This window comes from Flagellimonas lutaonensis (assembly GCF_000963865.1).
Lineage (GTDB): Bacteria > Bacteroidota > Bacteroidia > Flavobacteriales > Flavobacteriaceae > Flagellimonas_A > Flagellimonas_A lutaonensis.
Window position 1 is genome coordinate 2760686 of the sequence record NZ_CP011071.1, and the last position, 57671, is coordinate 2818356.

A 57671-nucleotide genomic window follows, 5' to 3' on the forward strand; every position below is an offset into this window, starting at 1 on the left:
GGTTTACGAATAATATCGCTCTCATATTTATTGTTGACCACTACCCACGATTTTGAAGTGAGTTCATGGTCAAGCTGAAGAGAGGCCCAGCCTGAGTAACCTAGAAAGAAACGAATGTCGTCTTCGGTGATCATACCGTTGTTGATGAGTTCGATGATACGTTCAAAATCGCCTCCCCAGTAGATTCCGTCTGAAATCTCGATACTGCCATCTATCAAGTGGGGCACCTTATGAATGAAGTACAGGTTATCTTGTTCTACGGGCCCACCATTGAAGACCTTAAAGGGCACGTTTATCTCTGAAACAAGTTCGGTAATGTCATATTCCAAGGGTTTGTTTAGGATAAAGCCCACCGACCCCTCTTCGTTGTGCTCGGCCAAAAGCACCACAGACCTATTGAAAGAAACGTCTCCTGTAAGAGAGGGCTCCGCAATCAATAATTTTCCTTTTTTGGGTTTTGAACCGACCATGTTTCGATGATTGAGACTTTTAAATGTAAGATAATATCCTATAAAAGCAAAAGTATCAAACAAAAAAGCACTTCCGGAAGGAAGTGCTTTTCAATGTATATTGTCGCTGAATATTAGTTTACCGCGTTGCTCAATTCGGCACCTGCCTTGAACTTTACAACATTTTTGGCAGCGATCTTAATAGTCTGGCCAGTTTGTGGGTTTCTACCTTCTCTGGCGTTTCTTCTAGATACAGACCAAGATCCGAAACCTACTAAAGAAACCCTATCTCCTTTTTTAAGTGATTTTTCAACGTTGCCTAGGAAAGATTCCAACGCTTTTTTGGCAGCTGCCTTGGTGATGCCAGCATCTGCAGCCATTGCATCGATTAATTCTGTTTTGTTCATAATGGAATAAAATTAATTGTTGTTAAAATAATTTTAAATGCTGAACAAATTTATAGGGATTTGCCAGCGAAGCAAGTAAAACCAAGGGAAATTGCCATTTTTGTTGATAACTTGAAACGTTTGTTGATAACCAGCATGCGTTTTGGGCGAAATTCGCCAGCCCAATGCTGGTGCGACTTTAGCGAACATAAGCCTTTTTAGACAGTTCGTGTCCGTTCAAGAAGTTAGTAACGGTCATTTTTCGTTTGCCCGCAAGTTGAATTTCCTTGAGCTTCAAAAAACCATTTTTGACGGCTACCTTCATTTCTTTGGGGCCAAAAACAATTGCGCCCACGGGTTGATCGCTAGCACTGGGTTCTGGTACCGCCTTGTATATTTTCAAGGTCAATTCCCCACCTTGGTCAAATAAGGTAGTCCATGCCCCGGGATAGGGCGATAGGCCACGTATTTTGTTATGGATGCTTTCAAGAGGGTCATGCCAATCAATCTGGCAAGTTTCCTTGAATATTTTAGGGGCCAATTTCAACTCTCCTTCCACCTCTTGTTGAGTCGTTTGGACATTGCCCTCAGCTATTTTTTCAACGGTTTCAAGAACTAATTCCGCACCCATGGCCGCCAAGCGGTCATGTAGCTCGCCGGCCGTTTCTTGGGGACCGATAGGAGTGGACTTTTGCAGGATTATTTCACCGGTGTCTATTTTCTCGTCTATAAAAAAAGTGGTGACCCCGGTCTGGGTCTCCCCATTGATGATGGCCCAATTGATGGGGGCCGCCCCTCGGTATTCTGGCAACAATGAGGCATGCAGGTTGAACGTGCCGTACTGTGGCATTTGCCAAACAACTTTCGGAAGCATCCTGAAAGCGACCACCACTTGCAGATTGGCGTTGAGGGCTTCAAGCTCTTTCAAAAAGTATGGGTCTTTCAGGTTGCTTGGCTGTAAAATGGGCAGTTTTTCTTGCTTGGCGTATTTCTTGACAGCTGATTCCTGTAGCTTTCTGCCACGGCCAGCGGGCCTATCAGGTGCAGTGATGACCCCTACCACTTGTTGTCTGCGCTCAACCAGCTTTTTGAGACTGGAGACCGCAAATTCTGGGGTTCCCATAAATACAATCCGTAGGTCTTTTTCATTATTTTGCGATGTCATACTGGTTTCTAGTGTTTATCATTATTTCTTCTTCATCGAGCAATTCTTGAATGGATTCCAAGATAATTTTTTCGCTGTAATTTAGATGGTTTGCCAATTCTTTGGAAGATAAGGACCGTTGTTTTAAATGCCTTAATACCTCTTTTTTCGCCTTCGCCAAACTTTGGGTCGGTCGTCTTTGGTCTTTTTGACAAATATCGCACTGACCACATGGGTTTGTCGCTGTTTGGCCGAAATATTCGAGTAAAAACTGGGCCCTGCATTTTTCTTTATTGTCTATATAGGCGAGCATATCAGCAAACCTGCGTTGCCTGTTCTTGTTCAGATCTTTAAGTTTGTGGGCAAAGACATTGATAACCTTGTCATCTTCCCGTGGCACGAGAAAGGTCAGTTCCATATCACTTTTTGAGGCATTGTAGGCCAGAATGCCATCATTGTGCAATTTTTGCAATAGGCTATCAACCTTATCTTCTGTGAGGGAATTTTTTTTGGCGATGAGCGATGTGTTGATGGGGGTTTCATAATCAAAAATGCCCCCATATGTGCGCAATATCGATTTGATGGTCCCTTCCAAAGAGGGATTTTTGTCGAGGTATTTGAACAACTCATGTTTTTTTGCCAAAAATTGCACCGTGGATGTTTGTCTGGAGGCATTGGACCATGCGATGACAGAGTGTTGGTCCAAGATTCTAAGACCGTTATAGGCCAAAAGCGTATTCAACTGATATTGTTGGCAGAATTCGTTGAACAAAAATGTAAAGGTCTGTCCATCACCCTCACCGTAAGCTATTTGAAAATACGCATTCAGTTTTTTATAGAGCAACTTGATAAACAGAACATCGGGTTGGCTCCCCAAAAACTGTTTCTTGGCTTGTAGCCTATCATGTGCATTCGTCAATAGCACGGCTTTAGCGGGCAGGTCGTCGCGGCCTGCCCGGCCCACTTCTTGAAAGTAGCTCTCAAGACTATCGGGTATATGGTGGTGTACAACAAACCTAACATCGGCCTTGTCGACCCCCATGCCGAATGCACTGGTGGCAACCATTATTTTGGTCTCGTTGTTTAACCAGTCTTCTAATTTCTTTTTCTTTTCGTGGTGTAAAAGTCCACCGTGGAAGTAATCCGTACGACAGCCCTTACTTTTAAGAAAAGTTGACAATTCGATCGTTGCCCTTCTGGTGTTCACATAAACTATTCCACTTTGGTCATTTTCGCCCACCAATTGTAGAAGGTGATATCTTTTGTCTTCCACATCCCTAACAAAAAAGGTGATATTCTCCCTGGCCAACGAATCTTTGAAGGTGATGGGATTATCGAGCTCAAGAAGTTCAACGATGTCTTTGGCCACAGTTGCGGTTGGGGTAGCGGTAAGGGCTATTACCGGGGCTTGGGGGGCCAATCTTTTCAATTCATGGCATTGTAGGTAGGCAGGTCTGAAATCATGGCCCCATTGAGAGATGCAGTGTGCCTCGTCAATCGCGATCAAACAGACGTTCATTTCTTTGATACGGTCACGCACCAGCTGCTGTAGCAATCGTTCGGGCGACAGGTACAAGAACTTATAGCCCCCATACAGACAGTTGTCGAACTGCTCTATCAGTTCTTCCGGTTTCAAGCTTCCTGTTAGGGCAATGGCCTTTATGCCCAGTCTTTTGAGTCGTTGTACCTGGTCTTGTATGAGCGATACCAATGGTGAAACCACTACGCAGATACCATCCATCGACAGGGCCGGTACCTGGTAGCAAATCGATTTGCCTCCCCCGGTGGGCATCAGGGCCAAAACATCATTCTGTTGAAGCAGCGCGTTGATGACCTTTTCCTGTGATCCCCTGAAACTGCTATGGCCCCAGTATTGCTTTAATATTTCAATGGGATTTTTTTGCACTACTGTAAGTTAAAGGCTTCGATTATAAAATGGAGCCGTTCTTGTACCGATGTCTTAGGCACCAATATCGGTTCGTAACCAAATCTTTGGTAGGTATCAAGCAGCTGTTCGTGCAGCTTCTCGGCCTCATCATAGCTTTCAAGGCGTTCGTTGTCTGAAACGTAGATTTCTTTCCAGGGGGGCAAGATCAGTACCGAATCATATTGGTTTTTTCTGCATGCTTCTTCAAACTCAGCGGGGTATGGCTGGTCGAAAAAATCCATATAGGCGAGCACGTCGGGAATTCCCCTATCAAAAAAAAGAATGGTATCCGAAGCATTTTTTGATTCCATGTAATGTTGTACCCGACCCGACAGCAAATTTTTGTTGAATTGAAGAGGATCTTCAACAAACATCAAGGGGTTCGACACGGGCTTTTTTGATCCCTTGTTTTTGGCCTTCGCCGTCATTGAACGGATTACTTCATGAAAGCACCGATAACCATTGGCCTCAAGGCTATTGATCACAGAGGTCTTACCGGTGCCAGGTGCACCGGTCACCACGATTCTTTTTTGCTTCACTTCGTAAGTTTGCCACAAAGTAATGAAATCACGTTAAGCCAGAAAAATGCGCAGCATGGAATATATTTGCAAAAAATAACCTGATGGAAAAGAACAAATCCGAAGAATTCTATAAACGCTTACGGGCACAATTGATCGATGACACCGATTGGCCCTCAAACTACCTTTATAAATTCATAGTACCCACCGATAAGGAAAAGATTGAAGGTATCAACAGGATCTTTGACAATACGGGGGCCGTTATCGAGTCTAAATTGTCGAATAAGGGCACCTATACCAGTATTTCTGTCATGGTGCATCTGAGCGGACCTGATGAAGTGATTGAAAAATATATCGAAGTTTCGGCAATTGAAGGGGTTATTTCACTTTAACACCCTTCGACTGGTATAATTTTATTATTTTGCACCCGTTAACTTCCTTAGCGAATTAATCATAAACTTTCCTAATTTGAATCCAGTAGAAAACCTAGAGTACAATACCGAACGGCCAAAACTTATCATTCCCGAATATGGCCGACATTTTCAAAAAATGGTTGACCATGCGGTCTCCATTGAGGATAGGGACGAGCGCAACAAAGTCGCCCAGGCGATCATTAGTGTAATGGGCAACCTTCAGCCCCATTTACGCGACGTTCCCGATTTTCAGCACAAGTTGTGGGACCAGTTGTTTATCATGGCCGATTTTAAATTGGACGTGGACTCCCCATTTCCTATTCCCTCGAAAGAGTTGCTCCAACAAAGGCCAGATCCTTTGGAATATCCGCAAAACCATCCTAAATACCGATTTTACGGAAATAATATTAAAAGGATGATCGACGTGGCGGTCAGCTGGGAAAAGGGCGATATGCGCGACGGCCTTGAATATGCCATTGCCAATCACATGAAAAAGTGTTATCTCAACTGGAACAAAGACACTGTTGAAGATGCTGTAATTTTCAAACACCTGAAAGAGTTGAGCAACGGGGAGATTGACCTGGCTCCAGATGGTGAAAACCTTACCGAAAGCAATCAATTCTTGAAGAACCGAATCCAAAAACCGAATAGGGGCCCTACCAATAAAAAAGGGCAGCGAAACAATCGCAAGAAAAGGTTTTAAGAGTTACATTTTATGGGAACATTCAAAATTGAGGGTGGCCACCAGCTTCATGGCGAGATAATTCCTCAGGGAGCCAAAAACGAGGCACTTCAAATACTCTGTGCCGTTCTGTTGACACCTGAAGAGGTCACCGTTAACAACATACCCGATATCATCGATGTCAACAAATTGATTGACCTTTTAAAAAATCTTGGGGTCAAGGTCAAAAAGTTGGGCAAGGGTACTTATAGCTTCAAGGCGGATGATATTGATTTGGACTACCTTCAAACAGAGCAGTTCAAACAAGATGGCCGCGGTCTCAGAGGGTCCATTATGCTGGTGGGTCCATTATTGGCACGGTTTGGCAAAGGCTATATCCCCAAGCCGGGCGGCGATAAGATTGGCCGTAGAAGATTGGACACCCACTTTGAAGGGTTCATAAAATTAGGGGCCAAATTCAGGTACAACCGCGAAGAACATTTTTATGGTGTTGAGGCACAGAAACTGAAAGGCACCTATATGCTGTTGGATGAAGCCTCGGTTACCGGTACTGCCAATATTGTAATGGCAGCGGTTTTGGCCGAAGGTACCACCACCATTTACAATGCGGCCTGCGAACCCTATTTGCAACAACTTTGCAAAATGTTGTTGAGGATGGGCGCAAAGATTTCAGGAATCGGCTCTAACCTTTTGACGATTGAAGGGGTCGACAGTTTAGGTGGTACCGAGCATACGATGCTGCCCGATATGATCGAGATTGGTAGTTGGGTCGGTCTGGCTGCCATGACCCAGAGCGAGTTGACCATCAAAGATGTAAGTTGGAAGGATTTGGGGCAAATACCCAATGCTTTTCAAAAACTCGGAATCACTCTTGAAAAGAAAGACGACGATATTTACATACCGAAACACACCAATGGTTATGAGGTTCAGAATTATATAGATGGTTCGATATTGACCTTGGCCGATGCACCGTGGCCAGGGCTTACGCCCGACCTTTTGAGCATCTTGCTTGTAGTGGCGACCCAGGCCAAAGGTGAGGTGGTAATTCACCAAAAAATGTTCGAGAGCCGCCTTTTCTTTGTTGACAAACTGCTCGATATGGGGGCAAAAATCATTTTGTGCGATCCCCATCGGGCCACCGTAATCGGGCATGACTTTAAATCTACCCTAAAGGCCACAACAATGGTGTCACCCGACATACGGGCAGGTGTTTCCTTGCTAATTGCGGCACTCTCTGCAAAAGGCACCTCCATCATACACAACATAGAACAGATCGATAGGGGGTATGAGAATATTGAAGAGCGACTTCGTAATATTGGGGCTCGTATTGAGCGCATTTAAGCACATTTTTCATATAGGCGTTTGACGCTATTTCCCTCTTTTTTAGCCTTTTCTGTGAGATTTTGGTTCGGTCTTTTGGATCGATGAACTGCAAATCGGTAATAGTGTAACTACATTTATCGTTGTGCTCACCACACTTTTGAAAGTTTACACAACAAAGATTGAAGCTGTATAGATTAATTACAAAAATTGTAGGAAAATTCTAAAGATTCATCCAATGTCATCCAAAATTACCCAAGAAAACAATTCCACCAAATGGCTCGAACACATGGGCTCGGCCATTGCGCTGCTAGACTCGAAATTCAACTTTGTTGCCGCATCCGATAGTTGGCACAAGAGTTTTCAACTAGGGAAAACAAACAAAGAACTGAACGGTAAAAACATACTTTCAATATTCAAAGACCAAGGCGATGAACTTAAAACGCGTCTCGAATATGCCCTTGACGGACTGAAAGACATTCAACTGATGCAGCGTGCCATTTTGCCCGATGGAGGCATGGATGAAAAAATATGGTATCTAAACCCATGGAAAGATGGCTACGGAAATAATATCGGGGTGGTCATTAATGTAAAGGAAATTTCTGAGCGCAAAAGCTTGGAGCTCGATTTGAAACGAACCCAGCACCTGCTGCACCAAAAAAGCGAGATCGCCAAAATTGGCAGTTGGGAATATGATTTGACCTCCGATAGACTTTTTTGGTCTGATAAGGTGAAAGAAATACATGGCGTTTCGCAAAAATATGCACCAAATTACTCAGAAGCCTTGGGTTTCTTTAAACAGGGCGATTCGCGCAACCGAATGGTGAATGCCTTTAAGGAGGCCATCAATAATGCTAAACCATGGAACGAGGAGGTACAGATAGTAACCGCAGAAGGCAAGACCGTTTGGGTCAATAGTATTGGGCGGCCAAAATTCAAAGAGGGGAAATGTACCCGCATTTTGGGCACGCTACAAGAGATTCAACCAAAGAAAAGTGCCGAACCCGATCGAGAAGGCTCTTTGCCCTTGGGTTACGAAGAACTTTTTTACCACGCTCCGGTGGCCATGGCAGTTTGCGATTATAAGAGCGGTAAAATAATGAACGTCAATGACCAACTGTTGCACATGGTCGGAAGTGATAAAGATGACCTATTTCATAAACCCTTTGCAAGTTTCTTGTCACTTGATAAAGCGCAACGGTTGCCACTTGCCAAAGAATTGATCACCACAAAAAAGGTGGAAGCCATTGTGACGCGTTTCACAAAAACGGGATCAAGGCCGATTTCCATTACGATTGACGCAAAACTGTTGGGCTCACCAGAGGGCCAAAACGTTATTTTGGCCACCATAGCTGTTGCTCAGACTGATTCTAAGAAAAATGATAGAACTGCTGTTGATGAGAATGAAGAATTGAAGAAGCTGGTCAACTTTGACCATCTGGTATCACACAATTTAAAATCGTATGCAACGAACATTTCCCTATTGTTGGGCTTCTTGGACAAAGAAAGTGAGGATGCAGAGCGTAAAAACCTAACAAAGTTGCTCTTTAAGTCCACCGAGAACCTAATGGGCGAAATCAGGGGACTTAGAGAAATGGTGGCCATTGGAGAGAACAAGGGGCTGAAAAAGGTAAGCCTGCCGCTAAATGATTTCATCTTTAGCGCTGAGCAAAAATTATCGGGGCTGATAAAAAAGGAGGGCGTTAAAATTTTCAACGGTATATTGGAAGATGTCAAGGTGAAAGTTGTTCCGGTCTATATGGAGAGTATATTGGGAAATATCTTGTCCAACTCAATCAGGTTTAGGCAAAACGACAAAAGCCCTGTTGTGGTTTTTAATGTGGCTGAGACAAAAAAATATACGGTGTTGTCAATTGAAGACAATGGAGTGGGCATTGATTTGAGCAAGCACCAAGACAAGATATTTGGGCTATACAGAACTATCAATAGCAGCAAATCGAACGGAGTAGGCCTTTATTTGGCCAAATATCAAATGGAACTGATGAAAGGGCATATTGAGGTCGAAAGCACTGTGGGGGTGGGAACCACCTTTAAGCTGTATTTTCCTAAATAAAAAACCACTGGTTTTAATGTAAAAAGCGCTAGGGCCTTATGGCACGGTCTGAAAGGGGTATTTGTGCCAAAGTCTTGATAGCGTCCACGAAAAAAGCACGGTATACACTACAATTCTCAAACGATTGGCCACTAGCAGCTTAACAGCCATTTCATGGGCGTTCTCGGCACCTGCTATAATTTTGCGGTAAAAACGTATTGTAAATTGTAGGGTATAGGCCCACATGAGTACAATGGAAACAAAAGAGCAAACGGTATAAAAACTGATTTTCTCCAACAATTGAAGGCCACTAATGACCAATTGCCCAGGTGCCAGAAGCACAATGATCCACACAATGTTCTCTGCACCATTTCTGAACCAGGTCACCAGCTCTTTTCTCGGAAAGAATTTCAAACTGGGGTAGTACGCAACCTGCAGTAGACCGAGCACCGACAAAATTGCAAAATCGAACATGAGCCGCAAAACATCAAGCATAAACGGTACGGGTTTGATAGTTATTTCAGATATATCTAAAAATTATCTAAAAATTATCTAAAAATTGGTTCGATTAAAGTTTTCGTTTACAAAAATATAAAGATAACCTTGCTGAAACTGGGGTATTGGCAATCGCACATCTAAAGAAAACCATTATTAAATTACGGCTTTTTTATCAAAGTCCCATCAGGGTATTGGGCAAAACGGCCACTTTCCTTATCATGTACATTGTCGGCATAAGGCCACGGCCAACCGCCGAATTGGGTGGTACGGTATTCTTTCATGGCCTGTTGTATCTCTTCTTCAGTGTTCATAACAAAAGGGCCATATTTGGCAATGGGTTCATCAATCGGTTTGCCCTGCAACAATAGAAAATGGGCGTTTTTACCCCCAATTGTTATTTCTGCCTCCAACGAAGCATCCAATGCGATGCCAAAATTGGGATTTATCTTTTTGTCCCCGATAAAAATTTCCGATCCTTCGTAGAAATACAAGGTTCTGGTCACCGGTGTCTTGGCTTTTGGAAGCACGTATTCAGACTCGGCATCGACATGTATGTTCCAAATGGCTACTTCGTTTTTAGGATTGGCCGCCCATGAATCGGGTGCTGGATCATTGGCTTGGGTGCCCCTGTAATTGCCGGCAATAACCTTGATGGTAGCACTTTCTTCCTTAACAATGGGAATATCCTCGTGCCAGAGCATTTTAAAATGGGAATCCACAAATTTGTCTTTCTTCGGAAGGTTGAGCCAAATCTGGAACAATTCCAGCGTATTTTCGCTGTCCGTATTCAACAGGGGAAACATCTCTGAGTGCTGCACACCACGCCCAGCGGTCATCCATTGTACATCGCCTTGGCCGAAGCGCGCCGCGGCACCCAGTGAGTCAGAATGATCACAGAAACCCTTGTTTACAATGGTAATGGTTTCAAAGCCACGGTGAGGGTGATACGGGAACCCGGGTATCGTATGCCCATGGTACATTCGCCAACCATCCTTTAGGGTAAAATCGTTGCCCAAATTCCTCCCTTCGAGGAGCTTTGGATCGGGCCCCATGTTCTCGTTTCCTTTTGGGTAATGGTCTAAATGGTAAACACAGAACAGAAACGGATCTTGTGTCTGCCATGGAAATCCCAAAGGAAAGGTTTGTAGAACGGGGTTGCCCATTTGTATATATGATCAACAAGTTACCAATAAAACATCTATGACGGCCACCCACGCCGCCAGTAATTATGTTTCTGATTGTGGCCAGCATGAAAACCGCAGACCTGGCAGATGCATTATTGCACCTTTCTTTTGGGCGTGTAAAGCAGCAACCAATACGCAACCACCCGAACCTATCTTTTTGACCTTTTCAGGCGTTGGTCAATTGCCCAATCCGTTTTTGTACCTCGTCGGCCAGTGCGTATTTGTCATCGCTTGCCGAGCGGTCTATTTTTGATAGCTCAAAAGCTTCTTTCATGAGCTTTTGGTATTGGTCCTGTAGTTTTTCGAGTTCTGTTTTTTTCTTGAATAATTTGAACATAGCAATTTTTAAGAGGATTAGTTGCCTCCGATGGGAGGTGGGCCATCAATCATTGGCTCATATTTTTCATCGCCTTTGCGGGTCTTGAATTCTTCCTTGACCTTTTCTACCAATTTCGGATTCTCAAAAAGATCGACCATTGTCATGGCCATTGCCTTTGAGGCGTAGACCATGCCCTTGTGCCCGATGCTCATGCCACCACAGGCCACTACGGCCCACGAATGCCATGGCGTGTCTTTCGGGGCTACCGTTACACTGAGGTTGATGTTGGGTACGTTCCAGCTTACATCACCCACGTCGGTAGAACCTCCACCCGGATTTTCTTCTGTTTCGCGCAATGGTTTTATTTCACTATCCATGCCCACCTCTGGTTTTCCGGTGGCCTTCTGAATGGCCTTGCCGAAGGCGATTTCTTCCTCGGTATAGGAAATGGGCCCCAACAGCTCTAGATTTTTCTGCATGATCTCTCCGCCTGCGCGGTTCACCAAGGTCTCATAAATTCCCGAAACCAGTGAAATCTTATAATCTACATTGGCCATAATGGCGGCCCCTTCGGCCATTTTTTTGACCTGCTCGTAAGTGGGCAGCATGATTTTTCGTTTTGGGTCGCGTACCCGCACCCAAATTTTTGAATAATCCGGCACCACGTTGACCACCTGCCCACCGTCTTGAATGTGATAGTGGATGCGCGAGGTGGGCCTGATGTGTTCGCGATAATAGTTTATGCCGGTGGTGTAGAGCTCGAGGGCGTCTGAGGCACTACGGCCGTTCCATGGGTCAGCGGAAGCATGTGCCGCCTGGCCATAGAATTCAACAATAAAGTCGATGAGCGACAACCCGCTCTGTACATCGGCTTCTATGTTTGCACCTGGGTGCCAACTGATGTTGACATCGACGTCGTCCCAAAGTCCGGCTTTAACCATCCATACTTTTGCAAAGTACTTTTCTTCGGCCGGAGTACCCAAAAATTTTACCGTTCCCTTTAACTTTCCCGCCTCAATGAGTTCTTTGATGGCGATGGCCGACCCCAGACTTGCCGCACCGAACATGTTATGTCCGCACCCATGTCCGGCAGCCCCGTCCTTTAACGGTTCTTTGGTCGGTTGTGCTTTTTGCGATATGCCGGGTAGGGCATCGAACTCACCCAAAATACTGATTACAGGCTTTCCAGAACCATAAGTAGCTGTAAAAGCGGTAGGTATGTCTGCGACACCACGGGTTACCTTCATGCCATTCTTTTCGGCATAGTCAGCTAAAATCTTTGATGATTGGTTTTCTTCAAAGGCCGTCTCTGCCAGTGCCCAAATCGAGTCGCTGATTTTGATAAGGTTTTCTTTATGGCTTTCCACCGAGGCGATAACAGCTTTTTTGTTGGTATTCATTTTTTGTGCCGAAAGGGTAATGCTTGCACTTATTAAAATCCCTAAAAGTAGTGCTCTCCTCATCTTTATAATTGAATTAGATTTTCATTGATGTAGTGTAATTTTAGTTTCGAAACTAAAAAACAGGTTAGGTAAATATAGCATTTTCAAAGCTTACAAAGAAGTGTTAGCAATTGAAGGAACATGAAGGGTTCAAAAAAAACGTATTGCCGGTTTATCCCATTTCTATCAATCTAAAAGACTTTAGGGTGCATTTTGTCGAGAAAAGTATTCGAAATGCAATATTAAATTCTTTTATATGTTAATAATCAAGTATTTATGAGACGTACAAAAATTGGAAAACAATTTAACTTCTTCTGTATATGAAACTATTAAATCGAATAACATTACTACTCTTTATCGGATTGCTATTTGGTGGGTGCAGTGCCACAAATAGACTTACCTTAAGTGCCCCGGAGCCGGCACGTATTGCCATTCCATCTGATGTAATGAAGATTGGCATCATCAATCGAAGTATTGCTTCGGAAGAAAATAAGAATATAGACCAAATCGATAAAATTCTGTCATTGGAAGGCCTTAAACTTGACAAAGAAGGGGCAGAGGCAGCCATTACAGGTTTACAAGATGAGCTATCACGATTTGTGAAGTATGAACGGGTTGATATTATTGAGAACAGCAATGTGCAACGAAAAGGTCTTGGGATATTTCCTGCTGCGTTAAGTTGGCAAGATGTAGATAGAATCTGTAGTGAGAACGACGTGGATTTGTTGATTTCCTTGGAATTTTTTGATACTGATACAAAGGCCAATGTTGCGGCCACGTTGGTAGAGGTTCCCAATAATATTGGTGTTAAGGCTAAGGTACCGCATACAAAGGTTACTTTGAATACTGTTATTAAAAGTGGTTGGCGCGTATATTACCCACGAACAAAGGTTATTTTGGATGAATTTGCCTCCAACAACCTAGTAACTTCTACAGGACAAGGAATAAATCCCGTTAAAGCTTTGGAAGCGGTAATTGGAAGAAAGGAGGCTGTTTTGCAGAACAGTACCTACATTGGCAATCTCTATGGCTTGGATACTAGGCCTAAAAGTAGAAGAGTCTTGAGGGACTATTTTGTTGCTGGCACGGATAATTTTGTCGTGGCCCGCAGAAGGGCACAGGCCGGTGACTGGGAGGGCGCCGCACAATTATGGGAACAAGATGTGAACAATCCTAAAGGCAAAATTGCTGGTCGGGCCTGTTACAATATGGCGATTATCAATGAAATAAATGGCAATTTAGAGGCAGCCATTGATTGGGCCTCAAAATCGTACTCTGACTATGGAACCAAGGAGGCATTGCGCTACATTAACGTTTTGAGAAATAGAATCAATGACGAACGAATGGTAAATCAGCAATTATCCAAATAACATTCCAGTCCAAGGTTAATATTTGCAATTAAAATTGCTACTTATAACAGCGCCTTCTTATAGGTTTGAAGACAGCGTTCACGTGCTTCTTTATGGTCGACCATCTTGGAAGGATATGCACTGGTACCATATTCGGGCACCCATTCTTGAATGTATTTTTTGTTTTTGTCAAATTTTTCTACTTGGGTCATCGGGTTAAAAATACGAAAGTAAGGTGCGGCATCTACGCCACTGCCGGCGGCCCATTGCCAGTTGCCCACGTTGCTGGCCATTTCATAATCCAACAGTTTCTCGGCAAAATACGCCTCGCCCCATCGCCAGTCTATCAAAAGGTGTTTGCATAGAAAACTGGCCACCAACATGCGCACCCGGTTGTGCATGTAACCTGTATTGTTCAGTTGCCGCATACCTGCATCTACCAATGCAAAACCGGTTTTGCCCTCTTTCCAGCGTTCAAACTCTTCTTGGTTGTTGCGCCATTCGATGCGGTCGTATTTTGGTTTGAAGGCTTTGTCGACAGTTTTTGGATAGTGCCAAAGGATCTGCATAAAAAATTCGCGCCAAATGAGTTCGCTCCAGAACACTTCTTTTTTTTCGGCAATGGCCTTCTTGACCATCTTTCTGATGGATACCGTTCCGAAACGTAAATGGGGCCCTAGGCGAGAGGTGCCGTTTTGCTTGGCTGGGTAGTTTCTGGTATCTTCATAATTGGCGATAAGCTCAGACGATACGTTGTAGTCGGGAACTTTTATTCCGGAAGTTTTAAAGCCCAAATCACTTAACGAAAGATTTGGCAGACGGCTATGTTCCACAAAGTTTTTAAAAAGTGGTTCGATGGCATGTTCTCTCAGGTGTTTGTCGGGGTCAAACACCTCTTTCCACTTATTTTTGTAAGGGGTGTACACTACGTAGGGGTCGCCATCACTTTTCAGTACTTCGTCCTTTTCAAAAATAACCTGATCTTTAAAGGTTTTGAAAGAGCCCCCTTTTTCTTCAAGCAGTTGTTTTATGGCAGCATCACGCTTTTTGGCATAGGGTTCATAATCGTGGTTGGTGAACACTGTGTCAACATCGTATTCTTCAATCAATCTAGAAAATACTGCATCGGGCTTGCCCTGATAGATGGCCAAACTGCTTTGCACCCTGTCTTGTAGCTCAGAGCGCATCTTTTGCAAGGTCTCAAATATAAAGGTGACCCGGGCATCGTCTTCTGGCAGGAAATCCAAAATTTCTGTATCAAATATGAAGATGGGCATCACGGGCCGCCTACTGGTCAAAGCTTGGTAGAGCCCCACATTGTCATGTAGTCTTAAGTCCCTTCGAAACCAAAAAACATTGATCTTATCGCTCATCAATTTATGTTCAAAGTTGAAATGCCCCCATCGACACCCAATATTTGGCCGGTAATCCAACTACTGCCGCCATTTAGTAAAAATACCGCGGTTTCTGCGATATCCCCGGGTTTGCCCACCCTTTTCAAAGGATGTCTCTCAGACATGGTCTCTTTCTTTTTGTCGTTGTTGAGCAAGCGACTTGCCAATGGGGTATCGACCAACGAGGGGGCAATACAATTAACCCTGACCTTTGGGGCATATTCAGCGGCCAAAGCTTTTGCAAAACCCTCAATAGCTCCCTTGGCGGCGGCGACACTTGTATGAAAAGGCATTCCCACCCCGACGGCAACGGTACTGAAAAAGACCATACTCGAATGTTCGGCCATTTTGGGCATGATGGTCTTTACGACCTTTACCATTGAAAAGAAGTTGATATCCATGTCTTCTTTGAAAGTTTCCATGGATAACATTTTCAAAGGCTTTAAATTGATCGTACCCGGACAATAGGCAAAACCGTGGATTTTTTCAGGTATTTGGTCGCTGTCCAGTTCGTCACGGGTGGCATCAAAGGGTATGTGGGTAGTATTTGAACCATCCAGCCCTTCCTTGGTTCTAGAGGCGACGCATACATTGTGATTTTGCGAAAGTTTATTGGCCATTTCCAGGCCAATGCCATGCGAGCCACCTATCAACACTATATTTTTTTTCATCTTTATGTTAGTTCAAATTCACTTTTATATCCTTCGAAGGCACCAAAAAGTTCAATCAATTTTTCTAGTCGGTATTGAAAAATTTCATTCAATTGCTTTTTTACCAGCCATGGCTGTACCCATTGTCCAATGATTCCGAAAGGTATTTTGTAGTCAATGAGGTCTTCCATTTCAACACCGCCCTCAATTTCCCTAAGAAAATGTTTGTGGTGCCATAGGTCATAGGGGCCAAACCGCTGCTCGTCAACAAAATATTCCCCTTCTTTCACATGGGTGATTTCGGTGACCCATTTGGTTGAATAGCCCTTAAAAGGCTTTACGACATATTGGATGATCTGGCCTTGGTACATGGGCCTGTCGGCCCCGGACAAAATTTGAAAACCCATATGGTCTGGCGTAATTACCTGTAAGTTTCTAGGGTCTGATAGAAACTCCCATGCTTCAGACTTCGAGATGGGGAGGGCTTGTTTGGCCCAAAGACGGTATAGCTTCATTTTTAAGTTTTAACAAAAATAGCGAGCATTTTGTTTAATAAAAATATTAAATAGTTAAACAATTAATAAAATGCGGAGCAGACATCATCGTTCACCGTAAATCTTGAATATTCAGCGGATTGCTAAGGTGGCTATGCCGCTTGTTTGTATCTTTCAGCAGTAAAATTGGTCATGAGAACACTGGTTTACATTGTCATATTTCTTGGTTCTGCGTTTTCGTGGGCGCAAGGCGACATTCAGGTGGTTGGCGATTTGCCTCAACAGATTTTTGAAACATCTGGGTTGATTTATTACGACGGTAAACTGATAACCCATAACGATTCGGGCAATTTGGCCCAATTGTATGAGTTGGATACCGTCAGTTTAGAAATTACCCGAACGGTTACCATTGAAAACGCGACCAATGTTGATTGGGAAGATATCGCTCAAGACGATGCATATATTTATGTGGGCGATATTGGCAACAACAATGGCGATCGGCAGAACCTCGCCGTCCTCAAAATAGCCAAACAAGACTACTACACCTCGGATACCGTGGTCGCAGAACGGATTGATTTTTTTTATGAAGACCAAGAAGATTTTACCACTACGCCCAACAGCGATTGGGATGCAGAAGCCCTTTTTGTGTTGGGCGAAGATTTGGTGATCCTTACAAAACAGTGGCAGGCGCAAGGTGCCGTTGCGTATCGAATTCCCAAATTTCCCGGGGCCTTTTTAGCAGAGCGTTTGGGTAGCTATCCGGTAAACGGCCTGGTGACCGGGGCAACCTTTGACCCGCAATCCAATGAACTCTATTTGGTGGGCTACAACCAATTTTTGGCACCTTTCTTTATGTTTTTTGATGGGGTTGGGGAGCAGGATATTTTTTCAGGCGAGGTAAAGAAAACAAATCTTAATGTGGGTTTTGCCCAGATAGAGGCCATTGAAAAAGTGGATTCGTTGTTTTACGCCACTTCAGAACAGTTTAATAATTCGAATCCGCCCATTAGTTCAGCATCCAGACTGTTCCGGTTTTCATTGGATACCGATGAGGTTCCCGTTGAGGAGGAGGAAGAACCGCAAAATCCTCCTAAGATGGCCAATGACAATGACCAATTACTTCTTTACAAGCCTTTTGAATCCAATATGTTAAATTATCGATTGAATACCAACCGGGCCATATTTGGCATGGGTATTTTTGATGCCAGTGGCCGACAAGTACAGTTTGTGCCACTTGAAGAATTACGAAACGACACAATAGACTTATCCACCTTGGGACCATCCGTATATTACTTCACATTTTTCTTGAGGGGAAAAACGCTTTCCAAGCCCTTTTTCAAGTACTAGGCATGGCCTTTTACAGATATACTTTAAGCTTATTTTAACAAATATGCCATGTCAATATTGGTTAGCTTTGCTGTACTAACAATTTAAAAACACTATCAAAATGAAGAGATTAGTCTTGTTTGCATTTGTGGGGCTGTTGTCGATGACGCTTTCCGCCCAACTTATTCAGACACCACAACCGAGTCCGTCTGCAAAAATGGAGCAGACCGTGGGCTTGACAAACGTGACCGTTGAGTACTCACGACCTTCAATGAAGGGTAGAACCATTTTCGGTAACCTTGTACCGTATGACAAATTATGGAGAACAGGCGCCAACAAGAACACCACTGTTACGTTCAGTGACAATGTTACCATTGACGGCAAAGAACTGAAAGCCGGCTCGTATGCCATTTTCACCAAGCCGGGCGAGGCCGTTTGGGAGGTCATTTTTTATTCGGATACCAACAACTGGGGCACACCACAAAAATGGGATGACTCAAAAGTGGCCCTGATGACGAAGGCCCAGGTACAAGAAATGCCCATGCCCATTGAAACATTTACCATTACAGTCAATGACCTCCATAACAATGGGGCCACCTTGGGCATGCTTTGGGAAAATGTCTATGTAGGGGTGCCCTTCACGGTACCAACCCAAGAAAAGACTGTAAAAAGCATAGAGACTGTCATGTCTGGCCCATCGGCAAATGATTATTATGCGGCCGCTTCATATTACTATGATGAAGGAAAAGACCTTGAAAAAGCCAAAGAGTGGATCGATAAGGCTGTTGCCATGGATAAAGAAGGAAGAGCCTTTTGGGTCATGAGAAAGCAATCATTGATCTATGCCAAGTTGGGAGACAAGCAGGGTGCCATTGAGGCCGCCAAAAGGTCTCTGGCCTCTGCCGAAGCGGCCAAAAATGCCGACTATGTAAAATTGAACAAAGATTCATTGAAAGAGTGGGGCGCTTTATAGACCCAGAAACGTTAAAAGAGACCCGGCACTTATACTGCCGGGTTTTTTTATGCTTCTATGGGAGGGTTTCGCAGCAAACGGTCAAAACTTTCGATGATAAAGGCGATTGAAATGACCAAGGCGCAGCCAAAGGCATTTAGCCACAGATATGACATCCAATCTTGGCTCCAACCTATGATAACGATCAATTGGGTTATAATGGCCGCAATGAACACGGCATTGCCCTTCACAAACTTGAAAAAGAAGGCCAAAAGAAAAATACCCAAGACATTTCCGTAGAAAATAGATCCGATGATATTCACCAATTGAATAAGGTTGTCGAATAGATCTGCCACGCAGGCAATAATGATCGCGATGACCCCCCAAAGCAGTGTGAACCATTTGGTGACCGATACAGATTGCTGGTCGGTCATTTCGCCTTTTTTATTGCGATTGTAGAGGTCAATGGCCGTAATGGTGCCCAAGGAGTTCAGTTCTGAAGCCGTTGACGACATGGCTGCCGACAGGATTACGGCCAAAAGAAGACCTACAAGTCCGACGGGTAGATTGTGGATTATGAAGTGTATAAAGACATAATCTTTGTCATTGGTCTCGACCACGCTGTCAGCCTTGGCAATCAAGTTGCGTGCGACATCACGGTTGTTGCGTTCACGGTTGTTCAACTCGACCATTTTAATACGTGCCTCTTCAATGGCATTATAATCTTTCATGTTCCAGGCCTCTGAAAATTCGTTCTGGGCAAGTCGTTTTTGCACCTCAAGCTCTTTATGGCCTTGCTGCAGGCGTTTGTAGTCTTCAGCATATTCAGAATTCAAGACCGCTTCATTCGCTGCGGGATTAAAGTTGAGCGGAGACGAATTGTATTGATAGAAAACAAAGACCATGACCCCCACCAACAATATAAAAAACTGCATGGGTATTTTTAGAAGACCGTTGAAAATTAGCCCCAATTGACTCTCCTTCACCGATTTGCCCGACAAATAACGCTGTACTTGGCTTTGGTCGGTACCGAAATAGGCCAGTGCCAAAAAGAAGCCACCTGTAATACCGCTCCAAAAGGTGTAGCGGTTTTGGGTGTCAAAATCAAAGTTCAAAATGTTCAGCTTTTCATTGGCCCCTGCAATTTTAAGCACTTCACCAAAGGTAATATCAACGGGTAAAGACCCCAAAATGAAGAAAAAGGCGAAGAACATGCCCGTCATGATAATGAACATTTGTTGCTTGTGCGTTACGCTTACGGCCCGGGTACCACCAGATACGGTATAGATTATGACGAGAATGCCAATGATGATGTTGAGGGTTCTAAGATCCCAACCCAGCACGGCCGATAGAATAATGGAGGGGGCAAATATGGTGATGCCTGCTGCCAACCCTCTTTGGATCAAAAAGAGTATAGCCGTCAGTGTTCTGGTTTTGAGGTCAAACCGCTTTTCAAGAAGCTCATAGGCCGTAAAAACCTTGAGCTTGTGGTAAATCGGCACAAATACCGCACAGATGACAATCATGGCAAGGGGCAGTCCAAAATAGAACTGCACAAAGCCCATACCATCGTGAAAGGCTTGCCCGGGAGTGGACAAAAACGTAATGGCACTTGCCTGTGTGGCCATGACCGATAGGCCAATGGTCCACCAGCGGGCCTTATTTCCACCACGCACGTAATCATCAACACTCTTGCTTCCCCTTGTTCTCCATACCCCATAGGCCGCGATAAAAACAAGTGTGGTTGCCAGAACAACCCAATCAAGTACCGTCATAGATCAAATGTTACCCTTCATTAACAAATAGAAAATCACCACGTAGAGGGCATTCAAAAAAAGAACGAGCGAATATTCCCATTTCCAGATAAATTTTGTGAGCAGTCTATCCTTTGATCTCATCTGTTGATTGCAGGTTTTCCTTTCCTATGGAAAGCATATTGGCAAATAATTTGAAAGCTCCAGGTACGCCAGCGGGCAACTCCCTAAAAAAACTCAGGCCCGTATAGATGTAGTGGCCCTGACCGTATGGAGCAACCAAAAGACTTCCCTTTTTGGGCGTTTCCCCTTTATCGGCCATTGACAGAATGGGTGTAAATTCTTTGCCCCATTCATCGGGAAAATATAGTCCACGTTCCTGTACCCATCCGTCAAAATCTTTTTCGTCGATGGTATTCGGAAAATTGACCAATGCGTGGTTTTTGGCCAAAATTTCCACGGGGGCCGTTTCATCTGTAACACGATCTCGTGATATTTTAAGGGGGTAGGGGGCAATGTTCTCAAATTGTGAGCTCCAACGGTTGGCCGTATTGTATTGTACGATCAAGGTGCCGCCGTTTTTTACATAATCTAACAGATACGGCTGCTTAAACTTTAAATCATCCACCACGTTGTAGGCCCTAATGCCGACCACGATGCCGTCAAATCTAGACAAATCCTCTTTGCCGATATCCTCTACGTTGATCGTGTGTACCTGATATCCAATTTGTTCAAGGCTTTCTGGTACCTTGTCGCCAGCACCGACAATGTAACCAATATGTTCGCCGGTCTTCAAAATGTTGAGTCGCACTACCTTGGCCTTTGCCGGGAGCAGTACATATTGTTTGGGAATATGGTCGTACGCTATTTCAACCAATTCTTTATCATATACGGCTCCCTCGGCCGTAATTTTTGGTTTGATGGTACCCTCACTGTCATTACTGGGAGGTGTTACCACGAAGTCAATGCTACGTGTCTCACCTTTTTGGGAAAGCTCGAAAGTGGCTTCTGGGGGTGAAACCGACCACCCCGCTGGATGATCAAGGGCTACAGTACCCGATATATTTTCTTTGCCGGCACGCACCGTAACAGAGACGGTTTTGGGTTTTGCCTCGGAAAAAATCAATACATCTTCCTCGAATGAGGCCGTTACTTTGGGCAAAACCGCAAAAGGTTCGTATAATTCGCCCTTGTCTGGTTTGGAATAGCGATAAACAATGGGCTTTTCGAATGTTAACCTATTGCCATCGAAGTTAAGCGCAAAAAGGGTCTTGAAAGCTTCAGGTGTTTCCGGCTTGCCTATCAGACTATCCTCAGAAACCGTATACATGCCCATAGTACCAGGCTCACGCAACCAATACGGACTGCTGTACCCTTTATTGGCAGGCACCTTGAACTTTAGTGTAAGGTTGTGTTTTTGGTTTTTTGCCAATGGGATGCCGGGTGAGAGCTGACTTGTTGTGCCCGAAACCGAAAGGGTCTCTAAGGTGACACCAACATCACTGCGGTTGAGCACCTCTACATTAACGGTCACAGAATCACCGGGATATGTGGTAGCATTTGTGGCACTTGTTTCGAGGTATAGGCCCGCGCAGGCCAAGATGATTTCTTTCAGTTGGGCACTCTTGACCTCTCGCCAGTGGTCGTCTTCAATTTTTTGCAAACGGGTGTAGGCCTTTATCAAATCGGGCACATGTACACTGGGGTTCTTAAAATCAAAGTTTTTTTCCACTGCATACAAAATGCCGCCAATGGCCTCACCGCCCTTGACCCGAGACCACGAAGTGTCAATGCCATCAAAGAGATTGGTCTTGTCTGCGGGCAATGAACCCTTGATTAGCTCCACATACTCGTCTTGTGAGCCACGGGTCGAAATCCTGCCAAAACCTTGGCAAAGGTGCTGGCTGCTGGCAAGGGAGGCTATTTCGTTGTTCGAGACCCCAAGGGTAGGATAATAAAGCCCGACATCCAAGTTCAACATGTTCGACTTGTCGGCCTTTTGAAAATTTTCCTGGCTACCATAAAACCACCATGAAGTATTGAAAAAGATACGCTTTGGTTGCCAGGGCTCTGTTTTTTTCAGTTGCTGCGGATAGGCATTGGGGTCATTGGCCAAATCAAAAGCCTCAACGCTCAGCATGGCCGATGAGGTATGGTGCCCATGTGTTCTGCCCGGAGTACTATGGTCGAAGCGGTTGATGATCACATCGGGCTTCAATTGCCGAATGGTCTTAACGAGATCTCCGAGCACCATTTCCTTGTCCCATATGCGCAAGGTTTCATCAGGATGTTTCGAATAGCCAAAATCATTGGCCCGAGTAAAGCGTTGCTCACCTCCGTCAATACGGCGGGCGGCCAAAAGTTCTTGTGTTCGAAGTACCCCTAAGAGTTCGCGCAGTTCAGGGCCGATAAGGTTCTGCCCTCCGTCACCCCTGGTAACCGATAGGTAGGCGGTTCTGGCCTTGACCTCGTTGGAGAGATATGAAATGAGGCGGGTATTTTCGTCATCAGGGTGTGCGGCCACATAGAGCGCCGTTCCCAAAAAATTCAATTTCTGTAGTTCGTGAAAAATTTCAGAAGAAGTGGGCTTTTCGGGTTTTTGGGCATTCACCAACAGTGAAAAAGTAGCTACAAAAAAGCATATCACCCGAAATCTAAGCATGGTCAATCATTTAGTGGTGTCGCTCAAAGATAGAAAGATTAGGCACCTGGCAGTTTTTTTTTAAAACTTCTTTAACAGCTCAGAACATCTGTTCGAGGTCGTCTTCGGTGGCCACCTGTTTTTGTATAAGTACCACCCCTTTTTGCAATAATAGGTTGTTGGGGTACGTCAACAATTCGCCGTTATCTTTTATAAGATTTATGTGAAATGCCTTGATATCAAAAATAATGGCCTCTTCGGGGAAATCTTTGTCTTGTATGCGTATGCGGTCTCCAATCTTGAAGGGAAAATAAAAGAACAGAATAATACCTGCCGTGATATTGCTCAGAATAGACCAAGTGGCAAACAGGGCGACCCCGATCACAGCAAAAACCGAAGAGAGCAAGAGTCCGACTTCTTTGAAGTTGACACCCCATATCAGAATCAAGAGTACCAACAATACCACAAACAGCCCAAAGGTGACGTACTTGATGACCAGTCGTGTGCGTACGTGGTTGATGTCGCTTATGCGACCAACTTTCTTGATGGTCTTAACAGATAGTGATCGCAGAATGGTAAAGGCCACCAAACAGATAAAGGTGGCCAATAGCTCACTTTGATGTTGCAAAAAGAATTCTTTCATGGTCGGTTAAAGCCCTAGTGTATCGCGAAGTACGGTATATTTATTTGAGTTTTGCCGCCAATAGGGCGATTTCAACTGCTTTATCTTTGTGGCCTTTGAGATGAGTATTTGGGCATTGGCCCCAAAACCGCTTTTAAATTCTTCTGACCAGCTTTCAATCGTATGTGGAAACGCACTGGTGAAATGGATGGTCAACGTACGCTCAAGTTTCGGATAATGCAATGAATACGCCATCATGCCATTTTCTTCAACCAACTCGCCATGGGCCTCGTAGGCTTTGATTTCCTTATGTCCCATTCGGATATATTCGAGCGAGGGGATGACCCTGATATCGCCTGTGGGAAGTCCCATAGGGTCTATCCGGATCTTGTTCCATAGCTCGTTTTCCAGAACGGCCTTTGGCAGCTTCAAGTTTTGGTCGGCCTCGCCCTCAAAATAACTATGCGAGGTAACCTCGAACTGTGCCCGGTTGTTGATTTGCGAATAAACGTGCCCGCACCATTCTTGGGCGCTAAAACTTGTTTTGAGGGCATGTTGGTTGTCACTGACCGGGTAAAAGGTACTGCTCATGATGGAGTAGGGGTAGATTCCCGTCAAGTATTTTTTTGTCGCGTTCAGCTTCAGCACCGACACATTGTCGGGTCTGCTTTTGTCGGCCTTTACCTGTACCTCTGGCAAAAAGGGCTCGGTCACAAAAATGAGCACCGCGGTGCCCTTACGAAGCTCCCCATACCGCGCTTGCTCTAAACGGTAAGAGGTAATTTCTGCCTCACCGTCGTACCAGTAATTTTTAAAGGCTTCCGATAAGGGCTTTTTGGGTATCTCCACGCTTGGCCTGTCAACTTCTTCCGCATTGCTTGCCAAATCTTTTGAGCCAGTTTCGGTTTTTTCTTTACAGGATTCAAACCACACCGTCATCAAGGTGAAGAGAACGACAAAAAGCTCAAAGCGTATCCATTTTTTCATGACTGGAATTTTTCTTAAAAATAAGGATTACGTCCTAGGAAACCATGTCTGTTAACGTTTTATAGACCAATTGGGTGGGCAATCCGACAACGTTTGTGTAAGCACCCTTTATTTCCTCAATTCCGATAAGCCCGATCCACTCTTGTATGCCGTATGCACCTGCCTTATCGAAGGGTTTGAAGCACTCGATGTAGTAGGTTATTTCGTCATCGTCGAGCTTGGCCAGTTTTACATGGGTGGTATGGTTCACCAGTTTCTGCTCTTCAATGGTACTGAAGCATACCGAAGTGATGACCTCATGCCAATCATTTGAGAGAGTTTTGAGCATCGCAAAGGCTTCCTTTTTGTTGGCCGCTTTTTCGAGCGATCGGCCTTTGTGCCAGACCACGGTATCAGAGGTAACCAAGATTTCTTTTTCGCTCAGGGTGTCTAAAAGCGCGTGGGCTTTTGCTTTTGCCAAAAAATCAGGGATTTCTGCACCCTTTAAGTGCTCGGGGTAGTATTCGTCAATAGACTTTACCCGCACCTCGAACCGCAGCCCAAACTCTTTAAAGAATTGTTGGCGTCGGGGCGACCCCGACCCGAGAACGATGTTATAGTCCTTTAGTTTTTTGGCAAGCGGATTTTCAATCATTGGCCGCACTGTAATTCGAGTTCCAATCCCCACGAACCTTCAAGACCTGTTCGATAATATCGCGAACACAGCCTTCGCCGCCATTCTTATGGGAAACATAGTCACAGATAGCCTTTACCTCTGCCACCGCGTTCTGTGGGCAAGTGGCCAGGGCCACCATTTTCATGGCGGGAATGTCCGGGACATCATCACCCATGTAAAGTGCATTCCCCGGATCAATACCGTGAATGTCCAAATATTCGCCAAGTGGCTCCTGTTTGTGGTGTGCGCCCAAGTAAATATCGGTTACCCCCAAACCTTTAAGCCTGTCACGGACACCCTCGTTGCTGCCCCCCGAAATAACGCAGACATTATAGCCCTTCATCAAAGCGGTTTTAAGGGCATATCCATCTTTGACGTTCATCTTGCGCAGCATTTCCCCTGAAGTGGTCACCAAAACGGAACCGTCGGTCAAAACACCATCTACATCCAAAATAAACGTGGTAATATCCTTTAAATATTCCTTATAATTTTTTTTCATGGACCTGTCTGATTGATTGGCTCAAAAGCTGATATATTTTTTTGTGCAAGGGGTCGGCAAGTTCATCTAAATGGCGTTGCATGGTTTCGATGTCATTTCGCGTTGCAGGCCCTGTTTGTGCTTCTTCAGGGGGCAAAAGTCGTACTTTATCGGCAGTTTCGCCAATCAGGGGGCGCAATAAATCGAACGGTACATGGCTGGCCTCGCAAATCGCCGCCGAGATGGCAAACAGATGATTGGCAAAATTATTGGCAAAAACAGCGGCCAGATGCAGTTTACGGCGCTGCTCGGAAGTGATTTCATGAACATTGCCTGAAAGACTCTGCGCAAGTTTCCCCAACACAGAAAGGGTTGTTGCGTTGTTGCCCTCGATACATATGGGAACCTCACTGAGATTTACCGGTTTTTCTTTGGAAAACGTTTGTAATGGATAGAAAACCCCGTAAGATTCCGTTTCTGACAAAACGGTCATGGGAACGCTGCCCGATGTATGGGCAACCACCCCTTGTTTTGTTTTCAAATAAGGGATCAATTCCCGTATGGCCGAGTCACTGACCGCCAAAAGATAGACATCGGCATTTTTGATAGTGCCAAAATCTGTTGCCCTATCGGTTTCTGGGGCAAATTGGTCGAGTGCAACCTTATTGCGGGCCACCACTTGAACCACCTCAGTATGTTTTACGCAGTTGAATGCTTGAAAAAGGTGGAACGCCACATTGCCCGAACCGATTATTATAACCGAAAGCATGCCCAAAAGTACGAACTTGTAGAGAACGACCTTTACTAATAATTAACAATTTTGTTCAACTTTTTATCGTACATCCGTTTCCATAAAGTCGCCAAAACACCGTAATTTTGCAAGCCAAAGAAAGGCTTCATATGCTTGAATTTCTCAAGAAAACCCTGTTTTCTACCCGATTGATGGCCGTTTTGTTCATACTCTTTGCAGTGGCCATGGCTCTTGGGACCTTCATCGAGAGCTGGTACAGCACCGAAACCGCCAGGATTTATATCTATAATGCCACTTGGTTTGAGGCCATTATGGTTTTCTTCGTCATAAACTTTATCGGCAACATTTTCCGCTATCGGTTGCTTCGTTGGGAAAAATGGCCCGTACTTCTTTTACACCTTTCATGGATATTGATTATTATTGGTGCTTTTGTGACCCGCTATATCAGTTTTGAAGGGGTCATGCCCATTCGCGAAGGCAATTCAGAAAACATTTTTTACTCAGACAAGACCTTTCTTACCGCTTTTGTTGATGGTGAAATTGATGGGCAGATCAAAAGAAGGGTGTTGGAGGATGATATTTTGGTAACCGAGCAAGGCAGGCGTACCAGCTTGCCATGGAAAGCCGATTTCAATGGCCAGCCCTTTACCATAGCTTATGTTGATTTTATCGAAGGGGCCAAAGAGGGGTTGATTCCCGATGAAAACGGGGATGCCTTCCTCAAGATTGTTGAGGCCGGCGATGGCCAGCGCCACGAACATTATCTACAAGATGGGCAGGTGGCGAGCATTCATAACATTCTGTTTGCGCTCAACAACAAAACCAATGGGGCCGTCAATATTTTTACCACTGACAGCACCTATACGATACAATCGCCCTTTGCAGGGAATTTTATGCGTATGGCAGATCAGCTTCAAGGCGAGGTTATGGCAGATAGCCTTCAAACACTGCAGTTACGATCCCTGTACAATCTTGGAGGAATGCAATTTGTGATTCCCGAGCCACTGAACAAGGGGTCTTACGGCATTGTACAGGTGCCCAAGGAAGAAATTGACGACAACACCCAAAATGCACTGGTAGTCGCGGTTTCAAGCAACGGAGAAACAGTGGAGAAAAAACTGTTGGGCGGTAAGGGCCCCTCCAACTTTTCAGATAAGTTCACGGTTGGCGGCCTGGAATTTTCACTTCGCTATGGCTCAAAGGAATACCAGTTGCCATTCAGTGTGCGCCTCAACGATTTCATTGCTGAAAAGTACCCAGGCACCGAGAGGGGCTACGCATCGTTTATGAGCAAGGTAACCGTTGAAGACGAACGGCCCTTTGATTACGATATTTATATGAACCATGTGCTCGACCATAGGGGCTACCGCTTTTTCCAATCGAGTTTTCATCCAGATGAAAAGGGCACCGTTCTGTCCGTAAACCATGACCAGTGGGGTACTTGGATCACGTATATCGGATATTTTCTGCTCTATGCAGGACTTATGGGTATTATGTTCTTTGGCAAGACCCGTTTTAGGGAACTCACCAAGGCACTTGAAAAATTAAAGTCTAAAAAGGCAACATTGACCGTGTTGTTGGCTTTTGCCTCAATAGGGGCTTTTTCGCAAGAGGACCATGGCCACGACAACCTGCCCACACAGCAACGGGTAGACTCCATCATTATGGCCACCGTGGTGTCTGAAGAACACGCGGCCAAGTTCGGGGAGCTTGTCATACAAGATGATGGGGGGCGTATGAAACCCATTAATACCTTTGCTTCCGAACTGTTGCGAAAGCTGAGCTTCAAACCTACCTATAAAGATTTGAACGCCGATCAAGTATTGCTGTCGATGATGATGAACCCAGCTGTGTGGTTCAATACGGAATTCATTGCACTTGACAAAAAGGGACAGAACGATAGCATCCGCAAGATCATCGGCATTCCCGAAGGAAAAAGGTATGTCAAGGTAACCGACTTCTTCGATGAGCAAGGGCGAAATAAGATGGCGCCATATCTGCAGGAAGCCTACGCCACCAATACCCCTAATAAGTTCGAGCAAGACTTTAAAGACCTTGACCTTCGATTGGGTCTTCTGAACCGGGCGCTGAGCGGTGAGATTCTAAAGATATTTCCGTTGTTGAACGATGAGAACAACAAATGGATTTCGGCCATCGAGTATCGTTCGGGCCAGTACCAGGTTTCCGATTCGCTCTATGCCAATTTCATCAAAAATGCAGTACCTTTCTACCTGTCCACCTTACAAAAGGCCATCGAAACGGGCGATTATTCAGAGCCAGATAAACTTTTACAGGCCTTTCATCAAAACCAAAAGAACCATGGTTCTGAGGTATTGCCCTCTGAGAAGAAGGTGAAAACCGAGATTCTCTATAACAAACTCGACATTTTCAACCGCCTCTACAAATATTATGCACTCGTCGGTGTCTTGATGTTTTTCATTTTGGTTTTTCGAATTTTCAAAGACCGTGAAATATTAAAGGCGGGCACCTATTTCTTCAAAGGACTCATCTTTTTGTTTTTTCTCTGGCACACGGCCGGGCTGATATTGCGATGGTATATTTCGGGGCATGCACCCTGGAGCGATGCCTATGAAAGTATTTTATATGTCTCATGGGCCACCATGGGCATGGGATTGTTGTTTGCCCGTAAAAGCGATATGACCATTGCTGCCAGTGCCTTTGTGACCTCTATGCTTTTGTGGATCGCCCACCAAAGCTGGGTGGATCCCGCTATTGCCAATTTGGTGCCGGTCTTGGACAGTTATTGGTTAATGATCCACGTGGCAGTGATCGTTGGCAGTTATGGCCCCTTGACGGTGGGCATGATACTGGGCGTGGTGTCGTTGGTTTTGATCATCATGACGACCAAAAAGAACAAAAAGCGGATGGAGCATAACTTAAAAGAACTGACCATTATAAACGAGCTGTCACTGACGGTTGGCCTGGTAATGCTCACGATCGGCAACTTTTTGGGAGGCCAGTGGGCCAACGAGAGTTGGGGGCGCTATTGGGGCTGGGACCCAAAGGAAACATGGGCGCTGATCTCGATCATGGTTTATGCCTTTGTTCTCCATATGCGTTTAGTACCGGGCCTTCGGGGCCGATGGACGTTCAACTTTGCCAGTATCTTGGCCTTCTCCAGTATTATGATGACCTACTTCGGGGTCAATTTCTATTTGGTAGGCTTGCACAGCTATGCCAGTGGGGATCAGGTGATCACCCCAACTTTCGTCTGGTACACGCTGTTTGGGGTATTGCTTTTGGGGGGTGTCAGTTGGTGGCGCTATAGCAAGGTATATGTCAAATAGGGTTGTTTGATTTTCAATTTCCAAAATTTTAACGCATCTTTACGGCATCATGAAGTTATAAGAATTATGTACACTATGGATGTCTTTGGCCGAAGGCCGATAAAGTGAGCTGGCCAACCGGTCGGTTTTTGACATCCCTTTTCTTTTTGCAACATAATTCTTGATAAAATGACAACTTCAAATAAAATCTCCCTAAAACAGTTTTTAAACTACTTCTGGATTGCCGTTAGAGGCAAGGAAACCGAGTTTACCACAGGCAGTATCCGCAAGGCGATCTTCATGCTCTCCATCCCCATGATTCTGGAAATGCTCATGGAATCAATTTTCGCCTTGGTCGATATCGCCTATGTCTCTCAGGTAAGCGTCAATGCCGTGGCGACCATCGGTTTGACCGAATCGGTCATCACCTTGGTATATGCGGTGGCCATTGGGCTGAGCATGGCAGCTACGGCGGTGGTGGCCCGTAGGGTGGGCGAAAAAGATATCAAGGGCGCACGGGAGGCTGCCGTACAGGCCATAGCACTGGGTATTTTTGTTTCCATTGTGGTGGGGATCATAGGATTTCTATATGCCAAAGAAATACTTGCCCTAATGGGTGCCGAACCCGATTTGATCTCTGAGGGTTATGGGTATACCAAATGGCTGATCGGTGGCAATATCACGATAATGCTGCTCTTTTTGATCAATGCGATTTTCAGGGGTGCGGGCGATGCGTCCATAGCCATGTGGACCTTGGTGCTCTCAAACGGACTCAATATCATCTTAGACCCCTTTTTTATCTTCGGATGGGGTCCTTTTCCCGAATACGGGGTCATGGGTGCGGCAGTGGCCACCAATATAGGCCGTGGTACAGCAGTGCTGTTTCAATTGGGCATCCTCTTCTTTGGATGGGGAAAAATCAAATTGGTATTGCAGGATGTTGTGCTGAACATCAAGGTAATGGTGAACCTCATAAAGATTTCTATGGGTGGTATTGCCCAGTTTTTGATCGGCACCTCTAGTTGGGTCTTTTTGATGCGGATCATGTCAGAGTTTGGCAGCGAGGTTTTGGCAGGGTATACCATTGCCATTCGGGTAATGATGTTTACCCTGATGCCCTCTTGGGGCATGAGCAATGCCGCCGCAACATTGGTCGGACAAAATTTGGGGGCCAAGCAGCCCGAGCGTGCAGAAAAATCTGTCTGGAAAACGGGCAAGTACAACGCCTATTTCATGGGCTTTGTATCGGTGCTATATCTGATTTTCGCCAAACGGATCATCACTATGTTCAATGACACGCCGAGTGTGGTGGAAAATGGTGCTCTGTGCCTACAGATTATCGCTGCGGGGTATATTTTCTATGCCTATGGCATGGTAATGACCCAAGCATTCAATGGATCTGGCGATACGCAGACTCCTACCAAAATCAATTTTATATCGTTTTGGGTCTTTCAGCTACCGGTAGCTTACCTCTTGTCGATAGTGTTGGGATTGGGTTCAAAAGGGGTGTTCATTGCCATCACCACCGCTGAGGTGTTATTGGCCGTTTTGGCCATGTTATGGTTTAAAAAGGGCCGGTGGAAAGAGGTTCAGGTGTAGTCAGGGTTTCTAAATGTTTTGCCCAATTGCAGAGGGCACTTTTAATTTTTAACTTTAGCGTTCATAACATGAAACAATGAACAGACAGAAAAAGGGGGTCAATACCATATGTACCCATGTTGGCGAAGTCGAGGACAAGCAGTTTAAGGGTGCCATTTCACCCCTGTACATGACCTCTTCGTACGCCTTTGAAGATGTAGATGTCAAACGTTATCCCAGATACTTCAATACACCCAACCAAGAGGCGTTGTGCGAGAAGATAGCGGCCCTTGAGCACGCCGAGGCATCATTGGTTTTTGGTAGCGGCATGGCGGCCATTAGCACGGCACTAATGGCTTTTCTACAAGCGGGCGACCATATTGTTCTGCAGCAGACGCTATATGGCGGCACCTATAATTTTGTGGTGACCCAGTTAGAGAAATACGGAATTACCTATTCCTTTACGGAAGGATGGAAGGCCGGTGATTTTGAGAAAGAGTTGAGGCCCAATACCAAGGTCATTTACATCGAGACCCCTTCAAATCCGCTTCTTACGATAACGGATATGAAAGCGGTGGCGCAGTTGGCCAAAAAGCATGGCGCCGTTTCTATGATCGACAATACCTTTGCAAGCCCTGTGAACCAAAACCCCATTGATTTTGGCATTGATGTGGTCATACACAGTGCCACGAAATATATGGGCGGTCATTCCGATGTCTGTGCTGGGGCCGTAGCCTGTTCAAAAGAACACCGCGACCTGATTTGGCAATCGGCCATTTGTTTCGGGGGTAGTTTGAGCGAATACACGGTATGGCTGCTCGAACGAAGCATCAAAACAATGGGCATAAGGGTGAGGGCACAGAACAGTAACGCCATGGCCTTGGCAGCGTATCTTTATAAAAACGAAGATGTGGATGCAGTTTATTATCCCGGGCTTCCCACACATGCAGACCATGATCTTGCAAAGCAGCAAATGAAGGGTTTTGGGGGAATGCTTTCTTTTGAATTGAAAGCCGGCCTGGATGCTTCAGAATTCATGAAATTCTTAAAGTTGATAAAACCTTCCATGAGTTTGGCGGGAGTGGAAAGCACCATGCTATCTCCCGTAAAGACATCCCATGCATTGATGAGTGCCGAAGATAGGGCGAAGCAGGGCATTGGAGACGGGCTTATACGGTTTTCAGTGGGCATAGAGGAAACCGACGATTTGATCGCAGACATTGAGCAGGCACTTGAAAAAATAAAATCCAAAACAGTACTGACCTAAATGGAATTGGACATCTTAGTTTTTGGCGCCCATCCTGATGATGCGGAGCTAGGCGCCGGAGCCACCATTGCCAAAGAGGTGGCCAATGGCAAAAAAGTGGGCATCATTGATCTGACACGGGGTGAACTGGGTACACGCGGCACCCCCGAAATTAGGGATATGGAAGCAGACAAGGCTGCCAAGATCTTAGGGCTTGCCGTACGCGAAAACCTTGAATTTGCAGATGGTTTTTTTGTAAACGACCATAAACATCAGATAGAGGTGATCAAGACCATTCGCAAGTATCGTCCCAAAATTGTGTTGTGCAACGCCGTCGAAGACCGTCACATCGATCACGCCAGGGGCAGCAAATTGGTGAGTGATGCCTGTTTTTTGAGCGGACTTGTGAAAATCGATACCAAACTGGAAGAAGACGGGCAATGGCAAGAACCATGGCGGCCAAAGGCGGTGTACCACTATATTCAATGGAAGAACCTAGAGCCTGATTTTGTGGTCGATGTATCGGGGTTTATTGATAAGAAAAAAGAGGCCATTATGGCCTATGCATCGCAGTTTTATGACCCTGAAAGCGATGAGCCGGAAACCCCTATTAGCAGTAAAAATTTTATTGATAGCGTGATTTATCGGGCGCGTGACCTGGGTAGGCTGATAGGCGTTGAACATGCCGAGGGTTTCACCGTTGAGCGGCATATCGGTGTTCACCATCTTGAAGACCTGATTTAACTGGCCTTGCGATATTTCTTGTCAGCTTTTGGAACCGTGAAATAGAAGCAAGATCCTTTTCTAAGATAGCTCTCGACCCATATTTCACCCTTGTTTTTTTGTACCATTTCTTTACAGAGAGAAAGGCCAAGTCCGGTTCCCTTTTCATTGTTTGTGCCGTAGGTGGTAAAATTGGTATTGTCGCAAAAAATCTTGTCTTGGGTTTCTGGGTCCATGCCCACGCCGGTATCACGTACCGTGATTTCCCAATTGTTTTTTCTTTCAACGGCCTTTATGTTGATAAGGCCGTTTTCGGGGGTGAATTTAAGGGCATTGCTGATAAGGTTTCGAACCACAATGTCGATTTGGTTCTTATCGGCCCATGCGTATACATTTTCAGGCAGTTCATTAATTAATCGTATGGATTTCTTGACAGCCAGTTTAGAGAGCAGGTTGATATTTTCTTCTACAATTGAGTTCAATGAAATACGCTTGGGTTTGGTAACGGCACCGTTCATTTGCGTCTGGCCCCAAGAAAGCAGGTTGTTCAACGTAAACGAGATGCTGTCAACATCAGATTTTAGTTTGGGCATTTGCGTTAAAAACTCATCTTTGGTAAGGTCTCCGTTCGCAAAAAGGTCTAAAAGACTTTGAAGTGCCCCAATGGGCCCCCGTAAGTCGTGGCCTATAATACTGAACAGTTTATCTTTTGTGGCATTGATGGCCTTGAGTTCTGATTCGCGTTCCTCCAATGAAGCGGTCTTGTTGTACAGTTCTATGTTCAATTTTTTCTGGATCTCTTGGTTTCGGTAAACCAAGAAGGTAATGCTCAACAATATCAAGAAGATAATAATGGCCAATATGGTATAATTGCGCTGGCGCGCAAGGCTTCTCTTGTTTTCATCGATCAGTGATTGTTTTTGCTTTTCATAGTCAAGTTTCACCTTCAACATGGCCAAACTTTTCTTGTTGTCCCTTCTTGAAAGGTCGTTTGAGAGCTGTTGGTAGATTTCATGGTACCCTAGGGCCTCATCATAATCGCCCAACTTTTTATGTATCTCGTAGAGGGTTTTGGCACAATCTTTTTGACCTTCCAGAGATTTTATATTGGTGGCTATGTCAAAAGCCTGTACGGCATATTCTTTGGCGACATCGTCATTGTCCATACCCAAATGCGCTTGGGCGATGCCGTTGTAAAGGTCAATTTTGGCCCTTTCGTCATCGAGGTTTTGGTGAAGCAACTGGCTATGGTCGTACCAGTACAGGGCCCATTTATACTTTTTTTGTTTTAGGTATATCTTTCCTTTAACCTCGTACGCGTAGGCCAACCAATCAAGTATCTCGTGCTTTTCGAAAATGCTGATGCTCTGGTTGATATTGAACATGGCATAATCGAATTTTTCGATATCGGCATACACAGAGGCCACGTTGCTCATGGTTTCTGCAGAAGGTATGGGCTTGCCCACTTGTTCATTAAGATCCTTGACTTTTTCATAAAATTCAAGGGCACTGTCATAATCGTTTTGGGCGGCATATAGATTGGCAATGTTCTCGTTGAGGATTGAGAGCATGGCCAAATCCTCTTCTTTTTCGGCCAGTTCAATGGTCAACAGGTAGAGGTTTAGCGCCTTTGCATTATCGCCCATATAGGCATATTCGCCGGCCAAATTGTTTTGGGCCTTAATGGTCAATTCATTGTTTTTGTTTGATTTGGCCACTTCAAGGGCGTTCTTTATGTGTGCTATCGCTTTTTTGCAGTTTCCTTGGTCCGAATAATACGCGCCCATAGACAGCAGGGCAATGATTTTGCCCTTTACATAATTTTTTTCTTCACTAAGTTTCAAGGCCTTTTTTGACAGCAGTAAGAGACTGTCAGATTTATAATACCGGTACCTTGAAGCAAGGGAGTTCACCAAGTTGATGTAGGTGGTGTCTTTTTTACTGCTTTGTTTTGATATGTTCAGTGATTCAACCTCATGCAACAGACTATCACGTACACTCTTTTGGGCATGTACCTTATTGAACGGTGATCCCGCTATCAAAAAAAGCAACAGGGTCAGGCCCCCAATATTAAAAGACAATCGTTTGATGAAAAGATTTGAGGTCATTAATCTATTTTCAACTAAGCGGTTCTAAAATTAGAATCCTACAGCGCGATACACCAATTATTGTTGTGAACGATCAATTTTTGTGTGTTTTATCTGTAAAATTGTGCATTTGGTCGATAAAAGTAGGAAAAGTAGCAATATAAAAATCCTTTTTTCTTCCTCTTATTGCGGCACCTTCAGCTTGCCTTCCAGTGTTTTAAACCATTGTCAAGGAACTTTTTTTATAGATTTTTCCCTAACAAATTTTATCCTATCAAATATTTGGAATGATAATCGAAAAAAAATTACCTTTGCAACCGCTTAAACGGTGGTTGTAGCTCAGCTGGTTAGAGCGCCGGATTGTGGTTCCGGAGGTCGCCGGTTCGAACCCGGTCTTCCACCCTCGATTTTTGAAGAGTCCCGATCACTCCGATCGGGACTTTTTTTATTCCAATAATTTTGGTTGAGCGAAGTTAAATGTGAGTGACCGTTTTGTTGGCGCAAAGAACTTTAATAAAAAAAGCCCCTTTGGTACAGGGGCTTTTTTTATTTGGCGGCTTTGTCTACCGTTAGCTTAGTCTCTCGGTTCGCTATTTCCCAAGCGGTATGGAATACCAACTTTGTTCGGTTCTCGAGCAGGTCATACTCGATTTTGTCGGGCGTATCGCCGGGCCGGTGGTAATCGGCATGGGTTCCGTTGAAATAAAAGATAATGGGTATGTTGTTCTTGGCAAAGTTATAATGGTCGCTACGGTAGTAAAACCTGTTTGGGTCGTTTTCGTCATTAAAGGTATAATCGAGCTCTAATTGGGTGTACTTTTCATTTACCGCTTCTGACAGCTCATGGAGTTCGGTACTCAATTTATCGGCACCGATCAGATAAACATAATTTCTATCGCCTTCACGTTTTGGGTCAATACGGCCTATCATATCGATATTAAGGTTGGCCACTGTGTTCGATAGCGGAAAAATCGGGTCATAATCAGTATAGTACTTTGAGCCAAGCAGTCCCTTTTCTTCCCCTGTGACATGAAGAAAAACAATGGATCTCTTGGGTCCGTCACCCTTTTCTTGTGCCTCTTTGAATGCCTCTGCCATTTCAAGCATGGCCACTGTGCCCGAACCGTCATCATCGGCCCCATTGTTGATTTGGCCATCTGCAGTAATGCCAATATGATCTAAATGGGAAGAGACAACCACATATTCATCAGGTTTTTCAGAACCTTTGATGACCGCCACCACGTTTTCTGAATCTACTGCCTCGTTGGCACTTTCGATGTTGAGGGCAACCTCAGCCTTGAACACACCGGGGGCGGTAGCTGTCATGATATCTTCTTTCAAGGTTGCGGCAGCGTTTTGGTTCAGCAGCAAAAAGAAGTAATCAGAGGTCTCATCTTTCAGTTGCATTCGTCCACTTGCGTTGGTCTTCATATATGAGAAGTATCCTTTGAACCTAGAAAAATTCTGCTCATCCAAGTAGAGCAATCCAACGGCACCTTTGTTTTGGGCCAACTCGGCTTTCTTGCCCAATGCTTCTGACATATTGCTCCATGCCGATGGTTCTTGGGTACCGGTTACCGCATAGGTGCCGTTATCTTTCATCGGTTCACCAGATTTGGCCAGAACCAGTTTACCAGACACGTCAAGATCTTTGTAGTCTGAGTAATCGCCCTCTTCAACACCGTATCCAACATATACAATCTCATCGAAGTTGCCCATGGCGGTTGTAAAGGTGAGAACGTCTTCACCAAGTTCAAAGGTTTCACCGTTGAATACGACATTGCCCGTTGGCACTTGGCTCACCTCAAGCGGTACTTTCTGAAAATAATCGCCATCAGCTTTGGCCGCAAGAATGCCCATGGCCTGATATTGTGTTTTTAGGTATTCTACAGCTTTTTTCTGTCCGGGCTCTCCGGTCTCACGGCCCTCAAACTCATCTGAGGCATATACAAAAAGATGCTCTTTCAGCTCTTCGCTCGTAATGGTTTGGGCATAGGCCGTGGGCTCTGCCGTTTGTTTTGGTGCCGGGGTACTCTCTGAAACGGTCTTTTGTGAAGAATTGCAGGCCCAGGCAAGGGCTACTGCCAATAAGAATGCTTTTTTCATCAATTCAATTTTGAAATTCATCAAAAATAGTCAATCGATACCAAATGGGAGCTATCTCAAGCGGCACGAAAGCCTTTTAGAAAATCAGAGGGGGTCTGCCCCTTAATAGCCTTGAATTTTCTGTTGAAGTTGGTAATGCAGTTGAACCCAGAGGCAAAGGCGGCATCAGCTATCGTCAAATCGCCATTGTTCGCCAGTAATTGGCAGGCATGCTCGATACGGAGCTCAATCAAGAATTGAAAATAGGTTTTTTGGGTACGTTGCTTAAAATAGCGGCAAAAGGCATTTTTGGTCATATGGATTTGGGCGGCCACATCTTCCAACCGTATATCATCCAAAAAATGGTTCATTGTGAAATCAAAGATTTTCTGTAGCCGTAGCCCCTGTTCATCGGTTATCTTTTTGTGGTGGCCAACGCCACCCATGATGAGCTTGTCAGCCTGGTCGAGCTGTTTTAATAGCGTGAAAAATTGCAAAAAGAGGCCAAACCTATCGAGCAGGGTAAGGCTTGTGAAAATCCCATCAAAGGCATAGCCAGCCCCAATGACCTTAAAGCCCAATTGGGCATTGTTGAAAAAAGGTTTGAGCGCCTTCAATTCTGGTTGCTCGAATATATTATGGTAGATGTCCGGCTTGAAAAAAAGCGATATCATGTGTGATGCTTCCTCGCTGGCCGCACTTTGAAAGAGATGTGGCACATGACTGCCGATGACGAATGTCTCGCCAGCCTCGAAACCGCCAACGTAATTGCCCGCAACCAGTTTGCCACTTCCGCTTATAATATGGCTGACCTGTATTTCTTCGTGCTGGTGCAGCTTATCATAAAACTTTGGGGCCACGTCTTCCTGTACCAACAGGTTTTCTTCAGGGCGCTTCGGAATTCTAAATGGATAAACTTTCATTCTTAATCAAAAATAACCAATTAGTATCCAATGATTATTTATATAAGATAATATAGTACTAAAAGTAGATAATATCCATTAATTTTCTTTGGTGTTGGGAGGGTACATTTGCCTTAAATATGTTAACTATGCCACAATTCGAATGGAAAGGCGTCATGCCCGCCGTCACCACAAAGTTTACAAAAAACGATACCCTCGACCTTGAGATGTTTTCTACCAATATTAAGGCCCAATTGGATGCTGGCGTCAGTGCCATTATTTTGGGCGGAACCCTAGGTGAGGCCAGTACCCTTACCGCTGAGGAGAAGAAAACCTTGGTCGAGCACACCGTTGACCTGGTCAATGGCAAAGTGCCCGTTATTCTTAACATTGCCGAACAATCAACAAAAGATGCCGTGGCAGCTGCGGAGAATGCACAGCGATTCGGGGCAAGCGGATTGATGATGTTGCCCCCCATGCGCTATAAGGCCACCGATTACGAGACAGTCGCATATTTTAGAACGGTTGCCCAAAACACCGATTTGCCCATTATGATCTACAACAATCCGGTGGACTATAAAATTGAGGTAACGCTTGAAATGTTTGAAGAATTGCTGAAACACGAAAATATCCAAGCTGTAAAGGAATCCACTAGAGATCTGACCAATGTAACACGAATAAAAAATGCTTTTGGCGACCGTTTAAAAATACTTTGTGGGGTCGACACCATTGCGCTAGAAAGCATTGTAATGGGCGCCGAGGGCTGGGTTGCGGGCCTGGTGTGCGCGTTTCCCCAAGAAACTGTGGCCATTTACAAATTGGCCTTAGCGGGCCGAATCGAAGAAGCTAGGCAAATCTTCCGCTGGTTCTTACCTTTGTTAGAGCTGGATATCAACCCCCAGTTGGTGCAGAACATCAAATTGGCCGAAGTGGCCACAGGGCTGGGCACCGAATATGTACGCCCCCCTAGATTGCCCCTACAGGGCGAAGAGCGCGAACGCGTTCTGCAGATTATTGAAGAGGGCGTACGGTCACGCCCTGAACTGCCCGATTATAAAAACATATAAATGATTACAGGAAAGAATTATATCGGAAACCGTCTTTCGGCACTGGGAAACAAAACGTACAGAACGTTCAATCCGAAGCTGAACATAGAAAATGAGCACACTTTTATAGAGGCATCGCAAGATGAAATCGATGAAGCGGCAGCCTTGGCCGCTGAGGCCTTTAAAACGTTCAGAACCATTTCAGGTGACAGGAAGGCAACTTTTTTAAGGGCCATTGCCGATGGAATTCTTGATTTGGGCGATGCGCTCATAGACACCTATTGTTCAGAAACGGGCCTGCCCAAGGGCCGTGCCGAGGGCGAACGAGGCCGAACCGTATTTCAATTGCGCACCTTTGCCGATTTGGTTGAAGAAGGCAGTTGGGTCGAGGCCTCAATCGATACGGCCCTGCCTGATAGAACACCCATGCCCAAGCCCGATTTACGAAAAATGTCCATTCCCATTGGGCCCATCGTGGTCTTTGGTGCAAGCAATTTTCCGCTGGCGTATTCGACCGCAGGGGGCGATACCGCTGCAGCCCTTGCAGCGGGGTGCCCGGTAATCGTAAAATCGCACCCCATGCACGCGGGTACGGGCGAGTTGGTCGCCTCGGCCGTCGTCAAGGCAGCCAAAGATACCGGCATGCCCAACGGTGTGTTTTCGAACTTGAACAGTTCGGGCATTGAAGTGGGGCAACAATTGGTACAACATCCTGAAGTAAAGGGGGTAGGTTTTACAGGAAGTATTCGCGGAGGAAGGGCCTTGTACGATTTGGCCGCACAACGGGACGAGCCCATTCCTGTTTTTGCTGAAATGGGAAGCATCAACCCCGTGGTATTATTGCCAAGAGGCCTGAAAAAAGATAAGGACAAATGGGCGGCGACCTATGCCAACTCGATTACCTTGGGCACGGGACAGTTCTGTACAAATCCAGGTTTGTTGTTGGGCATCAAGGGTGATGACTTGGATGAATTTGTTCAGAAACTGGCCGATGAAATCATAAAAATAGAGCCCAGTTGCATGCTGCACCCGAACATTGTCGGGGCCTATGAAAAGAACAAGTCAAAGGCCCTTGAACAACCCGCTCTCAGTGTGGTGGCCGATTATGATGGTGGTGTCGCTGAAAACCATGCAAGACAGGCCTTGACCACGGTCGATGGAGCTTCATTTTTAAACAATCCGACCCTGCACCAAGAGGTGTTCGGGCCCTTTTCAATGGTGGTGCAGTGCAAGGATGTGAAAGAACTGGAAACGGTCATCTCAAAACTTGAAGGGCAATTGACGGGAACCCTGATAGCCACGGATGACGAGGTCAAAGAACATCGGTCTTTAATGGAGGCGCTGCAGAATAGGGTAGGGCGAATCATTTTTAACGGAGTGCCAACAGGTGTCGAAGTGTGCCCGTCGATGACGCACGGTGGCCCATATCCTGCATCCACAGATAGCCGATTTACCGCAGTGGGCATTCATTCCATCAAAAGGTGGGTGCGGCCATTCAGTTTTCAAGATTGGCCGAACGGATTGCTTCCCGATGAATTGAAAAATGAAAATCCGTTGGGCATTGGCAGGTTGGTAAATGGAGAGTGGACACACGCAAAAATCCGATAAGTTGATGTCAACCGAAAAAACTTTTTGGATATGGATCTTATTGGCATTGCTGCTTTTTCAATCCTGTAAAAAAACTACTGAAAGTTCGGAAGCAGAACAACTTGCCAAGGTCATCCAAACGGTTCAAGATTTTTCGTTGTACGACAAAGAGGCCTATCCTTTGGGCATCCATACCGATAGCATCGAAAGAAAGTATGTCTCATTTGCCAAGCAACAACTGGAAGCACTGAAATCCATCGATGCCAAAAACCTTACCGAGACGCAGCACATTTCGTTGCAATTGCTGCAGTTTAAGCTGCAGAACGATTTGGATGAATACCAGTACCAAATGCACCTGAACCCCATTCAGGCCGACCAAGGTTTCCATCTGAGCCTCAACTATCGTATTCGCCCGATATTGTCAATTGAGGATGCCGGGAAATATTTGGGAACATTACGGGCTATCCCAGATTTCGTGGACCAACATTTTGTGCTCATGCGTTCCGGAATTGAAAAAGGAATTTCACAGCCGAAGGTCATTTTTGAAGGTTACGAATCAACCTACGAAGACCATATAGTTGACAAAGCCGAAGAAAGTCCATTCTATGGTCCGTTACAAAAGCTTCCAGCTACCATCCCTCCGGGCAAACAAGACTCACTGCGTCAAGAGGCAAAGACGTTGATAGCACAACAAGTGGTGCCATCCTTTAAGAGGATCAAACTATTTTTTGAGGAGGAATACATACCCAACACCCGAACCGCCATTGGGGTTTCTGAGACACCGAACGGCCAAGAATTTTACCAGAACCGCATCAACTACTACACCACCTCAAACGAGTATACCGCTGAAGACATCCATCAAATCGGTTTAAAAGAGGTGGCACTTATTAGGGCCGAGATGGAAAAAATTATCAACGACCTGCAATTTCAAGGTTCCTTTGGTGATTTCTTAACGTTCTTGCGTACCGACGAACAGTTTTATGCAAAAAGTGGCGAAGAATTATTGATGCATGCCCGCGATATTGCCAAAAGGCTCGATGCCGAACTGCCCAAATTTTTCAAGACCTTGCCCCGCCGCCCCTACGGGGTAAAAAAAGTGCCCGATGCCATAGCCCCAAAATATACCAGGGGGCGCTATTCGCCTCCGTCAAAAGAAACCGAGCCGGGCTATTATTTGGTGAACACCTATAAACTGGATAGTCGCCCCTTGTACGTGCTTCCTTCCTTGACTGCGCACGAAGCCGTACCGGGCCATCATTTGCAAGGCGCGCTGAACCACGAGCTGGGCGATAGTATTCCCCAGTTCAGAAGAAATATGTACCTCTCGGCCTATGGTGAGGGATGGGCACTCTACACCGAGTTTTTAGCAAATAAAATGGGGATCTATAGAACGCCTTATGAAGAATTCGGCAAGTTGACCTATGAGATGTGGCGTGCCTGTCGCCTAGTGGTCGATACCGGTATTCATGCCAAAGGCTGGACACGGCAAGCGGCCGTCGACTATATGCTTGACAATACAGCCCTTTCGGTACACGAGGTCAATACCGAAATAGACCGGTATATCGCTTGGCCCGGTCAGGCACTTTCTTATAAGGTGGGCGAACTGAAAATTCGTGAACTGCGCAAGAAGGCCGAAAAGGCATTGGGCGAAGCTTTTGACATCAGGACATTTCACGAGGTAATTCTTGAACAGGGTACAGTTACCCTACCGATCCTTGAACAGCGTATCAATAATTATATGACTACGAACAAACAATAAAATGACCGCCAATATCTTCAAATGCATCGATGCCCATACCTGCGGCAATCCTGTAAGGGTGGTGCAAGAGGGTGGCCCTGAGTTGAAAGGGGCCACAATGAGCGAAAAGCGCCAACACTTTCTACAAGAATTTGACTGGATTCGCAGAGGGCTTATGTTTGAACCACGTGGGCACGACATGATGAGTGGCAGCATTCTGTACCCGCCCCATGATCCGCAAAATGATTTTTCGATTCTTTTTATCGAAACCTCAGGCTGTTTGCCCATGTGCGGCCATGGCACCATTGGCACGATAACGGTGGCCATAGAAAGGGGTTTGATCTCTCCTAAAACACCTGGGAGAATCAGAATGGAGGCCCCGGCCGGTCTGGTTGAGATCAACTATCAACAAAACGAAAGGGGCAAGGTCGAATGGGTAGAATTGACGAATGTAAAAAGTTATTTGGCGGCTACCGACCTAACCGTTGAATGCCCAGAACTGGGCGTGCTGACCTTTGATGTAGCCTACGGTGGCAATTACTATGCCATCGTGGATCCCCAAGAAAATTACACGGGCCTACTAGATTTTAGCGCTGACCAAATAATAAGGTTATCGAGGGTGGTACGAAAACGCATCATTGAGAAGTACCCTGATCGGTTCGTTCACCCCGAGAATGAGACCATTCGTGATGTAAGCCATATGATGTGGACAGGCAAACCGTTGGATGAGAATTCATCGGGAAGGAATGCAGTGTTCTATGGAGATAAGGCCATTGACCGCAGTCCGTGTGGCACCGGTACTTCGGCGCGAATGGCACAATTGTATTTCAAAGGAAAATTGGGGATTGGCGAAGCGTTCATCCATGAAAGTTATATTGGCTCAACTTTCGAGGGAACCATTGCAGGGGAAACCCGTATTGGAAAAACACAGGCGATTGTTCCGAAAATAAAGGGCTGGGCAAAAATCTACGGTGAGAACACCATAACCATCGACCCTGATGATGACCCCTATGCATATGGGTTTCAAGTAATTTGATATGACAAAGGAAGTAGTGGTCATCGGGGGCGGAATTATCGGGTTGTGTACGGCCTATTTTCTTCAAAGGGAAGGCCATAAGGTCATGGTAATCGATAAAACCACTATCGACTCAGGGGCATCTTTCGTGAATGCAGGTTATTTGACACCCAGCCATATTGTTCCCTTGGCCGCACCGGGAATGATTTCAAAAGGGTTGCGCTATATGTTCGACTCTTCGAGTCCGTTCTACATGAAACCGCGATTCGACTGGGATTTTTTCAAGTGGGCCTGGTATTTCAAAAAATCATCGACCAAGGCAAAGGTTGAGAAGGCCATGCCCCTGATCAAGGATATCAACTTGTTGAGTCGAGAACTTTTTGAGGCCATGGCCGTGTCAGGTGAATTGGGCGATTTTCATTTGGACAGAAAGGGACTTCTAATGCTCTACCAGACAGAAAAAGAGGGCGACCATGAACGAAGGGTGGCACAAAAGGCCAAGGCAATAGGATTGCCCGTGGAGCATTTGGGCCCTTCAGAACTAAAAAAAATCGAGCCCCATGTGACCATCAATGCATTGGGGGCTTTTCACTATCTGTGTGATGGCCATACCACACCACCACAGTTAATGCGGCAATTGTTGGCATTTTTAGAGGCCAAGGGAGTTGAAATCAGAAGGGGCGAAGAGGTCATCGAATTGGTTGGTGACAAAGAACATATCACAGAAGTACAGACCAACAAAAGCGTGTATCGTGCAGATGAGGTGGTTTTTGCTGCCGGGGCCTGGACGGGGGAGCTCGCTCACAAACTGCGAATAAAAATGCCCTTGCAAGCAGGAAAAGGCTATCGAATCGACGTTCAATCACCGACGGGCATTACCATGCCGACGATTTTAATGGAGGCAAAAATGGCAGTGACCCCCATGCGGGGTTTCACCCGCTTTGCCGGCACGATGGAGTTTTCAGGAAACAATAACACCATACGAAAAGAAAGGGTGCGTGCCATTGCCAAAGGGGCCTCGCGATATTATGAAGGCCTTACCATACCAAAAGAGGCAGTCGATGGGGCAAAATGCGGGTTGCGACCCGTATCGCCCGATGGGTTGCCGTACATTGGCCGTAGCTCGGTTTTCCGCAATTTGATTTTTGCCACAGGCCACGCCATGATGGGATGGAGCTTGGGCCCGGCCACGGGTAAATTGGTTGCTGAATTGGTCTCCAACAAAAAAACGAGTATGGATATTTCGGCTTTCCATCCTGAAAGAAAGTTTTAGAGGTAGCTGTTTTTGTCGTTTGGCACTATACTTGCCTTTCAATTATAGAATTAGTGGTAATTTTGGGATATGGTGAAAAACTACCTTGTACTTTTCGTTGGTTTTTGTTCGATGGTCGGCATGGCCCAGTCACCCAGACTTTTCAAGGTCGAGGATTTTGATCTGAAGGGTCCGGTAAAAACGTGTGAGGTAGTGACCGACTACGGGAAAGAAATTTTTGAATTCAACGATGAGGGTATCTTGGTAAAATCAACGACCCAATACAACGAACAAGACCAAGACATTACCTACTACATGATCGGGAATGGCCATCTAAGCGAGAAAAGAATGGAAAGCTTTAAAGACAATGTGCTTGACAAAGCCACTTCTATGGCCAATTTTTATGAAGTGGACACCACCCAGAACAAGGTGGTGAGCGAGAAGATAGTTTCGTACGATAAGAATTTTGTTGAACACCAAGAATACCGTTATGACGAAAGCGGAAGGTTGGTGGGCATTATTTCTTCGCACCTTGACGGGGTCGATGAGACCAACATCACGTATGAGGTCTATCAAAATGAGCGTACCGAGTCACACTTTTTGAACGGGGTGCTTGAAAAAACAATTCGTGTTTCTGAAAACGAACAGGGAAAGACCGTATTGACCAAAGAGTTTGTTGATGGCAATCCCGATACGGCCACGGAACAAAAGTACGATGCCACCGGAAAGTTGGTTTCTGAAGAGTTGTTTGACTACGACGAGGCCAATAAACGGTTCAAATCGAGGGAAAAGCACATTTTTGGATACGATGCCGAAGGCGTGTTGACAGAAGAAACGATCATTCGTGGTGCGGCAAGATCAAAAAAGGAATATATTTTTCAGTTCGATAGCCACAAGCCCAAAAATTGGGTAAAGAAGATAGTGTTGCCCGACAATGACTATACCACTAGAAAAATTGAATACTACCTGGTAGCTGAAGAGGCTGAAAAACCTGAGTGATCAGTCTTTTTGCACTTTCCACTCCTCTGGCAAGAGACCATAGCAACAAGTGTTACGCTTATAGTCATCCAGTAGATAGACATTTTTTCGCAAGATACCCTCAAGCTGGGCCCCCAGCTTTTCAACGGCCCTGCGCGAGCGGGTGTTTCGTTCATCGATTCTGAACTCAATCTTTTCAAAGCCCATGGCACCAAAGGCATGGTCTACCATCAATGTCTTTATGGCGCGGTTGAGCCCTGTTCCCTGAAACTCTCTTCCAATCCAAGTGGATCCAATTTCGAGCACCTTGTTTTTGGGGTCGATGTTCATAAATCGGGTGCAGCCGGCATAGGCATTTTTAAGTCGATCATATACCAAAAATGGGATTGCCTCGCCATTGGCCTTTTGTTTTAGGGCCTCCAACACATAAGCCCGTAACTTTTCGGGGGTTTCGATATCTGACGGTGAGAATTGCACCAATTTTTTCTGTGAGGCCGCCGGAATGAGCAATTTATAATTGGCTAGGCTCAGCGGTTCTAGCCGGGCCCTTTTATTTTCCAACGTGACATCTACGACCATTCAATATAATTTTTCAAGAAGTTCTGGTTTAATTTCATGGCCACCCTCAAAGGTCACAACCTCTGCATGGTTTCCGAACAGTTGCTTTCGCTTATCGTCCTCGATTTCCATGCGCTCTTCGGTAAGGTATTGGTCTTGGTTGCCGTACACGAACCTCACCACATTGGGGTCAAAACCCATGGCATCGAAGTGTTGTTTGGTGATTTCATTGGGAATTCCACCCGCATATAAGATCAACCGATGGCAAGCTATTTGGCTCTTGACCACCCAGCGCATCGCAATCGAAACGCCCTGTGAAAATCCGAAAATGACCAGCTTAGGGTTGTCGGGAAGGTTTTCTGCATTATAGACAGCCTGAACATAGTTCATAATGTTGCCGAGCTCGGTTTGGGTGTTTTCCTTGGTAAGCCAGCTGGCCCCCACATATTTGAACTGGTCGTTCAAATAGTATTTAGAGGGGGCTTGGGGGGCTATGATATAGTGTTTTTTGGAATCAAGATCTCTGAAAGATCTTAAAAAATATCGGCTCAAAAAGCCCATTCCGTGAAATACCATCCAAATATATTCGGTGGAAGCGGTCAACCGGTTAAGGGTTGTATACGAATTCGTGGCCTGGTAGGTGACCGATTTCTCTGCTGTTTCCATTCAAAAATATATACGCTTATTTATTGCAATTGCTTTGGTAATTTTACAAAAAATACGAGATGGAAGACTACAAAGCGAAGATTTTAAAGGTCTGTAACGAAATGAGCAAGGACACATTGATGGAAACCCTTGATATCGAGTATGTTGATGTAGGGGAAAACTATTTGGTCGCCCGTATGCCCGTCACTGCCAAGGTGTATCAACCCGATGGCGTATTGCACGGCGGGGCTACCGTAGCCCTGGCAGAAAGCGTTGGCAGTGCCGCTTCCTATATTTTCATAGATGCCAAAAAATACTTTGTGAGGGGTATCGAAATTGCCGCCAACCATGTAAAAAGTGTCAGGGAAGGGTATGTATATGCACGGGCATCCATCATACACAAAGGAAAGACCACACAACTGTGGGAAATAAAGGTGACCGATGAGAGCGACCAGCTGGTGTCTAACTGCAAATTGACCACCATTGCCTTACCCAGAAAATAGTCTTGAAACCGTATTCGAAGAAGCCTCGGTACAACTTCGGAAGCAGTTGCCTTTTGTTTTGTATCGAAAACCGGGGGCAGATCAGCTTTTAGGCATTTTTCAAGGCAATAGGGATGTAAACTTAATAACCGATTTCACGAAACGCGGGTTTGTGTTCGCACCTTTTAACACGGCTCAGGGGGTTGTTGTATTACAACCCGATAAAAGGGTTTCGGCTGTGCTGCCATCTATGGTGGATGATGGCACTGAAACGGGTAGAGCAACTTTGGTTGAGGATGCAAGCGCCAAGGGCGCGTACCTTAAGAAAGTGCACATGTGCATCGAAGAAATCAAAAAAGGGACCATCAGAAAAGTGGTTTTCTCAAGACGAATCCATGTTAAAACAGGCAAATCGGCATTTTCAATCTTTGAAAAGTCCTTAAATCTTTACCCAAACGCCTTTTGCTATCTTTTTTACCATCCGCAGGTGGGCACATGGTTGGGGGCCACCCCAGAGACACTTTTACGGGTGGAAGGCCAACATCTTGAAACCGTTTCTTTGGCCGGCACTTCGGCGGCACAAACACCTAAGTGGAAAAACAAGGAGTTTGATGAACAGCAGATGGTGACTGATTTCATTGCCACTGCATTGTCTGACAAGACATCGGAATTGATCATTTCGGAAACCTCCACCGTCAAAGCGGGAAAATTGTGGCATTTGCAGACCAGGTTCGTTGGCGAACTGCGCGGGCACGTTCCGTTAAGGGATGTTGTTACGGCACTTCACCCGACCCCCGCAGTCTGCGGATTGCCAAGGGACAAGGCCAAAACCCTTATCGAACGCCACGAGGGGTATGATAGGGCTTACTATACGGGGTTTCTGGGAGAGTTAAACTTACATCATGCGGGTTCAATGGAATTCTATGTCAACCTGCGGTGTATGCAATTGACAGGCGATGAGGCCATGCTTTACGTCGGTGGCGGACTAACAGGGGCCTCAGACCCCATGGTAGAATGGCAAGAGACCCAAAACAAGAGTCGTACAATGCTGCGATTGCTTTAGGTGATTCCGCTGGGAATTGGCTAATTTTGCACCCAATGAACTATTCCAAAATTCCCTCGGCACAGACTGTTGTTGCTTACTGTAAGGCCTTTGGCATTAAAAACATCGTCATTTCTCCCGGTTCTCGAAATGCCCCGTTGATTCTTGGTTTTAATGGGGATGATTTTTTTAAGTGCTACAGTGTTGTAGATGAGCGTTGTGCCGGTTTTTTTACCCTTGGCATGGCACAGCAGCTTAACGGTCCCGTGGCCGTGGTCTGTACATCAGGGAGTGCCCTTTTAAACTACTATCCGGCAGTGGCCGAGGCTTTTTATAGCCAGATTCCGTTGGTGGTGATTTCTGCGGATAGGCCCACATATAAGATAGATATAGGTGATGGGCAGACCATTCGCCAAGAAAATGTCTTGGAAAAGCACATAGGCTATTCAGCCAACTTGAAACAAGATGTAAACCATGCCGTCAAGGCCATAGAGCATATGGCGCCCCAATTACTTGAGCAGTCACAACAGGCCATAGAGCAATTTAATGCCGGTGAGGTGAACAAGGCCTTGGGCGTGGCTGTTTCGAAAAAGCTTCCCGTACATATCAATGTACCGTTCGAAGAACCCCTTTACCAAACCGTTCAGCAACCGACCATTGGTGCCGTCAAGGCCCAATTTGACCGAGAAATATCCAAAAATGATTTTTCAGAATTGCTCACTACATGGCATGGGGCAAAACGTAAATTGGTGTTGGTGGGCACGAATGCACCAGCGGATATCGAACAGAAGTATCTAAATCGGCTAGGGGAGGATGCCTCGGTGGCCGTCTTGACCGAGACCACTTCCAATTTGCACCATGGGCAATTCTTTTCGAGCATCGATAGCATTATAGCACCCATTGAGAAAATTGAAAACAGCGAAGCGGTTTTTGAGGCCTTGAAACCCGAAGTACTGGTAACGTTCGGCGGACTGGTGGTCTCAAAAAAAATAAAGACCTTTTTAAGAAAGTACCGACCAAAATACCACTACCATATCGGGCAGAACCGTGCCAACGACACCTTTTTTACATTGACCCGCCACTATAAAGCTTCCCCAAAAGATTTTTTGAAGGTGCTTTATAACGAGAAAAGTGCGATGCAAAGCGATTATCGAGATGCTTGGATGGCTTTTAAGAAACGCTATGAAAAGGGTCGGCGAGAATATCTTGGGCAAATCCCTTTTTGTGACTTCAAAGCATTCGCAATTATTATGGAGACCATACCGGCGACATATCAAGTACATTTTGCCAATAGTTCGGCCATTCGGTATGCGCAGTTGTTCAATGTTGATGCCTCTTTAAAAGTTTTTTGCAACCGTGGCACAAGTGGAATCGAAGGTTCTACTTCGACCGCCATCGGGGCCTCGGTGTACGCAAGTACACCCACTTTACTGGTTACTGGGGATCTGAGTTTTTTCTATGATAGCAATGCCCTTTGGAACAATTATATCAGACACGATTTTCGAATTATTGTGGTCAACAATTCAGGCGGGGGCATATTCCGCATTTTGCCAGGTGCAGAGAATACAGAGCAATTTGCCACCTATTTTGAGACTAGACATGCGCAGACGGCCCAACAGCTATGCGAGATGTTCAATTTTGGGTATAGCCGGGCAAACGATGGCGAGAGCCTTGCAACACAGCTGGCGCATTTTTACCAAATTTCTGACCGGCCCAAGTTACTTGAAATATTTACTCCCGTCGAGTTGAACGACAAAGTGCTATTGGGGTACTTTGAATATCTGCGCAAGCGTTGACTTTCAGATGTTTTGTCTTCATTTTTTGCAAACCCAAAAAGGGTTGTCTATCTTAGGGGCCGTATACAAACTTTAAAGAAACACTAACTATTATGAGCAGTAGAAGAGACGAATTAATCGCCAAGTATGCCGAAGATATCAAAGAGAAATTCGGTGAAAATCCAGATATGGATTTGTTGACAAAAGTGGCCGTTGGTCTTGGCCCGGCCATCTACAATCTTGATGCCTCCAAGGTATCTGGGTCTGATGAAAAAGAACTGGAAACGGTTAAGAACAACTATTTGGTAAAGAAGTTGGGCCTTTCTGACGGTCCGCAATTGATGGAAGCCGTTAAAACCGTTATCGAGCGTTATGGCAAGTCTGAAAAGAACAAGCACCGCGCAGTAATCTACTACATGCTGTGCAAGCACTTTGGAAAAGAATCGGTGTATAACTAATAAAGAGTAGTTTTGAAAATCACCCTTTGTTTTGCAAAGGGTTTTTTTATTTCTGGAGTATGATAGAGGTAGGCAACTATAATAAATTGGAAATTTTACGAAGCACCAGTGTAGGGCTTTTTTTGGGTGATGGCGAGGGCACCGAGATTTTGTTGCCCACCAAGTATGCACCCGAAGCGTTTTCAATTGGTGACGAGCTCACCGTTTTCTGTTATCTAGATCATGAAGAGCGACCGGTCGCCACTACCATAAAGCCCAAGATCAGGCGAAATACCTTCGGCTATCTAAAGGTCGAAGATGTAAACGATTACGGGGCTTTTTTAGACTGGGGTCTTGAAAAACAGCTCATGGCGCCCTTTAGAGAGCAAGCAGTGCGCATGCAGGTGGGCAAAAGCTACGTGGTTTTCTGCTATTTGGATACCGAGACATTTCGGTTGGTGGCTTCAAGTCGTTTGCACAAATTTTTAGACAACAATGAAGTTGCCTTGGCACCAAACGAAGAAGTAGACCTTTTGATGACCAGAAAAACCGACTTGGGTTGGGAAGCCATTATCAACGACCGACACATCGGACTCATATTCCTCGATGATGTGTACGCCTCGATAAAGACAGGCGACCGTACCAAAGGCTTTGTCAAAAAGGTAAGAAATGACAATAAAGTAGATTTGGCCTTACAGCCGCTCGGCCATAAACAATTGGACAGAAACGCCGAAAAGGTCTACCAAAAGTTATCTGAGGCCGGGGGATCTCTGCCCTTTCATGACCGTTCGGCACCCGAAGCTATCAAGCAGCATTTTCAAATGAGCAAAAAATCGTTCAAGAAAGCCATTGGTGTATTGTATAGGCAGCGAAAGATTACAATAACTGACAAAGGTATAACAATCAGTAATTCAGCGATTTAACAAGTGCTTTGTCGAACGGTTTCCAATTTTGTGGGCGATAATTTTTTTCTTTTCCCAAAAATTTTACATTTGTAATACTTTCAATTACAAGGAATTGAAAGTCAGATGTTTCAGACAATAAAATTAAATCCTTCCTGTATGCCGTTTATTGAAGAAAATGATTTGCTTGATTTGCATAAGGATGTAGAGAAGGCCCAGATTATCAACGAGAGGCTTTTAGACCAGATAAAGTACAAGAACAAAGACCTCAAAAGAATCAAAATCCAGCGAAATGTACTGCTAGGGGTCACCACCCTATTTTTGATAGGAACCTTGGCCATTACGTCATTTACTGCAGGTCTTAGCAGTTCCAATAGGTTAGAGAACCAGAACAATCTGTTGGTATCCATCGATAGCCTTGACGCCATCAAAAAAAGAATCGACAATTTAAAGCAACGTAACGAAGAGCTGAGCTTGGTCAACGAATTTTATCTGGCCAAGAAGTTTCTAGAGAAAGAGACCATCTACTCGGTACAGGTAAAATCGTTTGTCGACAACAATGTCACCTTGGCTTCTGAGGCGCTGACAAATACCCTTTTTGTAAAGACCAACCCGTTCTATGCCTATTCCCTCGGCAACTTTGAAACCCTTGAAGAGGCCCGAAAGTTCAGACAGCAGTTGGTGGATATGGGCTTTAAAGATGCCTTTGTGGCCTCTTACCAAGACGGTAAGCGGGTAAAAATTGAAGATCCCTATTAATATTTCCATTCGTTGAAAAAGTTCAGGGTTTGGCTTTATGCTTCTAGGGTAAGAACGCTTCCTCTTTCCGTTTCGGGCATTTTGGTCGGTACCGCACTCGCCATTTCAGAGGGGCAATTTGACCTTACCATATTTCTTTTGGCATTGTGTACTACCATTGCCTTTCAAATCACCTCCAATTTTGCCAATGACTATGGTGATGGTGTAAAAGGCACCGATGACCTACGTGTGGGGCCGAAACGTGCCTTACAAAGCGGAATGCTCACAAAGGCTGAAATGAAAACCGGCATTATTGTCATGGTTTTGCTCAGTCTTATTTTATCGTTTGCACTTATATTCAAGGCCTTTTCGGCCCAATCGTGGCCCTACGTGTTGGTATTTGTGCTATTGGGCGCCTTGAGCATTTGGGCGGCCCTGAAGTACACCATTGGGGCAACACCCTACGGATACAAAGGGTTGGGCGATGCATTTGTTTTTGTTTTCTTTGGTTTGGTGGCCGTGTTGGGCAGCATGTTTCTCTACACCAAAAATATTTCGCCAGATGCCATTTTACCGGCTGTGGCCATAGGATTGTTGAGTGTGGGGGTGTTGAACTTGAACAATATGCGCGATATTGATTCTGACCGGTTATATGGTAAAAATACCGTAGCATCGAAACTTGGTTTTAAGCGGGCAAAAGTGTATCACTATGCCATTCTTTTGGTGGCCTTCATCAGTATGGTCTTCTATTCAGCTATACATTATAGAGGTTGGTTCAGTCTGGTTCACCTGTTGGCATTCGTGCCCATTTTTGTTCATCTTAAAAATGTATTCAAGACCGATGATCCCTCAAAACTGGACCCTGAATTGAAGAAACTTGCGTTGGCCACCTTCTTGCTGGCCTTGCTGTTTATGATGGCTGTCAATAATTTTTTGTAATTTTGAATGGTAACCATCAAAACCTTAATGATTTGGAACACCCCATAAAAATACTTATCGTTGAGGACAATGTTATTATTGCAGATGACATGCAGTCCATGCTCGAAGAGATTGGCTATGAGGTAGTTGACAACGTTATAGTCTACGAGCAAGCGGTTGAGGTTCTTAAAAATAAACATGTCGATTTAGTACTTATCGATATTATTTTGGCCTCTGACAAGACGGGTATCGATCTTGGCAAACATATTCGTGAAGTCTATAACATTCCGTTTATATTTGTTACCTCAAACTCTGACCGTGCCACGGTCGAGAACGCCAAAACGGTTAAACCAGACGGGTATTTGGTAAAACCGTTTGAACAACAAGACCTTTACACTTCCATTGAGATTGCCCTTTCCAATTTCAATTATGCCAAGAAATCCGGTGCCACGGCCTCACAACCAACGAGCGATGATAGCGTGGTCTCGAACTCGGTATTAAAAGATTCCATTTTTGTAAAAAAACAGCATTTGTACTATAGGATCCAGTTTGAGGATATCCAGTTCATAAAGGCTGACAATGTGTATCTTGAAGTAAATACGGTCGACAAAAAGTTTTTGGTACGTTCGCCACTCAAAGATTACCTTGAAAAACTGCCAAGAAACAAATTCTACCGGGCGCACAAATCGTATATCGTGAATGTTGACCATATTGATGCCATCAATTCGAAAGATATCATGATAAACAACACCCTTATACCGATATCCAAAGAATTCAAAGAGTTCATCATATCTTCGATGAATTCTTAGCGGGTCAAACCGTTCAACAAGAGCCTTTTGTTGGCTTCAAATGTCAAAAAGAGGTGTTCGCAACAATATTGGGGCACTTCACAACAATATTTTTCATATTTAAGATTACGGGGATACTTTAGTAATGTAAAATTTAAACGACAAGTAATTTTTTCATTTTCATATAGTGTTCTCGTAGCGAAAGCCCCTAAATTTCTATGAAATAGGGGCTTTTGTCATTTAGGGCTTTTCTGCCCAAACTTCAGTAAAACACCAATAATCGTCATTTGACATACAGTAATCGACGTTTCACAACAGTAAGGGGCACTTTCACAACAATCTTGAAATCTACACAGGTAATGACATTATTTTTGAACGATGTCCAACATCCGAGTCTTACCAATATTGACATAGGAGAAGGCCGTACAATTTTTGTATGGCCTACTTTTTAGGGGTGCTAAAAAAAGAATTTATAGAGGTAAACAGGGCTACGCCCCAAGGTTTTGGCAATTGACAACAAAAATTTAGCCCGGATGTCGGAACATTGTAATTTTGAATACCGTTAAGCAACGAGACCGAACAAAAGGGTTATCGACCAAGTTACGGGGTACAGCGGTCCATAACAAATAGGTATAGCCAGCAATGCGAATAACAACGATTTTTATCTTCTTGGTTCTGGTATGCAATGGCCTGATCGCCCAAAACGGCGAGGTGGTTGCCGATAGGCTGCAAGAATTTCAGCGGATACAATCTCCTGAGGAAAAACTTGAATATTTTTTTGCCAGTCCGTTCAGATATACCGAAAGTTCGGCCTATGATTGGCTCGATACAATAAACGTGTACTTAAACAGCGCAGAGAAAATCAACGATACCACCGCTGTACTCTCATACAAATTGATGCAGAGCCAGTTGTACAACGACTTGGGCGATTACGACAAAAGCGTTGCCATAGCCAAAGACCTGCACGACAATTTTCAAGATTTAGGGCCCCGCACCAAAGAAATGCTCTTGAACATTCTTGATGACAGCTATGGCAAGTTGAAGCTGTACGACCAACAGCTTGAAATACGAAAACAAAAGCGAGAAGAGGGCTTTACAGAGAACATCACTTTTTATGATGTATATGCCAATATTGGTCTATATCGAGAGGCCATGAAACGTTTCATCAAAGAGGTTAAACCGACCATTGCTGATAACGAGGCTTTCAAATTGGCCAAGTTTTATAACCAAGTAGGTGATTTTCTGAGGAAAGACAACTCTGCCCGAACCGCCATCAAAGAGTATAAAAAAGCAGAAGGCTTTTTGCAGGTATACATCAACAATACTGCTGTACAAAAAACAGAACAGGAATTGCTTGAAAGTTCGTTGCTGAAGGCCAAATTGGAAGGCAACATCGGCAAGTGCCATGTTATGTTGAAAGAATATGATGAGGGCATACCACTTTTGGAACGCAGCATTGAAGAACTAACAGATTTTGGCGATACCAATCAAAAACAACAACTGGTCGAAAACAGCCTATACCTTGCCGAGGCCTATCTGAACCGTAAAGAGTATGAAAAGGCTAAAAAGTTTCTTGAGGTAGAGGCGCATGACCTGTCGATTGATTATAGATTAAAGAAAAATAGGCTTCTTGCCTCGTATTATGACCGTACCCAAAACTATGAGGATGCCATTGTTTATTACAAGAGGAACCAACGTTTAAGAGATTCACTTGAGTTAAACGAGTCTTCCATATTGAAAAAGCAATTAGTGGCCTTGGTCGCCAACGAAGAAATAGAGAACTCCCAGCAATTGATTGAAGAGCAGAAGTCTGCAAATGAAAGGATCAGGAGCGAGATTCAGGCCAAAGACGAACGCATCAACCTGGTCTTCATCTCTTTGGTGTTCACCCTTTTGGGCTTTGCGGGTCTTGTATATGCCTATTTGAAGAGTATCAAAAACCAGCGGTTGATCGCACAGCAGAAGCATATTATCGAGAACTCGCTGATCGAAAAAGATTCGTTGCTAAAAGAAATACACCATAGGGTCAAGAATAACTTACAAATGGTTTCCAGCCTTTTGAGCCTACAAACAAAAAATACCCGTAGCAAGGCTGCCATTGAAGCACTTGAAGAAGGAAAAAGCAGGGTAAAGGCCATGGCGCTCATACACCAAAAGCTGTATCAAAACGATGATCTTTCGGTCATTGAAATGCAAGGGTACATAGAAAGTCTTATAAACAGCGTACAATCGGTCTACAAAAAAGGGGGCCACAACATCAGCATTACCATCGATGCAGAGGGTACCGAACTGGATATTGACCGCGCCATTCCGTTCGGACTCATATTGAACGAACTGGTCTCCAATTCCTTTAAATATGCCTTTCCTGAGAGCGATGAAAATGGAAAGATCTATATCCATCTCAGAAAAAATGGTGACCAAGGCTATTTCGAATATACCGATAATGGGGTTGGGTTGCCCGATGATACCGATGAGCGGGCAAATTCTTCAATGGGCATTCGGTTGATAAACCGACTGGTAAACCAACTACAGTCAAAACTCAATATTGACAAGACCAACGAAGGGGTCCGTTTTTGGTTCAACTTCAGTTGATTTGACCTTTACAGCAAAACATCCCCAGATATTGTAATAATTTTGACGACCGCACCAGGTTTTCTACGTCCCTTTCCGAAATAATAGGGTAGTTAAAGCAAGTCAAATATTTTCTGTAGCTGGCAAATCCACTATGCTAAAGGGCCGCAAAATATGGTTACATTTGATGCCGATATGAAGGCCAACTTTCGAAAGTACACACTGAAATTCAAAAGACCGAGCGGCACCTCGCGAGGAATACTGCACGAGAAGGATACGTATTTTTTGATGGTTTCCAATGATGGGAAAACGGGCATTGGCGAATGTGGTCTTTTGCGCGGACTTAGTGCTGACGATGTGCCTGATTATGAAGAGAAACTGCAATGGGCCTGTGAAAACATCCATTTGGGTGAAAAGGCCCTATTACAGGAGCTAAGGGCCTATCCCTCGATACGGTTCGGAATTGAACAGGCATTCCTTTCAGTAAAATCAGAAAACCCTTTTGTGCTTTTTCCATCAAGGTTTACAGAGGAAGAGTCCCCCATTGAAATCAACGGACTGGTCTGGATGGGAAACGAGGACTTTATGCTAGAACAGATAAAACAAAAGATCGAGAGTGGCTTCAACTGCATAAAGATGAAAATTGGGGCCATTGATTTTGCCACGGAACTTACAATATTGGCATCCATCCGAAAAAAATTTTCAAAAGATGCCATTGAGCTTCGAGTCGATGCCAACGGAGCGTTTTCACCTAAAGAAGCACTTGGCAAACTGCATGAGCTCTCACAATTCGACATACACTCCATAGAGCAGCCCATAAAGCCGGGCCAGTGGTCGGCCATGCGCGTACTTTGTGAACAAACACCCATTGCCATTGCCCTGGATGAAGAACTGATTGGGGTA

Annotated in this window: 51 protein-coding genes and 1 tRNA gene (2 of these 52 running past the window's edge); 28 read left to right on the top strand and 24 right to left on the bottom strand. The window is 44.9% G+C overall.

All coding sequences use genetic code 11. The annotated features are described in order from the left end of the window. The 5 genes from VC82_RS12765 to VC82_RS12785 form a co-directional block, all read right to left on the bottom strand. A protein-coding gene (locus VC82_RS12765) for a YqgE/AlgH family protein (RefSeq protein WP_045802710.1) crosses the window boundary here: on the bottom strand, positions 1 to 470 show its 5' portion. Its footprint begins 91 nt before the window's first position; the window shows 470 of its 561 coding nt (coding positions 1–470); its start codon is at positions 468 to 470; the stop codon falls past the left edge of the window. Between the two features lie 113 nt (positions 471 to 583). Beyond that, the gene (locus VC82_RS12770; protein ID WP_045802711.1) at positions 584 to 856 is read right to left on the bottom strand and encodes an HU family DNA-binding protein; all 273 of its coding nucleotides are present in this window, start codon (positions 854 to 856) and stop codon (positions 584 to 586) included. A 178-nt stretch (positions 857 to 1034) separates the two neighbouring features. Continuing rightward, on the bottom strand, positions 1035 to 2000 hold the full coding sequence (gene fmt, locus VC82_RS12775; protein ID WP_045802712.1) for a methionyl-tRNA formyltransferase: 966 nt from the start codon (positions 1998 to 2000) through the stop codon (positions 1035 to 1037). Then, positions 1984 to 3885 carry a RecQ family ATP-dependent DNA helicase gene (locus VC82_RS12780; RefSeq protein ID WP_045802713.1) on the bottom strand — a complete coding sequence of 634 codons (1902 nt, stop codon included), beginning with the start codon at positions 3883 to 3885 and terminating at the stop codon, positions 1984 to 1986. The genes fmt and VC82_RS12780 overlap by 17 nt, the downstream gene beginning before the upstream one ends. Further along, entirely contained in the window at positions 3885 to 4445 is a 561-nt protein-coding gene (locus VC82_RS12785; RefSeq protein ID WP_045803441.1) for an AAA family ATPase, read from the bottom strand. The genes VC82_RS12780 and VC82_RS12785 overlap by 1 nt, the downstream gene beginning before the upstream one ends. An 83-nt stretch (positions 4446 to 4528) precedes the next feature. Here VC82_RS12785 and VC82_RS12790 point away from each other — a divergent pair, with 83 nt between their 5' ends. The 4 genes from VC82_RS12790 (at position 4529) to VC82_RS12805 (ending at position 8913) form a co-directional block, all read left to right on the top strand. Next, positions 4529 to 4816 carry a DUF493 family protein gene (locus VC82_RS12790; protein WP_045802714.1) on the top strand — a complete coding sequence of 96 codons (288 nt, stop codon included), beginning with the start codon at positions 4529 to 4531 and terminating at the stop codon, positions 4814 to 4816. Between the two features lie 76 nt (positions 4817 to 4892). Beyond that, positions 4893 to 5540 carry a DUF4290 domain-containing protein gene (locus tag VC82_RS12795; RefSeq protein ID WP_045802715.1) on the top strand — a complete coding sequence of 216 codons (648 nt, stop codon included), beginning with the start codon at positions 4893 to 4895 and terminating at the stop codon, positions 5538 to 5540. Positions 5541 to 5552: 12 nt separating this feature from the next. Then, complete coding sequence (murA, locus tag VC82_RS12800; RefSeq protein WP_045802716.1) at positions 5553 to 6860, top strand: UDP-N-acetylglucosamine 1-carboxyvinyltransferase; 1308 nt, start codon at positions 5553 to 5555, stop codon at positions 6858 to 6860. 217 nt (positions 6861 to 7077) lie between these two features. Continuing rightward, entirely contained in the window at positions 7078 to 8913 is a 1836-nt protein-coding gene (locus tag VC82_RS12805) for a PAS domain-containing sensor histidine kinase (protein ID WP_045802717.1), read from the top strand. 36 nt (positions 8914 to 8949) lie between these two features. On the opposite strand, the gene VC82_RS12810 is transcribed toward VC82_RS12805, so the two are convergent. The 4 genes from VC82_RS12810 to VC82_RS12825 form a co-directional block, all read right to left on the bottom strand. Further along, on the bottom strand, positions 8950 to 9387 hold the full coding sequence (locus tag VC82_RS12810) for a hypothetical protein (RefSeq protein WP_157518100.1): 438 nt from the start codon (positions 9385 to 9387) through the stop codon (positions 8950 to 8952). A gap of 161 nt (positions 9388 to 9548) precedes the next feature. After that, a complete protein-coding gene (locus VC82_RS12815) occupies positions 9549 to 10553 on the bottom strand; it encodes a pirin family protein (protein WP_045802719.1) in 1005 nt (334 codons plus the stop codon). Positions 10554 to 10740: 187 nt separating this feature from the next. Further along, a complete protein-coding gene (locus VC82_RS15590; protein ID WP_045802720.1) occupies positions 10741 to 10911 on the bottom strand; it encodes a Lacal_2735 family protein in 171 nt (56 codons plus the stop codon). Between the two features lie 17 nt (positions 10912 to 10928). Next, positions 10929 to 12356: an amidohydrolase gene (locus tag VC82_RS12825; protein ID WP_045802721.1), complete on the bottom strand. Its 1428-nt coding sequence runs from the start codon at positions 12354 to 12356 to the stop codon at positions 10929 to 10931. Positions 12357 to 12655: 299 nt separating this feature from the next. Between VC82_RS12825 and VC82_RS12830 the strand changes: the two genes are divergently transcribed. After that, a complete protein-coding gene (locus tag VC82_RS12830) occupies positions 12656 to 13705 on the top strand; it encodes a DUF6340 family protein (RefSeq protein ID WP_045802722.1) in 1050 nt (349 codons plus the stop codon). A 41-nt stretch (positions 13706 to 13746) separates the two neighbouring features. Here VC82_RS12830 and VC82_RS12835 read toward each other — a convergent pair whose 3' ends face one another. From VC82_RS12835 to VC82_RS12845, 3 genes are read right to left on the bottom strand one after another with little or no spacing between them, the layout of a single operon-like run. Further along, positions 13747 to 15057 carry a cryptochrome/photolyase family protein gene (locus tag VC82_RS12835; protein WP_045802723.1) on the bottom strand — a complete coding sequence of 437 codons (1311 nt, stop codon included), beginning with the start codon at positions 15055 to 15057 and terminating at the stop codon, positions 13747 to 13749. Further along, on the bottom strand, positions 15057 to 15749 hold the full coding sequence (locus VC82_RS12840; RefSeq protein WP_045802724.1) for an SDR family NAD(P)-dependent oxidoreductase: 693 nt from the start codon (positions 15747 to 15749) through the stop codon (positions 15057 to 15059). The genes VC82_RS12835 and VC82_RS12840 overlap by 1 nt, the downstream gene beginning before the upstream one ends. 2 nt (positions 15750 to 15751) lie before the next feature. Then, positions 15752 to 16243, bottom strand: a complete 492-nt coding sequence (locus tag VC82_RS12845) for an SRPBCC family protein (protein ID WP_045802725.1) — start codon at positions 16241 to 16243, stop codon at positions 15752 to 15754. Positions 16244 to 16414: 171 nt separating this feature from the next. Here VC82_RS12845 and VC82_RS15315 point away from each other — a divergent pair, with 171 nt between their 5' ends. Continuing rightward, on the top strand, positions 16415 to 17569 hold the full coding sequence (locus VC82_RS15315) for a hypothetical protein (RefSeq protein WP_052699027.1): 1155 nt from the start codon (positions 16415 to 16417) through the stop codon (positions 17567 to 17569). A gap of 100 nt (positions 17570 to 17669) precedes the next feature. Further along, positions 17670 to 18521 (top strand): DUF2911 domain-containing protein, encoded by an 852-nt coding sequence (locus VC82_RS12855; RefSeq protein ID WP_045802726.1) that lies wholly within the window; start codon positions 17670 to 17672, stop codon positions 18519 to 18521. Positions 18522 to 18568: 47 nt separating this feature from the next. Here VC82_RS12855 and VC82_RS12860 read toward each other — a convergent pair whose 3' ends face one another. The 7 genes from VC82_RS12860 to VC82_RS12890 all read right to left on the bottom strand — a co-directional run bounded on the left by VC82_RS12860 (position 18569) and on the right by VC82_RS12890 (position 26406). Further along, positions 18569 to 20275, bottom strand: coding sequence for a sodium:solute symporter family protein (locus VC82_RS12860; RefSeq protein WP_045802727.1), 1707 nt, complete (start codon positions 20273 to 20275; stop codon positions 18569 to 18571). Positions 20276 to 20381: 106 nt separating this feature from the next. Further along, a complete protein-coding gene (locus tag VC82_RS12865; RefSeq protein WP_045802728.1) occupies positions 20382 to 22916 on the bottom strand; it encodes a PIG-L family deacetylase in 2535 nt (844 codons plus the stop codon). 79 nt (positions 22917 to 22995) lie between these two features. Beyond that, positions 22996 to 23538: a mechanosensitive ion channel domain-containing protein gene (locus VC82_RS12870; protein WP_045802729.1), complete on the bottom strand. Its 543-nt coding sequence runs from the start codon at positions 23536 to 23538 to the stop codon at positions 22996 to 22998. Positions 23539 to 23544: 6 nt separating this feature from the next. Continuing rightward, positions 23545 to 24504 carry a hypothetical protein gene (locus tag VC82_RS12875; RefSeq protein WP_045802730.1) on the bottom strand — a complete coding sequence of 320 codons (960 nt, stop codon included), beginning with the start codon at positions 24502 to 24504 and terminating at the stop codon, positions 23545 to 23547. Between the two features lie 34 nt (positions 24505 to 24538). Beyond that, complete coding sequence (locus VC82_RS12880; protein ID WP_045802731.1) at positions 24539 to 25138, bottom strand: Maf family nucleotide pyrophosphatase; 600 nt, start codon at positions 25136 to 25138, stop codon at positions 24539 to 24541. Beyond that, positions 25131 to 25658 carry a KdsC family phosphatase gene (locus VC82_RS12885; RefSeq protein ID WP_045802732.1) on the bottom strand — a complete coding sequence of 176 codons (528 nt, stop codon included), beginning with the start codon at positions 25656 to 25658 and terminating at the stop codon, positions 25131 to 25133. The genes VC82_RS12880 and VC82_RS12885 overlap by 8 nt, the downstream gene beginning before the upstream one ends. Next, positions 25642 to 26406, bottom strand: coding sequence for a Rossmann-like and DUF2520 domain-containing protein (locus VC82_RS12890; RefSeq protein WP_045802733.1), 765 nt, complete (start codon positions 26404 to 26406; stop codon positions 25642 to 25644). Before VC82_RS12890 ends, VC82_RS12885 begins: the two co-directional genes overlap by 17 nt. Before the next feature lie 131 nt (positions 26407 to 26537). Here VC82_RS12890 and VC82_RS12895 point away from each other — a divergent pair, with 131 nt between their 5' ends. The 4 genes from VC82_RS12895 to bshB1 all read left to right on the top strand — a co-directional run bounded on the left by VC82_RS12895 (position 26538) and on the right by bshB1 (position 33243). After that, positions 26538 to 29696: a cytochrome c biogenesis protein CcsA gene (locus VC82_RS12895; RefSeq protein WP_045802734.1), complete on the top strand. Its 3159-nt coding sequence runs from the start codon at positions 26538 to 26540 to the stop codon at positions 29694 to 29696. A gap of 168 nt (positions 29697 to 29864) precedes the next feature. Beyond that, positions 29865 to 31274 carry an MATE family efflux transporter gene (locus VC82_RS12900; protein ID WP_045802735.1) on the top strand — a complete coding sequence of 470 codons (1410 nt, stop codon included), beginning with the start codon at positions 29865 to 29867 and terminating at the stop codon, positions 31272 to 31274. Between the two features lie 76 nt (positions 31275 to 31350). Then, a complete protein-coding gene (locus VC82_RS12905) occupies positions 31351 to 32520 on the top strand; it encodes a trans-sulfuration enzyme family protein (protein WP_045802736.1) in 1170 nt (389 codons plus the stop codon). Then, positions 32521 to 33243, top strand: a complete 723-nt coding sequence (gene bshB1, locus VC82_RS12910; RefSeq protein ID WP_045802737.1) for a bacillithiol biosynthesis deacetylase BshB1 — start codon at positions 32521 to 32523, stop codon at positions 33241 to 33243. On the opposite strand, the gene VC82_RS12915 is transcribed toward bshB1, so the two are convergent. Next, positions 33240 to 35330 carry a tetratricopeptide repeat-containing sensor histidine kinase gene (locus VC82_RS12915; RefSeq protein ID WP_045802738.1) on the bottom strand — a complete coding sequence of 697 codons (2091 nt, stop codon included), beginning with the start codon at positions 35328 to 35330 and terminating at the stop codon, positions 33240 to 33242. The genes bshB1 and VC82_RS12915 overlap by 4 nt on opposite strands. 306 nt (positions 35331 to 35636) lie before the next feature. On the opposite strand from VC82_RS12915, the gene VC82_RS12920 reads away from it, so the two are divergent. Then, positions 35637 to 35712: transfer RNA gene (locus tag VC82_RS12920), tRNA-His, on the top strand. Between the two features lie 143 nt (positions 35713 to 35855). On the opposite strand, the gene VC82_RS12925 is transcribed toward VC82_RS12920, so the two are convergent. Both VC82_RS12925 and VC82_RS12930 read right to left on the bottom strand, forming a co-directional pair. Then, a complete protein-coding gene (locus VC82_RS12925; protein ID WP_045803443.1) occupies positions 35856 to 37415 on the bottom strand; it encodes a M28 family peptidase in 1560 nt (519 codons plus the stop codon). Between the two features lie 56 nt (positions 37416 to 37471). Further along, positions 37472 to 38317 carry an AraC family transcriptional regulator gene (locus VC82_RS12930; RefSeq protein WP_045802739.1) on the bottom strand — a complete coding sequence of 282 codons (846 nt, stop codon included), beginning with the start codon at positions 38315 to 38317 and terminating at the stop codon, positions 37472 to 37474. Positions 38318 to 38445: 128 nt separating this feature from the next. Between VC82_RS12930 and VC82_RS12935 the strand changes: the two genes are divergently transcribed. The 6 genes from VC82_RS12935 to VC82_RS12960 all read left to right on the top strand — a co-directional run bounded on the left by VC82_RS12935 (position 38446) and on the right by VC82_RS12960 (position 45933). Then, positions 38446 to 39363: a dihydrodipicolinate synthase family protein gene (locus VC82_RS12935; RefSeq protein WP_045802740.1), complete on the top strand. Its 918-nt coding sequence runs from the start codon at positions 38446 to 38448 to the stop codon at positions 39361 to 39363. After that, positions 39364 to 40950, top strand: a complete 1587-nt coding sequence (locus VC82_RS12940) for an aldehyde dehydrogenase (NADP(+)) (protein WP_045802741.1) — start codon at positions 39364 to 39366, stop codon at positions 40948 to 40950. A 4-nt stretch (positions 40951 to 40954) separates the two neighbouring features. After that, a complete protein-coding gene (locus tag VC82_RS12945; RefSeq protein WP_045803444.1) occupies positions 40955 to 42688 on the top strand; it encodes a DUF885 domain-containing protein in 1734 nt (577 codons plus the stop codon). 1 nt (position 42689) lies between these two features. After that, positions 42690 to 43703: a 4-hydroxyproline epimerase gene (locus tag VC82_RS12950; RefSeq protein WP_045802742.1), complete on the top strand. Its 1014-nt coding sequence runs from the start codon at positions 42690 to 42692 to the stop codon at positions 43701 to 43703. 1 nt (position 43704) lies between these two features. Continuing rightward, entirely contained in the window at positions 43705 to 44955 is a 1251-nt protein-coding gene (locus tag VC82_RS12955; RefSeq protein ID WP_045802743.1) for an NAD(P)/FAD-dependent oxidoreductase, read from the top strand. A 69-nt stretch (positions 44956 to 45024) separates the two neighbouring features. Next, positions 45025 to 45933, top strand: a complete 909-nt coding sequence (locus VC82_RS12960; RefSeq protein WP_045802744.1) for a hypothetical protein — start codon at positions 45025 to 45027, stop codon at positions 45931 to 45933. Here VC82_RS12960 and VC82_RS12965 read toward each other — a convergent pair whose 3' ends face one another. Both VC82_RS12965 and VC82_RS12970 read right to left on the bottom strand, forming a co-directional pair. Then, a complete protein-coding gene (locus tag VC82_RS12965) occupies positions 45934 to 46491 on the bottom strand; it encodes a GNAT family N-acetyltransferase (RefSeq protein WP_045802745.1) in 558 nt (185 codons plus the stop codon). Beyond that, entirely contained in the window at positions 46492 to 47136 is a 645-nt protein-coding gene (locus tag VC82_RS12970; protein ID WP_045802746.1) for an alpha/beta hydrolase, read from the bottom strand. It abuts the gene before it with no gap. Positions 47137 to 47195: 59 nt separating this feature from the next. Here VC82_RS12970 and VC82_RS12975 point away from each other — a divergent pair, with 59 nt between their 5' ends. The 10 genes from VC82_RS12975 to VC82_RS13020 all read left to right on the top strand — a co-directional run. Beyond that, the gene (locus VC82_RS12975) at positions 47196 to 47618 is read left to right on the top strand and encodes a PaaI family thioesterase (protein ID WP_045802747.1); all 423 of its coding nucleotides are present in this window, start codon (positions 47196 to 47198) and stop codon (positions 47616 to 47618) included. Then, positions 47599 to 48660: an isochorismate synthase gene (locus VC82_RS12980; RefSeq protein ID WP_052699029.1), complete on the top strand. Its 1062-nt coding sequence runs from the start codon at positions 47599 to 47601 to the stop codon at positions 48658 to 48660. The genes VC82_RS12975 and VC82_RS12980 overlap by 20 nt, the downstream gene beginning before the upstream one ends. Before the next feature lie 35 nt (positions 48661 to 48695). After that, entirely contained in the window at positions 48696 to 50435 is a 1740-nt protein-coding gene (menD, locus tag VC82_RS12985; RefSeq protein WP_045802748.1) for a 2-succinyl-5-enolpyruvyl-6-hydroxy-3-cyclohexene-1-carboxylic-acid synthase, read from the top strand. A gap of 92 nt (positions 50436 to 50527) precedes the next feature. Next, positions 50528 to 50872 (top strand): DUF2853 family protein, encoded by a 345-nt coding sequence (locus VC82_RS12990; RefSeq protein WP_045802749.1) that lies wholly within the window; start codon positions 50528 to 50530, stop codon positions 50870 to 50872. 59 nt (positions 50873 to 50931) lie between these two features. Then, positions 50932 to 51774, top strand: a complete 843-nt coding sequence (locus VC82_RS12995) for a CvfB family protein (protein ID WP_045802750.1) — start codon at positions 50932 to 50934, stop codon at positions 51772 to 51774. Positions 51775 to 51912: 138 nt separating this feature from the next. After that, positions 51913 to 52512, top strand: a complete 600-nt coding sequence (locus VC82_RS13000) for an SPOR domain-containing protein (RefSeq protein WP_045802751.1) — start codon at positions 51913 to 51915, stop codon at positions 52510 to 52512. A gap of 12 nt (positions 52513 to 52524) precedes the next feature. Further along, entirely contained in the window at positions 52525 to 53430 is a 906-nt protein-coding gene (menA, locus tag VC82_RS13005) for a 1,4-dihydroxy-2-naphthoate octaprenyltransferase (protein ID WP_045802752.1), read from the top strand. 32 nt (positions 53431 to 53462) lie between these two features. Beyond that, on the top strand, positions 53463 to 54218 hold the full coding sequence (locus VC82_RS13010; protein ID WP_045803446.1) for a LytR/AlgR family response regulator transcription factor: 756 nt from the start codon (positions 53463 to 53465) through the stop codon (positions 54216 to 54218). A gap of 621 nt (positions 54219 to 54839) precedes the next feature. Next, on the top strand, positions 54840 to 56789 hold the full coding sequence (locus VC82_RS13015; protein WP_084598229.1) for a sensor histidine kinase: 1950 nt from the start codon (positions 54840 to 54842) through the stop codon (positions 56787 to 56789). Between the two features lie 174 nt (positions 56790 to 56963). Further along, on the top strand, positions 56964 to 57671 hold the 5' portion of the coding sequence (locus VC82_RS13020; protein ID WP_045802753.1) for an o-succinylbenzoate synthase. It continues 345 nt past the right edge of the window; only the first 708 of its 1053 coding nucleotides appear in the window; its start codon is at positions 56964 to 56966; the stop codon falls past the right edge of the window.

Excerpts from the sequence above, each read along its gene's own strand:
- VC82_RS12770 (WP_045802711.1), bottom strand. The coding sequence starts at position 856 with ATGAACAAAACAGAATTAATCGATGCAATGGCTGCAGATGCTGGCATC.
- fmt (WP_045802712.1), bottom strand. The coding sequence starts at position 2,000 with ATGACATCGCAAAATAATGAAAAAGACCTACGGATTGTATTTATGGGA.
- VC82_RS12790 (WP_045802714.1), top strand. The coding sequence starts at position 4,529 with ATGGAAAAGAACAAATCCGAAGAATTCTATAAACGCTTACGGGCACAA.
- murA (WP_045802716.1), top strand. The coding sequence starts at position 5,553 with ATGGGAACATTCAAAATTGAGGGTGGCCACCAGCTTCATGGCGAGATA.
- VC82_RS12805 (WP_045802717.1), top strand. The coding sequence starts at position 7,078 with ATGTCATCCAAAATTACCCAAGAAAACAATTCCACCAAATGGCTCGAA.
- VC82_RS12810 (WP_157518100.1), bottom strand. The coding sequence starts at position 9,387 with ATGCTTGATGTTTTGCGGCTCATGTTCGATTTTGCAATTTTGTCGGTG.
- VC82_RS12815 (WP_045802719.1), bottom strand. The coding sequence starts at position 10,553 with ATGGGCAACCCCGTTCTACAAACCTTTCCTTTGGGATTTCCATGGCAG.
- VC82_RS15590 (WP_045802720.1), bottom strand. The coding sequence starts at position 10,911 with ATGTTCAAATTATTCAAGAAAAAAACAGAACTCGAAAAACTACAGGAC.
- VC82_RS12825 (WP_045802721.1), bottom strand. The coding sequence starts at position 12,356 with ATGAGGAGAGCACTACTTTTAGGGATTTTAATAAGTGCAAGCATTACC.
- VC82_RS12830 (WP_045802722.1), top strand. The coding sequence starts at position 12,656 with ATGAAACTATTAAATCGAATAACATTACTACTCTTTATCGGATTGCTA.
- VC82_RS12835 (WP_045802723.1), bottom strand. The coding sequence starts at position 15,057 with ATGAGCGATAAGATCAATGTTTTTTGGTTTCGAAGGGACTTAAGACTA.
- VC82_RS12840 (WP_045802724.1), bottom strand. The coding sequence starts at position 15,749 with ATGAAAAAAAATATAGTGTTGATAGGTGGCTCGCATGGCATTGGCCTG.
- VC82_RS12845 (WP_045802725.1), bottom strand. The coding sequence starts at position 16,243 with ATGAAGCTATACCGTCTTTGGGCCAAACAAGCCCTCCCCATCTCGAAG.
- VC82_RS15315 (WP_052699027.1), top strand. The coding sequence starts at position 16,415 with ATGAGAACACTGGTTTACATTGTCATATTTCTTGGTTCTGCGTTTTCG.
- VC82_RS12855 (WP_045802726.1), top strand. The coding sequence starts at position 17,670 with ATGAAGAGATTAGTCTTGTTTGCATTTGTGGGGCTGTTGTCGATGACG.
- VC82_RS12860 (WP_045802727.1), bottom strand. The coding sequence starts at position 20,275 with ATGACGGTACTTGATTGGGTTGTTCTGGCAACCACACTTGTTTTTATC.
- VC82_RS12865 (WP_045802728.1), bottom strand. The coding sequence starts at position 22,916 with ATGCTTAGATTTCGGGTGATATGCTTTTTTGTAGCTACTTTTTCACTG.
- VC82_RS12870 (WP_045802729.1), bottom strand. The coding sequence starts at position 23,538 with ATGAAAGAATTCTTTTTGCAACATCAAAGTGAGCTATTGGCCACCTTT.
- VC82_RS12875 (WP_045802730.1), bottom strand. The coding sequence starts at position 24,504 with ATGAAAAAATGGATACGCTTTGAGCTTTTTGTCGTTCTCTTCACCTTG.
- VC82_RS12880 (WP_045802731.1), bottom strand. The coding sequence starts at position 25,138 with ATGATTGAAAATCCGCTTGCCAAAAAACTAAAGGACTATAACATCGTT.
- VC82_RS12885 (WP_045802732.1), bottom strand. The coding sequence starts at position 25,658 with ATGAAAAAAAATTATAAGGAATATTTAAAGGATATTACCACGTTTATT.
- VC82_RS12890 (WP_045802733.1), bottom strand. The coding sequence starts at position 26,406 with ATGCTTTCGGTTATAATAATCGGTTCGGGCAATGTGGCGTTCCACCTT.
- VC82_RS12895 (WP_045802734.1), top strand. The coding sequence starts at position 26,538 with ATGCTTGAATTTCTCAAGAAAACCCTGTTTTCTACCCGATTGATGGCC.
- VC82_RS12900 (WP_045802735.1), top strand. The coding sequence starts at position 29,865 with ATGACAACTTCAAATAAAATCTCCCTAAAACAGTTTTTAAACTACTTC.
- VC82_RS12905 (WP_045802736.1), top strand. The coding sequence starts at position 31,351 with ATGAACAGACAGAAAAAGGGGGTCAATACCATATGTACCCATGTTGGC.
- bshB1 (WP_045802737.1), top strand. The coding sequence starts at position 32,521 with ATGGAATTGGACATCTTAGTTTTTGGCGCCCATCCTGATGATGCGGAG.
- VC82_RS12915 (WP_045802738.1), bottom strand. The coding sequence starts at position 35,330 with ATGACCTCAAATCTTTTCATCAAACGATTGTCTTTTAATATTGGGGGC.
- VC82_RS12925 (WP_045803443.1), bottom strand. The coding sequence starts at position 37,415 with ATGAAAAAAGCATTCTTATTGGCAGTAGCCCTTGCCTGGGCCTGCAAT.
- VC82_RS12930 (WP_045802739.1), bottom strand. The coding sequence starts at position 38,317 with ATGAAAGTTTATCCATTTAGAATTCCGAAGCGCCCTGAAGAAAACCTG.
- VC82_RS12935 (WP_045802740.1), top strand. The coding sequence starts at position 38,446 with ATGCCACAATTCGAATGGAAAGGCGTCATGCCCGCCGTCACCACAAAG.
- VC82_RS12940 (WP_045802741.1), top strand. The coding sequence starts at position 39,364 with ATGATTACAGGAAAGAATTATATCGGAAACCGTCTTTCGGCACTGGGA.
- VC82_RS12945 (WP_045803444.1), top strand. The coding sequence starts at position 40,955 with ATGTCAACCGAAAAAACTTTTTGGATATGGATCTTATTGGCATTGCTG.
- VC82_RS12950 (WP_045802742.1), top strand. The coding sequence starts at position 42,690 with ATGACCGCCAATATCTTCAAATGCATCGATGCCCATACCTGCGGCAAT.
- VC82_RS12955 (WP_045802743.1), top strand. The coding sequence starts at position 43,705 with ATGACAAAGGAAGTAGTGGTCATCGGGGGCGGAATTATCGGGTTGTGT.
- VC82_RS12960 (WP_045802744.1), top strand. The coding sequence starts at position 45,025 with ATGGTGAAAAACTACCTTGTACTTTTCGTTGGTTTTTGTTCGATGGTC.
- VC82_RS12965 (WP_045802745.1), bottom strand. The coding sequence starts at position 46,491 with ATGGTCGTAGATGTCACGTTGGAAAATAAAAGGGCCCGGCTAGAACCG.
- VC82_RS12970 (WP_045802746.1), bottom strand. The coding sequence starts at position 47,136 with ATGGAAACAGCAGAGAAATCGGTCACCTACCAGGCCACGAATTCGTAT.
- VC82_RS12975 (WP_045802747.1), top strand. The coding sequence starts at position 47,196 with ATGGAAGACTACAAAGCGAAGATTTTAAAGGTCTGTAACGAAATGAGC.
- menD (WP_045802748.1), top strand. The coding sequence starts at position 48,696 with ATGAACTATTCCAAAATTCCCTCGGCACAGACTGTTGTTGCTTACTGT.
- VC82_RS12990 (WP_045802749.1), top strand. The coding sequence starts at position 50,528 with ATGAGCAGTAGAAGAGACGAATTAATCGCCAAGTATGCCGAAGATATC.
- VC82_RS12995 (WP_045802750.1), top strand. The coding sequence starts at position 50,932 with ATGATAGAGGTAGGCAACTATAATAAATTGGAAATTTTACGAAGCACC.
- VC82_RS13000 (WP_045802751.1), top strand. The coding sequence starts at position 51,913 with ATGCCGTTTATTGAAGAAAATGATTTGCTTGATTTGCATAAGGATGTA.
- VC82_RS13015 (WP_084598229.1), top strand. The coding sequence starts at position 54,840 with ATGCGAATAACAACGATTTTTATCTTCTTGGTTCTGGTATGCAATGGC.